This is a genomic window from Lacinutrix undariae (assembly GCF_052934785.1).
In genome coordinates this window covers 2,373,941-2,431,611 of record NZ_CM128809.1, presented here as the reverse complement: position 1 = coordinate 2,431,611, position 57,671 = coordinate 2,373,941, and the positions used below count along the sequence as shown (strand labels likewise).

The 57,671-nt window shown below is 31.7% G+C and carries 58 protein-coding genes and 2 tRNA genes (2 of these 60 running past the window's edge); 36 read left to right on the top strand and 24 right to left on the bottom strand.

What is annotated here, in order from left to right; translation table 11 throughout:
• On the top strand, nucleotides 1–417 hold the 3' portion of the coding sequence (locus ACU4C5_RS10905; RefSeq protein WP_446844244.1) for a MarC family protein. Its footprint begins 198 nt before the window's first position; the window shows 417 of its 615 coding nt (coding positions 199–615); the start codon falls outside the window, past its left edge; it ends in the stop codon at nucleotides 415–417.
• Here ACU4C5_RS10905 and ACU4C5_RS10900 read toward each other — a convergent pair.
• Entirely contained in the window at nucleotides 404–1,633 is a 1,230-nt protein-coding gene (locus ACU4C5_RS10900) for a peroxiredoxin family protein (RefSeq protein WP_446844243.1), read from the bottom strand. The genes ACU4C5_RS10905 and ACU4C5_RS10900 overlap by 14 nt on opposite strands.
• 204 nt (nucleotides 1,634–1,837) lie before the next feature.
• On the opposite strand from ACU4C5_RS10900, the gene pheT reads away from it, so the two are divergent.
• The 7 genes from pheT to ribB all read left to right on the top strand — a co-directional run bounded on the left by pheT (nucleotide 1,838) and on the right by ribB (nucleotide 11,687).
• Complete coding sequence (gene pheT / locus ACU4C5_RS10895) at nucleotides 1,838–4,264, top strand: phenylalanine--tRNA ligase subunit beta (RefSeq protein ID WP_446844242.1); 2,427 nt, start codon at nucleotides 1,838–1,840, stop codon at nucleotides 4,262–4,264.
• 131 nt (nucleotides 4,265–4,395) lie between these two features.
• Nucleotides 4,396–4,893, top strand: a complete 498-nt coding sequence (tpx, locus tag ACU4C5_RS10890; RefSeq protein WP_446844241.1) for a thiol peroxidase — start codon at nucleotides 4,396–4,398, stop codon at nucleotides 4,891–4,893.
• Between the two features lie 11 nt (nucleotides 4,894–4,904).
• Entirely contained in the window at nucleotides 4,905–5,273 is a 369-nt protein-coding gene (locus ACU4C5_RS10885; protein WP_446844240.1) for a diacylglycerol kinase, read from the top strand.
• Nucleotides 5,274–5,335: 62 nt separating this feature from the next.
• Entirely contained in the window at nucleotides 5,336–7,873 is a 2,538-nt protein-coding gene (locus ACU4C5_RS10880; RefSeq protein WP_446844239.1) for a DNA translocase FtsK, read from the top strand.
• Nucleotides 7,874–7,875: 2 nt separating this feature from the next.
• Nucleotides 7,876–8,517 carry an outer membrane lipoprotein periplasmic chaperone LolA1 gene (gene lolA1 / locus ACU4C5_RS10875; RefSeq protein ID WP_446844238.1) on the top strand — a complete coding sequence of 214 codons (642 nt, stop codon included), beginning with the start codon at nucleotides 7,876–7,878 and terminating at the stop codon, nucleotides 8,515–8,517.
• Between the two features lie 11 nt (nucleotides 8,518–8,528).
• Nucleotides 8,529–10,496, top strand: a complete 1,968-nt coding sequence (locus ACU4C5_RS10870) for an LptF/LptG family permease (RefSeq protein ID WP_446844237.1) — start codon at nucleotides 8,529–8,531, stop codon at nucleotides 10,494–10,496.
• A 30-nt stretch (nucleotides 10,497–10,526) separates the two neighbouring features.
• The gene (gene ribB / locus ACU4C5_RS10865; RefSeq protein WP_446844236.1) at nucleotides 10,527–11,687 is read left to right on the top strand and encodes a 3,4-dihydroxy-2-butanone-4-phosphate synthase; all 1,161 of its coding nucleotides are present in this window, start codon (nucleotides 10,527–10,529) and stop codon (nucleotides 11,685–11,687) included.
• Between the two features lie 92 nt (nucleotides 11,688–11,779).
• Here the strand turns inward: ribB and ACU4C5_RS10860 are convergent, their stop codons facing one another.
• The 3 genes from ACU4C5_RS10860 to ACU4C5_RS10850 all read right to left on the bottom strand — a co-directional run bounded on the left by ACU4C5_RS10860 (nucleotide 11,780) and on the right by ACU4C5_RS10850 (nucleotide 14,104).
• Entirely contained in the window at nucleotides 11,780–12,973 is a 1,194-nt protein-coding gene (locus ACU4C5_RS10860) for a DegT/DnrJ/EryC1/StrS family aminotransferase (protein ID WP_446844235.1), read from the bottom strand.
• A gap of 11 nt (nucleotides 12,974–12,984) precedes the next feature.
• The gene (locus ACU4C5_RS10855) at nucleotides 12,985–13,401 is read right to left on the bottom strand and encodes a thioredoxin family protein (RefSeq protein WP_446844234.1); all 417 of its coding nucleotides are present in this window, start codon (nucleotides 13,399–13,401) and stop codon (nucleotides 12,985–12,987) included.
• A 70-nt stretch (nucleotides 13,402–13,471) separates the two neighbouring features.
• On the bottom strand, nucleotides 13,472–14,104 hold the full coding sequence (locus tag ACU4C5_RS10850) for an NAD(P)H-dependent oxidoreductase (RefSeq protein ID WP_446844233.1): 633 nt from the start codon (nucleotides 14,102–14,104) through the stop codon (nucleotides 13,472–13,474).
• 201 nt (nucleotides 14,105–14,305) lie between these two features.
• Here ACU4C5_RS10850 and ACU4C5_RS10845 point away from each other — a divergent pair.
• Nucleotides 14,306–14,390, top strand: a tRNA-Ser gene (locus tag ACU4C5_RS10845).
• 93 nt (nucleotides 14,391–14,483) lie between these two features.
• On the opposite strand, the gene ACU4C5_RS10840 is transcribed toward ACU4C5_RS10845, so the two are convergent.
• On the bottom strand, nucleotides 14,484–14,804 hold the full coding sequence (locus tag ACU4C5_RS10840; protein WP_446844232.1) for a hypothetical protein: 321 nt from the start codon (nucleotides 14,802–14,804) through the stop codon (nucleotides 14,484–14,486).
• Between the two features lie 543 nt (nucleotides 14,805–15,347).
• Between ACU4C5_RS10840 and ACU4C5_RS10835 the strand changes: the two genes are divergently transcribed.
• The 5 genes from ACU4C5_RS10835 to ACU4C5_RS10815 are packed head-to-tail and all read left to right on the top strand — an operon-like array spanning nucleotide 15,348 to nucleotide 21,352.
• Nucleotides 15,348–16,502 (top strand): porin, encoded by a 1,155-nt coding sequence (locus ACU4C5_RS10835; RefSeq protein ID WP_446844231.1) that lies wholly within the window; start codon nucleotides 15,348–15,350, stop codon nucleotides 16,500–16,502.
• A 17-nt stretch (nucleotides 16,503–16,519) separates the two neighbouring features.
• The gene (locus ACU4C5_RS10830) at nucleotides 16,520–17,971 is read left to right on the top strand and encodes an anion permease (RefSeq protein WP_446844230.1); all 1,452 of its coding nucleotides are present in this window, start codon (nucleotides 16,520–16,522) and stop codon (nucleotides 17,969–17,971) included.
• Between the two features lie 32 nt (nucleotides 17,972–18,003).
• Nucleotides 18,004–18,669 (top strand): succinate dehydrogenase cytochrome b subunit, encoded by a 666-nt coding sequence (locus ACU4C5_RS10825; protein ID WP_446844229.1) that lies wholly within the window; start codon nucleotides 18,004–18,006, stop codon nucleotides 18,667–18,669.
• Between the two features lie 4 nt (nucleotides 18,670–18,673).
• Nucleotides 18,674–20,596, top strand: a complete 1,923-nt coding sequence (locus ACU4C5_RS10820) for a fumarate reductase/succinate dehydrogenase flavoprotein subunit (protein ID WP_446844228.1) — start codon at nucleotides 18,674–18,676, stop codon at nucleotides 20,594–20,596.
• Between the two features lie 6 nt (nucleotides 20,597–20,602).
• Nucleotides 20,603–21,352, top strand: coding sequence for a succinate dehydrogenase/fumarate reductase iron-sulfur subunit (locus tag ACU4C5_RS10815; RefSeq protein WP_446844227.1), 750 nt, complete (start codon nucleotides 20,603–20,605; stop codon nucleotides 21,350–21,352).
• 450 nt (nucleotides 21,353–21,802) lie between these two features.
• Here ACU4C5_RS10815 and ACU4C5_RS10810 read toward each other — a convergent pair whose 3' ends face one another.
• The 10 genes from ACU4C5_RS10810 to ACU4C5_RS10765 form a co-directional block, all read right to left on the bottom strand.
• Nucleotides 21,803–22,171, bottom strand: a complete 369-nt coding sequence (locus ACU4C5_RS10810) for a DoxX family protein (protein ID WP_446844226.1) — start codon at nucleotides 22,169–22,171, stop codon at nucleotides 21,803–21,805.
• Nucleotides 22,172–22,182: 11 nt separating this feature from the next.
• Complete coding sequence (locus ACU4C5_RS10805; protein ID WP_446844225.1) at nucleotides 22,183–22,827, bottom strand: DsbA family oxidoreductase; 645 nt, start codon at nucleotides 22,825–22,827, stop codon at nucleotides 22,183–22,185.
• Between the two features lie 47 nt (nucleotides 22,828–22,874).
• Nucleotides 22,875–23,222 (bottom strand): hypothetical protein, encoded by a 348-nt coding sequence (locus tag ACU4C5_RS10800; protein ID WP_446844224.1) that lies wholly within the window; start codon nucleotides 23,220–23,222, stop codon nucleotides 22,875–22,877.
• Nucleotides 23,223–23,572: 350 nt separating this feature from the next.
• Nucleotides 23,573–23,887 (bottom strand): EthD family reductase, encoded by a 315-nt coding sequence (locus ACU4C5_RS10795; protein ID WP_446844223.1) that lies wholly within the window; start codon nucleotides 23,885–23,887, stop codon nucleotides 23,573–23,575.
• An 88-nt stretch (nucleotides 23,888–23,975) separates the two neighbouring features.
• Nucleotides 23,976–24,524 carry a carboxymuconolactone decarboxylase family protein gene (locus ACU4C5_RS10790; RefSeq protein WP_446844222.1) on the bottom strand — a complete coding sequence of 183 codons (549 nt, stop codon included), beginning with the start codon at nucleotides 24,522–24,524 and terminating at the stop codon, nucleotides 23,976–23,978.
• A 76-nt stretch (nucleotides 24,525–24,600) separates the two neighbouring features.
• A complete protein-coding gene (locus tag ACU4C5_RS10785) occupies nucleotides 24,601–25,164 on the bottom strand; it encodes a TetR/AcrR family transcriptional regulator (RefSeq protein ID WP_446844221.1) in 564 nt (187 codons plus the stop codon).
• Nucleotides 25,165–25,328: 164 nt separating this feature from the next.
• The gene (locus ACU4C5_RS10780; RefSeq protein ID WP_446844220.1) at nucleotides 25,329–25,817 is read right to left on the bottom strand and encodes a GDYXXLXY domain-containing protein; all 489 of its coding nucleotides are present in this window, start codon (nucleotides 25,815–25,817) and stop codon (nucleotides 25,329–25,331) included.
• Nucleotides 25,804–26,880: a DUF4401 domain-containing protein gene (locus tag ACU4C5_RS10775; protein WP_446844219.1), complete on the bottom strand. Its 1,077-nt coding sequence runs from the start codon at nucleotides 26,878–26,880 to the stop codon at nucleotides 25,804–25,806. Before ACU4C5_RS10775 ends, ACU4C5_RS10780 begins: the two co-directional genes overlap by 14 nt.
• Nucleotides 26,873–27,817: a DUF2157 domain-containing protein gene (locus ACU4C5_RS10770; protein ID WP_446844218.1), complete on the bottom strand. Its 945-nt coding sequence runs from the start codon at nucleotides 27,815–27,817 to the stop codon at nucleotides 26,873–26,875. Before ACU4C5_RS10770 ends, ACU4C5_RS10775 begins: the two co-directional genes overlap by 8 nt.
• A 50-nt stretch (nucleotides 27,818–27,867) precedes the next feature.
• Nucleotides 27,868–28,617, bottom strand: a complete 750-nt coding sequence (locus ACU4C5_RS10765) for an AraC family transcriptional regulator (RefSeq protein WP_446844217.1) — start codon at nucleotides 28,615–28,617, stop codon at nucleotides 27,868–27,870.
• A 248-nt stretch (nucleotides 28,618–28,865) separates the two neighbouring features.
• Here ACU4C5_RS10765 and scpC point away from each other — a divergent pair, with 248 nt between their 5' ends.
• Nucleotides 28,866–30,374, top strand: coding sequence for a succinyl-CoA:acetate CoA-transferase ScpC (gene scpC / locus ACU4C5_RS10760; protein WP_446844216.1), 1,509 nt, complete (start codon nucleotides 28,866–28,868; stop codon nucleotides 30,372–30,374).
• 93 nt (nucleotides 30,375–30,467) lie between these two features.
• Here the strand turns inward: scpC and ACU4C5_RS10755 are convergent, their stop codons facing one another.
• Nucleotides 30,468–31,058, bottom strand: a complete 591-nt coding sequence (locus tag ACU4C5_RS10755; RefSeq protein WP_446844215.1) for a CHAP domain-containing protein — start codon at nucleotides 31,056–31,058, stop codon at nucleotides 30,468–30,470.
• A gap of 274 nt (nucleotides 31,059–31,332) precedes the next feature.
• Here ACU4C5_RS10755 and ACU4C5_RS10750 point away from each other — a divergent pair, with 274 nt between their 5' ends.
• From ACU4C5_RS10750 to ACU4C5_RS10725, 6 genes are all read left to right on the top strand, one after another.
• A complete protein-coding gene (locus tag ACU4C5_RS10750; RefSeq protein WP_446844214.1) occupies nucleotides 31,333–31,629 on the top strand; it encodes a Bor family protein in 297 nt (98 codons plus the stop codon).
• Between the two features lie 57 nt (nucleotides 31,630–31,686).
• Entirely contained in the window at nucleotides 31,687–31,881 is a 195-nt protein-coding gene (locus ACU4C5_RS10745; RefSeq protein ID WP_446844213.1) for a hypothetical protein, read from the top strand.
• 153 nt (nucleotides 31,882–32,034) lie between these two features.
• On the top strand, nucleotides 32,035–32,814 hold the full coding sequence (locus tag ACU4C5_RS10740) for a DUF3108 domain-containing protein (protein WP_446844212.1): 780 nt from the start codon (nucleotides 32,035–32,037) through the stop codon (nucleotides 32,812–32,814).
• A 2-nt stretch (nucleotides 32,815–32,816) separates the two neighbouring features.
• Entirely contained in the window at nucleotides 32,817–33,293 is a 477-nt protein-coding gene (locus tag ACU4C5_RS10735; RefSeq protein WP_446844211.1) for an RNA polymerase I-specific transcription initiation factor RRN3-like family protein, read from the top strand.
• Between the two features lie 35 nt (nucleotides 33,294–33,328).
• Nucleotides 33,329–34,366, top strand: a complete 1,038-nt coding sequence (locus tag ACU4C5_RS10730; RefSeq protein ID WP_446844210.1) for a M28 family metallopeptidase — start codon at nucleotides 33,329–33,331, stop codon at nucleotides 34,364–34,366.
• Nucleotides 34,367–34,476: 110 nt separating this feature from the next.
• Complete coding sequence (locus ACU4C5_RS10725; RefSeq protein WP_446844209.1) at nucleotides 34,477–36,030, top strand: M28 family peptidase; 1,554 nt, start codon at nucleotides 34,477–34,479, stop codon at nucleotides 36,028–36,030.
• Nucleotides 36,031–36,089: 59 nt separating this feature from the next.
• Here the strand turns inward: ACU4C5_RS10725 and ACU4C5_RS10720 are convergent.
• The 5 genes from ACU4C5_RS10720 to mscL form a co-directional block, all read right to left on the bottom strand.
• Nucleotides 36,090–36,165: transfer RNA gene (locus ACU4C5_RS10720), tRNA-His, on the bottom strand.
• Nucleotides 36,166–36,223: 58 nt separating this feature from the next.
• Nucleotides 36,224–36,940 carry a bacillithiol biosynthesis deacetylase BshB1 gene (gene bshB1 / locus ACU4C5_RS10715; RefSeq protein ID WP_446844208.1) on the bottom strand — a complete coding sequence of 239 codons (717 nt, stop codon included), beginning with the start codon at nucleotides 36,938–36,940 and terminating at the stop codon, nucleotides 36,224–36,226.
• Nucleotides 36,941–36,975: 35 nt separating this feature from the next.
• Nucleotides 36,976–37,917 (bottom strand): 23S rRNA (adenine(1618)-N(6))-methyltransferase RlmF, encoded by a 942-nt coding sequence (gene rlmF, locus ACU4C5_RS10710; protein WP_446844207.1) that lies wholly within the window; start codon nucleotides 37,915–37,917, stop codon nucleotides 36,976–36,978.
• Between the two features lie 19 nt (nucleotides 37,918–37,936).
• A complete protein-coding gene (locus tag ACU4C5_RS10705) occupies nucleotides 37,937–38,530 on the bottom strand; it encodes a glutathione peroxidase (RefSeq protein WP_446844206.1) in 594 nt (197 codons plus the stop codon).
• A gap of 37 nt (nucleotides 38,531–38,567) precedes the next feature.
• Nucleotides 38,568–39,017, bottom strand: coding sequence for a large conductance mechanosensitive channel protein MscL (mscL, locus tag ACU4C5_RS10700; protein WP_446844205.1), 450 nt, complete (start codon nucleotides 39,015–39,017; stop codon nucleotides 38,568–38,570).
• A 190-nt stretch (nucleotides 39,018–39,207) separates the two neighbouring features.
• On the opposite strand from mscL, the gene ACU4C5_RS10695 reads away from it, so the two are divergent.
• Together ACU4C5_RS10695 and ACU4C5_RS10690 are read left to right on the top strand one after the other, a co-directional pair.
• Complete coding sequence (locus tag ACU4C5_RS10695; protein ID WP_446844204.1) at nucleotides 39,208–39,810, top strand: transcriptional regulator; 603 nt, start codon at nucleotides 39,208–39,210, stop codon at nucleotides 39,808–39,810.
• On the top strand, nucleotides 39,804–40,523 hold the full coding sequence (locus ACU4C5_RS10690) for a DUF3307 domain-containing protein (protein WP_446844203.1): 720 nt from the start codon (nucleotides 39,804–39,806) through the stop codon (nucleotides 40,521–40,523). Before ACU4C5_RS10695 ends, ACU4C5_RS10690 begins: the two co-directional genes overlap by 7 nt.
• Before the next feature lie 70 nt (nucleotides 40,524–40,593).
• Here the strand turns inward: ACU4C5_RS10690 and ACU4C5_RS10685 are convergent, their stop codons facing one another.
• Together ACU4C5_RS10685 and ACU4C5_RS10680 are read right to left on the bottom strand one after the other, a co-directional pair.
• Entirely contained in the window at nucleotides 40,594–43,809 is a 3,216-nt protein-coding gene (locus ACU4C5_RS10685; protein ID WP_446844202.1) for a cytochrome c biogenesis protein, read from the bottom strand.
• Between the two features lie 79 nt (nucleotides 43,810–43,888).
• Entirely contained in the window at nucleotides 43,889–44,278 is a 390-nt protein-coding gene (locus ACU4C5_RS10680; RefSeq protein WP_446844201.1) for a group III truncated hemoglobin, read from the bottom strand.
• Nucleotides 44,279–44,450: 172 nt separating this feature from the next.
• Here ACU4C5_RS10680 and ACU4C5_RS10675 point away from each other — a divergent pair, with 172 nt between their 5' ends.
• From ACU4C5_RS10675 to ACU4C5_RS10640, 8 genes are all read left to right on the top strand, one after another.
• Nucleotides 44,451–45,212 (top strand): Rossmann-like and DUF2520 domain-containing protein, encoded by a 762-nt coding sequence (locus ACU4C5_RS10675; protein ID WP_446844200.1) that lies wholly within the window; start codon nucleotides 44,451–44,453, stop codon nucleotides 45,210–45,212.
• Complete coding sequence (locus tag ACU4C5_RS10670) at nucleotides 45,199–45,732, top strand: KdsC family phosphatase (RefSeq protein ID WP_446844199.1); 534 nt, start codon at nucleotides 45,199–45,201, stop codon at nucleotides 45,730–45,732. Before ACU4C5_RS10675 ends, ACU4C5_RS10670 begins: the two co-directional genes overlap by 14 nt.
• A gap of 54 nt (nucleotides 45,733–45,786) precedes the next feature.
• Nucleotides 45,787–46,704 carry a geranylgeranylglycerol-phosphate geranylgeranyltransferase gene (locus tag ACU4C5_RS10665; RefSeq protein ID WP_446844198.1) on the top strand — a complete coding sequence of 306 codons (918 nt, stop codon included), beginning with the start codon at nucleotides 45,787–45,789 and terminating at the stop codon, nucleotides 46,702–46,704.
• On the top strand, nucleotides 46,704–47,288 hold the full coding sequence (locus tag ACU4C5_RS10660) for a Maf-like protein (protein WP_446844197.1): 585 nt from the start codon (nucleotides 46,704–46,706) through the stop codon (nucleotides 47,286–47,288). The genes ACU4C5_RS10665 and ACU4C5_RS10660 overlap by 1 nt, the downstream gene beginning before the upstream one ends.
• A 72-nt stretch (nucleotides 47,289–47,360) precedes the next feature.
• Nucleotides 47,361–47,903: a mechanosensitive ion channel domain-containing protein gene (locus tag ACU4C5_RS10655; protein ID WP_446844196.1), complete on the top strand. Its 543-nt coding sequence runs from the start codon at nucleotides 47,361–47,363 to the stop codon at nucleotides 47,901–47,903.
• 100 nt (nucleotides 47,904–48,003) lie between these two features.
• On the top strand, nucleotides 48,004–50,496 hold the full coding sequence (locus ACU4C5_RS10650; RefSeq protein ID WP_446844195.1) for a PIG-L family deacetylase: 2,493 nt from the start codon (nucleotides 48,004–48,006) through the stop codon (nucleotides 50,494–50,496).
• Nucleotides 50,497–50,618: 122 nt separating this feature from the next.
• A complete protein-coding gene (locus tag ACU4C5_RS10645; protein WP_446844194.1) occupies nucleotides 50,619–52,310 on the top strand; it encodes a sodium:solute symporter family protein in 1,692 nt (563 codons plus the stop codon).
• Nucleotides 52,300–53,277, top strand: a complete 978-nt coding sequence (locus tag ACU4C5_RS10640) for a Gfo/Idh/MocA family protein (RefSeq protein ID WP_446844193.1) — start codon at nucleotides 52,300–52,302, stop codon at nucleotides 53,275–53,277. Before ACU4C5_RS10645 ends, ACU4C5_RS10640 begins: the two co-directional genes overlap by 11 nt.
• Before the next feature lie 69 nt (nucleotides 53,278–53,346).
• On the opposite strand, the gene ACU4C5_RS10635 is transcribed toward ACU4C5_RS10640, so the two are convergent.
• Nucleotides 53,347–54,192 (bottom strand): DUF2911 domain-containing protein, encoded by an 846-nt coding sequence (locus ACU4C5_RS10635; protein ID WP_446844192.1) that lies wholly within the window; start codon nucleotides 54,190–54,192, stop codon nucleotides 53,347–53,349.
• 210 nt (nucleotides 54,193–54,402) lie between these two features.
• On the opposite strand from ACU4C5_RS10635, the gene ACU4C5_RS10630 reads away from it, so the two are divergent.
• The 5 genes in view from ACU4C5_RS10630 to ACU4C5_RS10610 are tightly spaced (at most 9 nt apart) and all read left to right on the top strand, a layout consistent with a single transcriptional unit that may run on beyond the window.
• Complete coding sequence (locus ACU4C5_RS10630; protein WP_446844191.1) at nucleotides 54,403–55,059, top strand: TetR family transcriptional regulator C-terminal domain-containing protein; 657 nt, start codon at nucleotides 54,403–54,405, stop codon at nucleotides 55,057–55,059.
• A gap of 4 nt (nucleotides 55,060–55,063) precedes the next feature.
• Nucleotides 55,064–56,377 carry an ABC1 kinase family protein gene (locus ACU4C5_RS10625; protein ID WP_446844190.1) on the top strand — a complete coding sequence of 438 codons (1,314 nt, stop codon included), beginning with the start codon at nucleotides 55,064–55,066 and terminating at the stop codon, nucleotides 56,375–56,377.
• A gap of 9 nt (nucleotides 56,378–56,386) precedes the next feature.
• A complete protein-coding gene (locus tag ACU4C5_RS10620; protein ID WP_446844189.1) occupies nucleotides 56,387–56,899 on the top strand; it encodes a glutathione peroxidase in 513 nt (170 codons plus the stop codon).
• Nucleotides 56,899–57,363: a TspO/MBR family protein gene (locus ACU4C5_RS10615; RefSeq protein WP_446844188.1), complete on the top strand. Its 465-nt coding sequence runs from the start codon at nucleotides 56,899–56,901 to the stop codon at nucleotides 57,361–57,363. The genes ACU4C5_RS10620 and ACU4C5_RS10615 overlap by 1 nt, the downstream gene beginning before the upstream one ends.
• A protein-coding gene (locus ACU4C5_RS10610; RefSeq protein ID WP_446844187.1) for an SRPBCC family protein crosses the window boundary here: on the top strand, nucleotides 57,363–57,671 show its 5' portion. Its footprint extends 156 nt past the window's final position; the window shows 309 of its 465 coding nt (coding positions 1–309); the start codon lies at nucleotides 57,363–57,365; its stop codon lies beyond the right edge, outside the window. Before ACU4C5_RS10615 ends, ACU4C5_RS10610 begins: the two co-directional genes overlap by 1 nt.

Genomic DNA, 57,671 nt, shown 5'->3' with positions numbered 1-57,671 from the left:
GTATCACTTGATGCTTTTCAAATTTCTGGAGGTGTTATTTTATTCTTATTTGCATTGACGATGATTTTTGGAGATGGAAAACCAGAAACCGAAAAAGGGTCTATAAAAGATTATAAACATGTGACTATTTTCCCTGTTGCAATTCCATCAATAGCATCACCAGGAGCTATTATGGCGGTTGTTTTAATGACAGATAACCATATTTACTCTATACAACAACAAGCACTTACCATTATTTTAGTACTCGTTGTTATAGGAATAACTTGTACACTTCTTTTAGCGGCTAATAAAGTTCAGAAACGTATTGGAGAGTATGGAATTACCGTAATTAGTAAAATTATGGGACTTATATTAGCATCATACGCCATACAAAGTATTCTTAGTGGACTGAGAGACTTTTTTGTTATTCTAAAATAAGTGACTCTTGTAATAATTCACGTGTAAAAGACTCAAATTCAGATGTAAACTCAGTGTATTTATCACCAGTTGCAGGACCATTAAATCCGGTATGAATTTTTCTCACTTTACCATTTCTATCTATATAAATTGACGTTGGATAAGATAATACATGATTAAGCATAGGTAATTTCTCCTGTGCTTTTTCTTTATCTGATGATTGATACTGCGCTAATAATATAGGATATTCAATACCTGCATCTTTCTGTAATCTTTTAATATTTTCAATAGCTTTCGGTTCAGTTTTCGCATACTCAAAAGCCAATCCAATAAAAGCAATATCGTTATTGGTATGTTGTTTTAAAAATTCTGCATAAAACCGACTTTCATCTAAGCAATTAGGACACCAAGTTCCCATAATTTGTACAATAACTACTTTATTTTTAAAAGCGGCATCAGATAACGATACCATTTTTCCGTTAACATCAGGAAACGTAAATTCTAAAGTATCATAACCTTCTTTTAAGTAGGTTAATTGATCTGCATCAGGAAGTTCAAAAGTTTCATTTCGTTTCCCCACAAAAGGTTCCTTAAAATGTGCTCCAGAATAAAAGGTACCACTCAATGTACTATCGGTTACTTTTGCAGTGAACAAAAAAGCATGAGCACCATCAAAAGTTGAGAGTTTCATGATATCACCATCCATAACACCTTCTAGATATCTATAATCCCCAGTTGTAGTTCTAAATGTTCCAGTTACCTTCTCTCCCACTTGTTTAAAAACACCTTTTGATATATAAGTATCTTCGGCAGATTCTGGACTAAAATTAACTTCCCAATTTCCCGAAACATCGGTATTTACACGCTTATTTTCGATATTAAATCGATTTGAATCTCCAAAAATTGCTGTAAAATTTTGAGAACGCTTTAAACTTTCATTCACAAAAGTCCCTTCTAACTTATTTGGATTCATAACTGCTTTAATATAACCTTCAAAAACAGGCATTTTTATTAAAACAGTATCTTTATTATAACTTATATTCTCAACAAGAATAACTTCTTCAGCATTAAAAATTTTCAATGTATTTGCTGAAATGACTTCAAAATTAAATGGTAAAATTTCGGTTGGAGTCACACTTAACTCAGCCTTCCAAAGTCCAGTTTTTAAAACTTTTTGTGGTTCAACAGCACATCCAAATGCGATTAACAACAAAGGTAAAATCAATATTTTCTTCATAACAGACACTTTTTATACTCTAAAAGTAGTTCGTAAAAACGTAAAACACTTACAATATCCTTCAATTTTCAATATTTAAAGCGATTAAAACCACTTGAAACAGAAATTCTGATTAAAAAAAGCAAAAACCAGCTATATTTTTATTCAAATTTACGCCTTGAGAGTAAGAGTATTATTATCTTTGCCAACTGATAAATTACGACTATGAAAATTTCTTATAACTGGCTAAAACAATTCATAAAAACCGATTGGTCTGCTGAAGACACTGGAGATCTATTAACCGATTTAGGTTTAGAAATTGAAGGTATTGACACCTATCAATCTGTAAAAGGTGGTTTGCAAGGTATTGTTGTTGGTGAAGTATTAACATGCGAACAACACTCAAATGCTGATAAACTAAAAGTAACTACCGTAAATATTGGTACAGACGAACCTTTACAAATTGTTTGTGGAGCACCCAATGTTGCTGCCGGACAAAAAGTTCCTGTTGCAACTATAGGAACTACTTTATATACCGAAGAAGGTGAAGCTTGGACCATAAAAAAAGGAAAAATTAGAGGCGAAGCAAGTCACGGGATGATTTGTGCTGAAGATGAACTTGGACTTGGGAAATCTCACGACGGGATTATGGTTTTAGATGCCGATTTAATACCAGGAACTCTTGTAGCTGAAATTTTTGAAATTGAAAATGACGAGGTTTTTGAAATTGGATTAACACCAAACAGAGCTGATGCCATGAGCCATTATGGTACTGCAAGAGATCTTAAAGCAGGTTTACAACAAAAGGACATCAACTCAGAATTAATTACACCTTCTGTAAGTTCATTTCACGTAGATAATCGCACACTTAAAATTGATATTGATGTTGAAAATTACGATTTAGCACCACGTTACTGCGGACTTACAATTTCAGGAATAAAAGTAAGCGAGTCTCCAAAATGGTTACAAAACAGACTAAAAGCTATAGGCTTAACGCCAAAAAACAACATTGTAGATGCTACAAATTACGTATTACACGAATTAGGGCAACCTTTACATGCTTTTGACACCAATAAAATTGCAGGCCATAAAGTGATTGTAAAAACCTTACCAAAAGGTACTAAATTTACAACACTTGATGATGTAGAACGCGAATTACACGAAGATGATTTAATGATTTGTGATGCCGAAAAACCAATGTGTATTGCAGGGGTTTTTGGTGGTGCACATTCTGGAGTTTCAGAACATACTACAAGCATCTTTTTAGAAAGTGCGTATTTTAATCCCGTAAGTGTAAGAAAAACAGCAAAACGTCACGCTTTAAATACTGATGCTTCTTTTAGATTTGAAAGAGGAATTGATCCAAACATTACTGGATACGCTTTAAAACGCGCTGCTTTATTAATACAAGAAATTGCAGGTGGTGAAATTACTAGTGATTTATTAGATTTTTACCCTAAAAAAATTGAAGATTTCCAAGTCCGTTTAAGTTTTGATAACGCAAAGAAATTAATTGGTGAAGAAATCTCTAAAGAAACCATAAAAAGTATACTAACTTCATTGGATATAAAAGTGAATAACGTTACGGAAACCGGATTAGGACTAACCGTACCTGCTTTTCGTAATGACGTACAACGTGAAGCCGATATTATTGAAGAAATTTTACGTGTATATGGTTATAACAACATTAAAACTAACGAAAAATTAAATGCTTCTATTTCAAACTCTTCAAAATTTGAAGATTACAAACTGCAAAATATTGTAGGAAATCAATTAGCAGCACAAGGCTTTTTTGAAATTTTATCAAACTCACTTACTACACCTAATTACATCACTTTAAGTGATCAATTAAAAGCCGAACATAATATTGAAATGCTTAACCCTTTAAGTAACGATTTATGTGTGATGCGCCAAAGCATGTTATTTTCAGGATTAGAAGCTGTAAGTCATAACATCAATAGAAAACGTAGTGATTTAAAGTTATTTGAATTTGGAAAAACATACCATAATTACAGCGAAGCAAGAGAAGAACACAAACATTTAGGCCTTTTTGTAACAGGAAACAAATCTTCTGAACGTTGGAATACTGCCGTTCAAAAAAGTGATTTTTTCTACTTAAAAGGAACAATTACTACAATTTTAGAACGCTTAGGAATTACACGTTTTAAAAGTTCTCCTATTAAAAATGATCTTTTCAGTGAAGGTTTAGTACTTGCATTAGGAAAAACTAAATTAGTAGAATTTGGAATTGTAAAAAAATCTATACTTAAACACTTTGGAATTTCTCAAGACGTTTTATTTGCCGATTTTAATTGGGATAACGTTATTGAAATGGCAAAACATAATACTATTAAATTTAAAGCTATAGCTAAATACCCTGAAGTAAGAAGAGATTTCGCTTTACTTTTAGATCATACAGTAACTTTTGAGCAAATTGATACTATTGCAAAACAAACAGAAAAACAACTCCTTAAAGCTGTTGATTTATTTGATGTTTATGAAGGTAAAAACCTACCCGAAGGCAAAAAGAGTTATGCTGTAAGCTTTATGATACAAGACGAACACAAAACACTTACCGATAAACAGGTAGATAAAATTATGAAAAAACTGCAATTTAATTTTGAAAAACAATTAGGCGCAGAATTAAGATAACTATTACAAAATCCTCTTCTAAATTTAGAAGGGGATTTTTTTTACTATTCACCTATTAAACATTATACTTTTTTTAATACAAAAGCCTTAAATAATTAGTAAATTTAACATTCAAATTAAAACTAATAATTATGGCAACAGTAACCCTAAAAGGAAACCCATTTCATACATCAGGACAACTACCAACAGTAGGATCTCAAGCTCCAGATTTTAAATTAACAACAACAGACTTAGCTACAAAATCTTTAAGCGACTTTAAAGGCGAAAATGTGGTTTTAAACATCTTCCCTAGTGTAGACACAGGAACTTGCGCACAATCTGTACGTACATTTAACAAAGAAGCAAGCAATTTAGAGAACACTAAAGTGCTTTGTATCTCTCGCGATTTACCATTTGCACAAGCGCGTTTTTGTGGTGCAGAAGGTTTAGATAACGTTGTAAGTTTATCTGATTTTAAAGACGGAAGTTTTGGTAAATCATACGGTTTAGACTTTACTGACGGCCCATTAGAAGCCTTGCACTCTCGTTGTATTGTTGTTATTAATCCAGAAGGAAAAATTATACATACAGAACAAGTTGCAGAAACTGCAAACGAACCTAACTATGAAGCAGCTTTAAGCGTTTTATAAGCAATTATTATATGTCAAAAAAAGATTCATTCTTTATAAACAGATTAAAAAGTGTAGGGTTTGCCTACAAAGGTGCTGTTTTTCTACTAAAAACAGAAGCCAGTATAAAAGTTCAGTTTGCTGTAGCCATTTTGGTTACAGTAGCTGGATTTTATTTTAATATCTCAACTACTGAGTGGTTATTTCAAATTGGTTTTATAGGTCTTGTAATGAGTATGGAGGGTTTAAATACTGCTATTGAATATATTGCAGATTTTATTCATCCGGAACATCACATTACTATTGGTCGCATAAAAGATATTGCTGCTGGTGCTGTTTTTATCTCTGCGATTGCAGCAATAACAGGTGCTTTGGTGATTTATATTCCAAAATTCTTTTAATACAAAACCGTTAGGATAAACGTTAGTAATTTGTATTTTTGTTTTAATCTAACAATCCGTTGATGGCGAAGAAAACAACCAAAACTAAAAGTAAAACAACCCCTAAATTTAAGACACCTGATCTTACATTAACTAGTCAACAAAAATTAATTTTTGGAAGCTTACTAATGATTATCGGTATCCTTCTATTTATTGCATTTACATCCTTTTTATTTACAGGAAAGGCTGATCAAAGCACTTTAGGAGAGCTTGCATCTCGTGATGTAGAATCTAAAAATCTACTTAATAAATTAGGTGCTTGGATAAGTAACTTATTTATTATTAAAGGCTTTGGTATTGCTTCATTTATTTTTTCGGCATTACTATTTATTTCAGGTATATATGTTACTTTAGATATCAATAAAGAAAAGCTAAGACGTCATTGGATTTGGAGCACATTAATTGTAATCTGGTTTTCAGTATTATTCGGCTTTTTCTCACACAAATATGATGTCTTAGGAGGAACTATCGGTTTTGAAATTAACACCTTTTTTCAAGATTATATTGGAAAAACAGGAACAGCATTACTTCTTGTTTTTGGATTAATTATCTATTTAGCTATTAGGTTTAAAGTTACAGGAGAAACTTTTGTAAACTTATTTAAACATGCTAAAAAAGATATTTCAGATGAGTTAGCCAGTAATGAAGAAATTTCAGATTTAGCCTCAACAACAACAAACGCTAAACCATCACCTGTAGCCGCACCTATAACAACTACTGAAGAAGAAGACAACAAAACATCAGCTTCAGATTTATCGCTTAATGTAGATAAAAATACAGCACCAACCATTGCAAACCACTCAAAACCTGATACCGCAACAACAGTAAAAACACCACCTATTGAAGCAGTAAAAGAAGCTGAAGAACCGGTAGCAGAAATTGAGTTAGAGACAAAACCACCCATTGAAACTCCTAAAAAAGCAACTATAGATTCAGATTTAGATATAGAAATTGCTGAAGGTGACGAAGAGGATATGGAAATTGAAATTGAAGCGCCTAAAGAAGAACTTTCTGAAGCTGATACAGTTTCAAAAAAATTAGTTGATGATTTTGGAGCCTTCGACCCCACTCTAGAATTGAGCAAATTTGAATTTCCGCCTATTGATCTTTTAAAGAAATACGACACTGAAGGCATTTCAATAAATAAAGAAGAACTTGAAGAAAATAAAAACCGAATTGTAGCAACTTTAAACAACTACAAAATAGGTATTGCAAGTATTAAAGCAACCATAGGACCAACGGTTACCTTATATGAAATTGTACCAGAAGCAGGGGTTAGAATTTCAAAAATTAAAAATCTAGAAGATGATATTGCGCTATCACTTTCAGCATTAGGAATTCGTATTATTGCACCAATTCCTGGGAAAGGAACTATTGGTATTGAAGTACCAAACACCAACTCTACTATTGTATCTATGCGTTCGGTGATTGCATCACAAAAATTTCAATCTACAAAAATGGAACTTCCAATAGCCTTTGGAAAAACCATTAGCAACGAAACTATGGTTGTTGATTTAGCTAAAATGCCACACATGCTTATGGCAGGTGCTACAGGACAAGGTAAATCAGTTGGACTAAATGCCGTATTAACCTCATTATTATACAAGAAACATCCTGCGGAAGTAAAATTTGTACTTGTAGATCCTAAAAAAGTAGAATTAACTTTATTTAATAAAATTGAACGCCATTATCTAGCAAAATTACCAGATAGTGAAGAAGCAATTATCACAGATAATACTAAAGTAATTAATACGTTAAATTCACTTTGTATTGAGATGGATAACCGTTACGAAATGCTTAAGAATGCTATGTGTCGTAATATTATTGAATATAACACGAAATTTAAAGCTAGAAAATTAAACCCCAACGACGGACATCAATTTTTACCATATATTGTTTTGGTAGTAGATGAGTTTGCCGATTTGATTATGACTGCTGGGAAAGAAGTTGAAACCCCTATTGCGCGTTTAGCTCAATTAGCCCGTGCTATTGGTATTCACTTAATTATCGCCACACAACGTCCGTCTGTAAACGTAATTACAGGTATTATTAAAGCCAATTTCCCTGCTCGTATTGCATTTAGGGTAACTAGCAAAATTGACTCACGCACTATTTTAGATGGTGGTGGAGCTGATCAACTTATTGGTCGTGGAGATATGCTTTACACACAAGGTAATGATATTATAAGAGTACAATGTGCTTTTGTAGACACTCCAGAGGTGGAAAAAATCACTGAATTTATTGGATCACAAAAAGCCTATCCAGATGCTTATCTACTGCCAGAATATGTAGGAGAAGAAAGTGGCACAAGTATTGATGTAGATATTACAGATAGAGATAAATTATTTAGAGAAGCCGCCGAAATTATTGTTACCTCACAACAAGGATCAGCTTCTTTATTACAACGAAAACTTAAACTAGGTTACAACAGAGCCGGAAGACTTATTGACCAGCTAGAAGCTGCAGGTATTGTTGGAGGTTTTGAAGGTAGCAAAGCAAGACAAGTTTTAGTACCAGACTTTATCGCTTTAGAACAATTATTAGAAAACGAAAAAAAATAAAAATGAAAAAAATAATTATTGCAGTAGTACTTTTAATGAGTTTTAATGGTTTCGCTCAAAATTCTGATAAAGCAGCAGCATTATTGAATGAAGTGAGTGCCAAAATTAAAACTTACAATAACATTTCTATCGATTTTAAATATTCGTTACAAAATATTAGCGAAAATATTAGTCAAGAAACTCGCGGAGACGTAGTAATGCAAGGCGATAAGTACAAATTAAATATTCTTGGAGCTACCCGAATTTTTACCGGAAGTACTTTATATACTATTAGCCCTGATGATGAAGAGGTAACTATCTCTTCAGAAAACTCAGAGGATGAAGGTTCAATAACACCAAGTAAAATGTTATCTTTTTACGAAGATGGATACACATACGCTATGGATATTGTTCAGAATGTAAAAGGACGAAAAATACAGATTATAAAATTAACACCTATTGATACACATTCAGAAATTAAACAAGTATTATTAGGTATTGATGCACAAACAAAACACATATACAACTTAATTGAAGTTGGAAAAAATGGGACAAAAACAACTTTAACTGTTAATTCTTTTAAAACAAACGAGCCCATTTCAAAAACCTTATTTACTTTTGACAAGAGTAAATATAAAGGCTATTATATCAATAAATTAGATTAGTTAATTCATAAATGAAAATACTAGATAGGTACATACTTACCACCTACTTAAGAACATTTTTGAGCGTGTTTATTATACTCATGCTCATTTTTGTTTTACAAACAATTTGGTTATACATCTCAGAACTTGCCGGTAAAGAACTTGATTTCTTAATTGTTGGTAAGTTCCTTTTATATTTTTCACCAAAACTAATTCCATTAGTATTACCGCTAACTATATTGTTAGCGTCAATTATGGTATTTGGAAACTTTGCTGAAAACTATGAATTTTCTGCAATGAAATCTACAGGGATTTCATTACAACGTGCCATGAGGGGTTTAAGTATTTTTATATTTATACTTGCTATTGGAACTTTCTTTTTCTCCAATAATGTAATTCCTTGGGCAGAATACGAATCTTATAATTTACGTAAAAACATTGCTAAATTAAAACCTGCAATGGCTATTGCCGAAGGTCAGTTTAATGAAATTGGCGAATACAATATTAAGGTCGAAAAAAAGAGTGGTGAAAAAGGTGAGTTTTTAGAGTCTGTAGTTATTCATAAAAAAGCACCTAATAGAGTAGGAAACTATACGGTTATCGTTTCTAAAACGGGAGAACTAATAAGTAGTGAGAACTCAAATATGCTACAACTCGTATTGTATAACGGCCATTTTTACGAAGAAATCTTTAGTAAAGACCCAAAGCAGAGTGTTAAAAAACCCCATGTAAGAAGCGCGTTTGATAAGTATATTATCAATGTAGATTTAGAAGGTTTAAATGATGTAGATTTAGACGACAAAAATTATAGCAACAAGTACAACATGCTTGGTGTTGCAGATTTAAGTACTGTAATTGATAGCTTATATGAAGATCAGCATAAAAACTATCAAGATATTTCTCAAACGTTGTATAATCGTACAGCTATAAAGGACTTAAACAGTAATATTGAATTAAAAAAAGACACTATAAATGATCGTAATGTATTAGAGTTTTTTTCTGTTAAAGAAAAAATTCAAATTCTTAATTTAACATCAAATACTGTAAATAGTACCACGCAAATAATAAAAACAAAAGCCGCTTCTATTTCTAAAAAAAACAAATTAGTTAATAAGCACATCATCGCATTACACGAAAAATTTGCTTTAGGTTTTGCTTGTGTAATTCTCTTTTTTGTAGGAGCTCCATTAGGTGCTTTAATTAGAAAAGGAGGTATTGGCTTACCAATGATTATTGCCATACTACTATTTTTAACCTATCACTTTATTGGTATTTTCGCAAAAAACAGTGCTCAAGAAGGCTCTATAAATTCTATATTTGGGACATGGCTTTCTACGCTAATTATGTTTCCGTTAGGTATATTTTTAACTAGTAGAGCTACAAATGATAGAGGTTTATTTGATTTTGATTCTATCATAATTCCTATCAAAAAACTATTCAAGATTACACCTAAAAACGAGTCTAACTTAAACTTAAGATTAGTTGAAGGTTTTAACGAAGACAAACTTATTGATGTTATAAAAAATTATAACAATTATGATTATGACGAGACAATTATACCAATTGCTTATCAACTTTTAAAAGAAAAAGGACTTTCTGATATACAAATTCAAGCAGAAGGTATTGTTATAGACACTAATTATTTTGCTTCCAAAACACTTGTAAAAGATTATAGTGATTACGCACTAACCACTTTTATATCGTATAGTATTGGAGCAGTATTAATCCTATTATTTTTCATCTTAAAAAACAACAAACTCGAAGAGCTTGCACAAACATTACTTAATTTAAGTATGGTTGCGTTTGTATTTTTTATCATTTACAGTATTGTATCTTCTGTAGTTTTAATTCGATTTTATAAATCTTTAAAATTTAAAACAAAAACACCACAATATATATCACTTATTTTTGGTGCGATATTTTACCCTATCACCTACTTTTTAATAAAAAATAAAGTAAAACAAGAGATTACTAAAAGTGCTATCAAGAATATAAAATAAGCTATATCTTTGCACTATAATAAAAACACTATGTCAACCACAACTACTGAAAACAGCTCACAAGCAAATATAAAATTAGATTCAATTGAAGATGCAATAAATGATATCCGTCAAGGAAAAATCATTATTGTTGTTGATGATGAAGATCGTGAAAACGAAGGAGATTTTATTGCTGCTGCAGAAAAAGTAACTCCAGAGATGATTAATTTTATGGCTACAAATGGTCGTGGATTAATTTGCGCACCACTTACAGAAGATCGTTGCGAAGAGTTAGATTTAAACTTAATGGTACAAAACAATACTGTTTTACACCACACACCTTTTACAGTATCTGTAGATTTAATTGGTCACGGATGTACCACGGGAATATCTGTACATGACCGCTCAAAAACTATAGAATTCTTAGTAAAAGATGAGACTAAACCACACGATTTAGGACGTCCAGGACATATTTTTCCTTTACGCGCTAGAAACGGTGGAGTTTTAAGACGAACAGGTCATACTGAAGCATCAGTAGATTTAGCGCGTTTAGCAGGATTAAAACCAGCAGGAATTTTAGTTGAAATCTTAAATGAAGATGGAACTATGGCGCGTTTACCACAATTGGTAAAAGTTGCTAAAAAATTCGACTTAAAAATTATATCGATTGAAGATTTAGTAGCTTACCGTATGGAGCACGATTCTTTAATAGAAAAGAAAGAAGATTTTGATATTGAAACTCGTTTTGGAAGTTTTAGATTAAGAGCTTACCACCAAACTACAAACGATCAAATTCATGTTGCTTTAACAAAAGGATCTTGGTCTGTAGACGAGCCTGTTTTAACGCGTATAAACACAACGCTTGTAAACAATGATATTCTTGGAACATTAACAAATAACGCAGATGAGAAGTTAGATGATATGTTTAAGGTGATTAATGAAGCTGGTAAAGGTGCCATTATCTTTATCAACCAACAATCACAAACCATGAACTTATTAAAACGCTTAAATGCTTTAAAAGATGCGCAAGTAGCTGGCGAAGTTGTAAAAGCACCACGTATGGAAATGGATAGTAAGGATTTTGGTATTGGTGCACAAATACTTCATGATTTAAACATTCATAAATTACGTTTAATCTCTAATAGCGAACAAACAAAACGTGTAGGTATGATTGGTTACGGTCTTGAAATTACAGATTACGTAAACTACTAAAACACACAATAGTTTTATATAAAAAAAGCGGTCAGATAATTTATCTGACCGCTTTTTTTGATTTCTATTTTAAATAGAATTTACTGTATGTATTATAAGCTGCTTTTTATGGCTTCAACCATTTTTTTAGCGCGTTCTCTAACCTCTTCTTCCGTCCAAGATAACTTTATAAGGCATGATATATTTCTACCTATAAAATGATCTGACTTAGGAAATTGTTTGGTCTGTAAATATTTCATTCCGTCTTTTACCTCTTGCGATAATGGGTATAACGTTTTTAAGTCCTTTAAATGTTCCCATTTTCTAATATAATGCCAATTGTTATCATAATAATGAAAACACGCATCAACACTAGCATCTTTAAATGCTTTTGATGTTTTACGGGCAATCTCTAAATTTGGTAAAAAGAAACTCAAAAAAGAATAACTCTCCTCCCCGCCTTCTGGTACTTTACGAAAAGTAATTTCGGGGATTTCTGACAGCGCTTCTCTAAGAATAGTATAATGTTGTTTTTGTACTGAAACAAATTCATCTAAACGTCTTAATTGCGCTAAACCAACAGCAGCATGTAATTCTGAAATTCTAAAATTATAACCTAAAAACGGATGTGTTTCTGCACCTCTATCATTTCCTTTATGGTCGTGACCGTGATCGCTATAATGATCTGTATGTTGGTAATATTTTTCGTTATTTGTTAATACGGCTCCACCTTCTCCTGCGGTGATAATTTTCACAAAATCTAAAGATAAACAGCCTAAATCTCCAATACTTCCTACTGGTTTCCCTTTATAAGTTGCACCAGTTGCTTGCGAAGAATCTTCAACAAGTACTAAATTATGCGTTTTACATATAGTTTGTAAAGCGTCTAAATCTGCCATACTTCCACACATGTGAACAGGCATAATTGCTTTTGTTTTTGGCGTAATAGCTTTTTTTACTTCTTCTGGATCTAATGTTAAAGTATCATCTATTTCTACCAAAATTGGCACAGCTCCAAGCATCATTATAGCTTCAAAACTTGCTACAAAAGTAAAATTAGGAATAATTACTTCGTCACCTGCACCAATACCTGCCGAAGCTAAAGCGATGGTTACAGCTGCAGTTCCGCTAGAAACTAATTGCGCATATTTGGTTTGGAGTTGTTGTTGTAATTCGGTCTCTAATTCTTTAGCTTTCCAATGGCCATTTCTCATGCCATCAAAACCGTAGCGCATTAATACGCCGCTATCTAAAACATCATTAACTTCTTTACGTTCGGCATCTCCAAATCGTTCAAATCCTGGCATATTTACTGTTTTTATAATGTGTTTAAGAACGTGATATATTCTTTTATAGTTGCGTTATCAAATTTTGTAATATGATTTCCTAGTTGTCTTCCGTTATAATCAACAGTTACTAACGACGGAAATGTTTGTGTTTTATTATAATGAGGAATTAATCGCCATTCTGGAACGGTTTTATTTTCTTCATCAATAACTACTAAAACCACTTTATTAGTGATGGTTTTATAAGCTTCTGAAGCAAAAAAAGCACCATTAGTTTTATCACAAGTCTCACAATCTTTTGAGTCTGTATAGTATAAAACAATAGGTTTATTTTGAGTTTTCGAAATGGTTTTAGCGTCATTAAAGCTTAATGATTTACTCGTTGGAGTACTTTGAGCTATTGCATTTAAGCTAAATAAGCAACCGATAATGATGATGTATTTTTTCATAATTGTAAGGTATTAACTTAACAAATATAAGGTATTAGATAACGTTGTCAAAAAAAAGCGATTACTCCTTTTAATTAAATTCGATAACCGTATCATTAACAGATTTTCTTACTTTTTTTAATGTAGAAAACATATCATCTTCACTACGATAACCTATAGGTAATAATAAAACTGATTTTAATTTCTGAGCTTTTAAGTTTAAGACGTCATCAAATTGATTTGGTATAAAACCTTCCATTGGGCAAGCATCGATATTCTCAACTGCACAAACCGTCATTAAATTACCTAAAGCAATATAAGCTTGTTTGGTAGACCATTGTTGCTGTTCTGAAACAGACATTTTTTGAATAGTATCTTTTAATTGCGTCTTAAATGGTGCTAATATTTTGGGATCTGTATTACGTGTTTCAATAACATTATTAAAATGAGTATCAACATCATTAACAGGAATTTGATCTTGTATACATAAAACTAATACGTGTGATGCTTGTACTATTTGCTGTTGATTATATGCATATGGTAATAGTTTAGCTTGTAATTCTTTATTAGAAATAACAAGTAATTTTAAGGTTTGTAAACCAAATGATGTTGCGGTTAAATTGAATGCATTTTTAATGAGCTCTACCTTCTCACTCGTAAGTTGTTTTGTATCATCAAACTTTTTTGTAGCGTAACGCCATTCGAGTTTATTAATTATATCCATAGTAAGTTTTTATACCACAAAAGTAAGTTTTGCTTATTAAATAACATATTTTTAAAAAAATAAAAACTTCTAAAATCTGTGAATCAAACACTTAAAAATTGTTTTTAAAAAAGTTTAAAAAAAAGTCTGATTTTATTTTATTTAATCGAAAAAGGGTTATATATTTGCACTCGCAATTAGGGAATACCTAATAAGACACTCGGAGAAATGGCAGAGTGGTCGAATGCGGCAGTCTTGAAAACTGTTGAGGGTCACACCTCCGGGGGTTCGAATCCCTCTTTCTCCGCAAAAAACCTCATAATCTTTTGATTATGAGGTTTTTGATTTTACAGACTTTTCTAAGATGAACAATTTCTGTCCGGTAGGAATACTTTTAATCCTAATTATTACTTTTTAAATATAAATACTCTGAAGTTTTAAAAGTTATGTAATAAATAGCTAACAATGATTTCCAACCAGAAATATTTGAACCTAATTCAAGTTTTGTCAATTCGTTTTCTTTAGTATTAATTTTTACAAGTTTGGTTTTACACCAATCTATTTTTACATAAACTTCATTTTCATCAGAATCTACTTCAATTTTTTTTGTTTTTCCATCTTTAATAGTGTCAACTTTTTTATCATTGATATAGATTCCAATAGCTCTTGCTTTATTAGCATATTGTTGTCTTCTATTAATTTCAATTGTTCGTTTATTCATTTTGAATATTTTGGTTAATTATAGATCGCGTAATTATATCTGATTTCTTAAATGGTTAAGTTACTAAATTTCAAAAATAAAACTGAATATAGAATCTACTAGAGTTTCATAAATAAGCAAATACAAAGTAATAAAGTATATATGATGGTATACAACCTTTTACTCCCCTATTAATCTGTTTTCTATTTGCGGATAAGGATATAGTCGTTAAAAAACTATTCACATTAATAATTCCATAAAAATTTTATTTTAATTGTAGTGCTCTGTAATAAAAAATCAGTTTAAAAATAATGAGAAACGCCTCTAGTTCATCATCATTTTTACAGTTTATCGTTGTTAATAGCAGCATAAAACTTCACTAAAACGATTGAAAAAACACATTCACAAAAAATGTAAGTAAATTCATATAAATAAAACATTAAAAAACACTTAATCAGTATTTTACATAAAAATAACATAATTATATTCCTAACATGATAAATGTCATAGTTTTCTTACCGCATATTTTTCAACTTTGATGAACTATCACTAAAACACAAAACTATGCTCACTTTACCAAAAAGCATTTCACTTTTATGTCTGCTTTTAGGAATGACTTTTACAAGCTATTCCCAAAATAAAACAGATACGATTGATAACTACTCAACGTTTCAACGAAAATTTACGCTAAAATCACTTATAGTTGGACGTTACGTTACTTCTTTAGACAAAAACATTGACTATTCAGGACAACATTTTATAAATCCAGAGGCTACCGATCAACAAGTTGTTTCTAATTCATTTGAGTTACAATACGCACGTTTATCTACTGTGTTTAAAATTAACGACCGTTTTTCTAGTTCTATTTTGGTAAACCTAGCCGATTTTAAAAATGATGACGTATCTACAAAGGTTTTAGAAAATGCGTTTGTAACTTATTCTCGTAGTTCGTATTTAAATGTGCGTTTAGGCCAATTTAGACCTTATTTTGGACTAGAAGATCTGCATCCTTTTCAGTTAGATAATTCTTACAAATGGTCTAACCAATACAGTTTATTTGGTAAAAATGGATGGCAAAGCTTTCAAACAGGTGCTGCTATCTACGGAAATTTAACCAAAAAGAATATTCCGTTTTACTACTATTTAACAACCTATAACGGAAACAATAAAAACCAAGTTGGAGATAATGATAGCTCAAAAAATTATACCCTTCGTTTTGAATATTTTCCAATTAAGCAATTACAATTAGGTATTAATGCTGGTATTGCCGATTATGATGGCGATCAAGCAAATGCTTACGGTATTGATGCTAAATTAAAATATCCTATTAACGATTTATGGGAAATAGATGTTAATGCTGAATATAAACAAGGAACCAACTTTACAGATTTTAGAAGTGCAACTATTACAGATCCTAATTTAAAAGATTACAGAATGGAAGGGTTTTACTCGCTATTAAAATTGCGCTACAAAATCAATACACCTCGTATACGCAGTATAGACTTTAGTTTCAGACAAGAGTATATAGATAGTAATATTAACCAACAAGGAGATATTTTACGCGATTATGTTCCAATGTTAAGTATGGTGTTTTCTGGAGATTATGATTCAAAAATATCACTAGTTGGTGTTTTTAATGATTATCAACATAATATTCCAGGAACTAAAAATTACGATAGTAAACAGTTTCTTATTCAATATCAAATCGCATTTCAATAAAATAAATCATAACTATTATGAAAACCAAATCAGAAATCAACTACAAAACGCTTGCTATATCAGCGATTTTGGCAATTGGACTTTGGCACGTCCCCACTCCAGATGGTTTAACTGTTAACGCTTGGCATTTATTCAACATTTTCGCCTTTGTAATCTTCGGAATCATTGCTAAAGCGGCTCCAATGGGAACCATGGCAATGTTAGGTATTGCATTATCTGCTTTTTCTGGCGTTTTAGTTTCAGAAGGATCTGTTAACCCTACAAAAGAAGGAATCACCAATGCTTTAAGTGGTTTTGGAAATTCAATTATATGGCTTATCGGTATGGCATTCTTTATTGCTAGAGGGTTTATTAAAACCGGATTGGGTGCTAGATTAGCATATTATTTTGTTCAAAAATTTGGTAAAACAACACTAGGTTTGGCTTACGGTTTAAATGCTGCCGATTTAATTTTGGCACCAGCTGTTCCTAGTAATACCGCTAGAGCGGGAGGTATTATTTACCCAATTATGAAATCGGTTGCAATGAGTTTAGGTTCAATGCCAGATGACCCTAAAACACATAAAAAAGCAGGAAATTTCTTAACTTTAAGTTCTTATAATGCCAATTTAATTACTTCTACTATGTTTTTAACTGGTACAGCGAGTAATCCAATGGCACAAAAATTTGCTGCAGATTTAGGGGTTACAATCTCATGGGGAAGTTGGGCGCTTGCAGCTTTAATTCCTGGGTTAGCCTCATTTTTATTAATGCCATATTTACTATATAAAATTAATCCACCTGAATTAAAAAACACAGGTAACGCTCCAGAACTTGCAAGATTAGAATTGCAAAAAATGGGTAAAATGCATAGAGACGAATGGATTATGGTTGCCGCCTTTTTAATATTATTAATCTTATGGATATTTGGTAGCACACTACAAGTTAACGCCACTACAACAGCCTTATTAGGGTTATGTTTCTTATTAGTCACCCAAGTACTAAGTTGGGCAGATGTGAAAAGTGAAAAAGGCGCTTGGGATACCGTAGTATGGTTTTCATCTTTAGTAATGATGGCTAGTTATTTAGCTAAACTAGGATTTATTCCTTGGTTATCTGGTCTTATAGAAAATCAAATATCAGGATTACCTTGGTACTACGCATTCCCTATAATTGTGTTAGTATATTATTACTTACACTATATGTTTGCTAGTGCTACCGCTCACGTAGCTGCTCTTTATTTTGCCATGCTTTCAGTAGGTATCGCTTTAGGAGTTCCGCCAACAATGTTAGCTTTATTTCTAGGTTTTTGTGGTGGTATTTTTGGTACACTTACACATTATGGCCACGGTCCTGCACCTATCTTTTTTGGTAGTGGGTATGTAGAATTAGGTAGTTGGTGGAGAAACGGATTCATTTTAAGTATATTCTATCTTGTTATTTTCTTCGGAATTGGAGGCGCATGGTGGAAAGTATTAGGTTTATGGTAGGAATTAATTTATAAATAATAAAACAATCAACTATGTGGTACTTTAAAAATGCCTTAACACGAAAGAATTTAATGGCGCTCACCGGGCTCTTTCTCTCGTTCTTTCTTATCATCCATTTATTTGGAAATCTGCAACTTTTACTACCTGAAGCCGAAGCTAGATTGCAATACAATTGGTACAGTCATTTGTTAGCCGGTAATATTGTTATAGAAATTATTGCTATTGTACTTTATATCTGTATTCTATTACATACTATAGATGCTATTTACCTTACGGTGAAAAGTAAAAAGGCAAATGGGCAAAAATACGCTAGAGATAAAAGAGGAAGAGCCAGCAAATGGTACGCTCGTAATATGATGTTTTTAGGAAGTATCTTATTCCTGTTTTTAGTGATTCATTTTAAAGATTTTTGGTATCAATATAAATTTACCCAATTGCCTTTAGATGAAAACGGGAACAAAGATTTATACACACTAGTTATTGTGGCCTTCGACCAGCTTTGGTACGTTATTTTATATGTTTTAGCTATTATTTCATTAGGATATCATCTATTACACGGTATAGCCAGTGCACACAGAACATTAGGGCTTTACCACCCACTATATTCTAAAATAGTAAAATATTTAGGCATCGCATTCTCAATAATTATGACGGTTGGTTACATTATCATACCAATTTTTATTTACCTAAACCGCTAAGGACATGAACAATCATTTAGACGCAAAAACACCAGAAGGACCATTAGAACAAAAATGGGAAAATTATAAAAAAACAGCGAAACTAGTAAGTCCTAATAACCGTAAAAAATTAGAAGTTATTGTGGTTGGAACAGGTTTAGCTGGAGCTTCGGCTGCTGCTTCACTTGCCGAAATGGGCTACAACGTAAAGAGTTTTTGCTTTCAAGATACCCCAAGACGCGCACATTCTGTGGCTGCTCAAGGTGGTGTAAATGCTGCAAAAAATTATAAAAATGATGGAGATAGCGTATATCGTATGTTTTACGACACGTTAAAAGGTGGCGATTTTCGTTCGCGAGAAGCCAACACCTATCGTCTTGCAGAATGTTCTGCAAACTTAATAGATCAAGCCGCAGCTCAAGGGGTTCCGTTTGGTAGAGAATATGGTGGGTATTTAAAAAACCGTTCGTTTGGTGGTGTACAAGTGTCACGTACTTTTTATGCTAGAGGACAAACAGGACAACAACTTTTATTAGGTTCTTACCAAGCATTAATGCGACAAGTAAATACCGGGAAAGTGACCTTATATGCCAGACATGAAATGTTAGATTTGGTTTTAATTGACGGAAAAGCAAAAGGAATTATAGCTAGAAATTTAGATACTGGAGAAATTGAACGTCACGGAGCACATGCCGTAGTATTAGCTTCTGGAGGATTTGGTAAAATATATTACTTATCCACCTTAGCAGTAGGCTGTAATGCTTCTGCTATTTGGAGAGCACATAAAAAAGGAGCTTATATGGCAAACCCTAGTTGGACACAAATTCACCCAACGTGCTTACCACAAAGTGGCGAATACCAATCTAAACTGACATTAATGTCGGAATCTTTAAGAAATGACGGTAGAATTTGGGTGCCAAAAGATGCCAATGAAACCAGAAAAGCAAACGATATCCCAGAAGAAGATCGCGATTATTATTTAGAACGAAAATATCCTGCTTTTGGAAACCTTGCACCAAGAGATATTGCTTCTAGATCTGCAAAAGAACAAATTGATGCCGGTAAAGGTGTTGGTCCGTTAAAAAATGCCGTGTATTTAGATTTTTCTCGTGCGCTTAAAGAATATGGTAAAGCTATTATTGCCGAACGTTACGGAAATTTATTCAATATGTATAAAAAAATTACCGATGTAGATGCATATTTAGAGCCTATGAAAATTTCTCCTGCAGCTCACTTTTCAATGGGAGGACTTTGGGTAGATTATGAATTAATGACATCTATTCCAGGACTTTTTGCTATTGGAGAAGCTAATTTCTCTGATCATGGCGCAAACAGATTAGGTGCTAATTCATTACTACAAGCCTGTGTGGATGGCTATTTTATATTGCCTTATACGTTGCAGAATTTCCTGGCAGATGAAATTAGAAACCCTAAAACAGATATTGATCATCCAGAATTTGAGAAGGCTGAAAAAAGCGTGAATCAACAGATGGAAGGTTTTCTTTCTAAAAAAGGGACAACCACTGCCGAGGAATTTCATAAGTTATTAGGAAAAGAATTATATGATAAGTGCGGACTTTCTAGATCTAAAGAAGGCTTAGAGAAAGCGATAGAAAACATTCAACAATTAAGAAAAGACTTTAAAGAACAGCTGATAGTTCCGGGAGATATTTCTGAAGTAAATAGTGAATTAGAAAAAGCAGGTCGTGTTGCCGATTATATGGAAGTGGCAGAATTAATGTGTATGGATGCTTTGCAAAGGGAAGAATCTTGTGGTGCTCACTTTAGAACAGAATATCAAACTCCTGAAGGTGAAGCGAAACGTGATGATGAGAATTTCTGTTATTCATCGGCTTGGGAATGGCATAAAAATGTTTCTGATGCGATATTAAATAAGGAAAAATTAATTTTTGAAGCCGTTAAACCTTCTGTAAGAAGCTATAAATAAAATACTATGAAAATACATTTAAAAATATGGCGCCAAAAAAACTGCCAAAGTAAAGGTGAATTGAAAGATTATACCTTGGATGATGTACAAAAAGAAATGTCTTTTCTTGAAATGTTAGACACCTTAAATATTAAATTAATAAAAAGTGGTGAACGTCCGGTAGAATTTGATCACGATTGTAGAGAAGGAATTTGCGGACAATGTGGTGTGATGATTAATGGACTTGCTCACGGACCGTTAAAAAACACAACAACTTGCCAATTACACATGCGTTCTTTTAAAGATGGAGATACTATTTATATAGAACCTTTTAAAGCAGAGGCATTTCCAGTAGTGAGAGATTTAAAAGTAAACCGTTCTTCATTAGATCATATAATTGCATCTGGAGGATATGTTTCGGTAGATACTGGACAAGCTCCAGAAGCAAATAGTATTCCTATTACGCATGAAATTGCTGAAGCTGCTTTTGATGCTGCAGCTTGTATTGGTTGTGGTGCTTGTGTAGCAAGTTGTAAAAACTCTAGTGCGGCATTATTTACAAGTGCTAAAATTACACAGTTAGAATTATTACCTCAAGGGCAACAAGAAACTAGTATACGAGTAATTACTATGGTAAAACAAATGGAGGAAGAAGGCTTTGGGCATTGTACAAATACGGAAGCTTGCCAAGTGGAATGTCCTGAAAATATTTCGGTATTAAATATTGCACGTATGAATTACGAATATAATAAAGCGAAATTATTAAATAAGAAATAAATATTACATAGTTAGTTGACTATTAAGGGTGTTTTTTATAATTTATTATAAGCACCCTTTTTTATATTAACTTTTTTTCACTTTAATAATTAAAAACAAGCATACAAAGCTATTCCTGACATCATTAAAACAGCTACAGCTAGTAAAATTAATCTAGGTTTAGAAATTTTGTTTGCCTGTACTTTTTTATAGATTACAAAACCTAAGATTATTGAAATAACACCTAAAACGATCATTTCGGTTAAAAAAGAAACCTCACCAAATCCTTTTTTGAATAAAAAATAAAGACCTAATAACACTAGAGGTAATGCGTTTAAACTTTTTTTCGTAATATATTATTTAGAGCGTTAAAATCAAATATATAATAACTAAACAAACGCTTACATAAAAAAGACACTTATAAAATGAGTGTCTTTTTTTAAAAATTTTTATATCAAGAAGTGAAAAATTTTAATTTAAAGATTTACAGAGTACTATTCTATAATAAAGATAAGATACTACTAAAGAAACTAAAGCAATTATTGACATTGCTTCTCCCCCATCATTGGTCATAATATGAGCTGAAAAGGCTAAAATAACAGCAAAAAAGAATGCGGAATACGCCCACTCTTTAATACGCATAAATTTTGTTTGCCAGATAGCAATTACCCCTAAAATTTTGGCAGTTGCATACGGATAAATAAGATATGTAGGGTATCCTAAATTTGTAAATGCTTGTTTTATAAAATCATGGTTAAAAAAATACATTCCCGCAGAAAACACTATTATTAATGTAAAAATGACAGTAAAAGTATAGTATATAATTTTATTTATTTTCATAGTGTATTGTATTATTGAGTAAGCATTTGAGATAATATGTCTTTAAAAGCATCTACAGGTTGCGCACCGGTAACAGCACTTTCCATATTAAACACAAAAGTAGGTACAGAGTTTACACCTAAACTTTTCCAGTGAGCTTGTTGCGCGCTCACATCTGATTTAGCTAACTCATTATCTAACATCGCTAAACCCTTTTCGGCATTTAAGTTTACATCTACTAGCGCTTGTTTTAAAATGTCACGTTTTGAAACATCTTTACGTTCACTAAAAAAAGCTGTGGTTAAACACATTTTTAATTCGGTCTGCTTTCCAAAATCTTTAGCATATTCTAATAAAACATGTGCATCAAAAGTATTTACCATACGCATCTCATCAAAATAATCGAAGGTAAAACCTAATTCTGCACCAGCTTCCGTCATCATTTGCTTCGATTGATTTTGTTGCGCTGTAGTAGAACCATATTTTTCTGTAATATGCTCATTTACATTTTGTCCTTCAGCTGGCATATTCGGGTTTAACTCAAACGGTTGCCATTCAATTTCTATTTGATCTTGTATCCCAAGTTCGTTAATTGCTTTTTCTAAACGTTTATACCCAATAGTACACCATGGGCAAACTACGTCTGAAACGATATCTATTTTTAATTTATTAGCCATAATTTTATTTTTTAATTGAATTTTATATTGATTTCTGTGACGCTAATCTATTTACTGATTAGATTAGTGTTTAGAAAGTTGTTTTCCTTTTGTTGATCTTCTGTAATTTTATCTATTGACACAAGATTTAAAACCATAGAATTAACAATTCTACTTTTGCTTAAATCCTCCTTAATAATTAAAGCTTTATGAAACAAACCTAAAGTATCGACATTAACCTTTGGACTACTATTATTAATTATAACAATAGAATAATGATCGTTATCTACAGATTTTATTTTTGAAATGAAAGGTTTTAATGCGTCCTCGTCACCTTTAAAAACAGGTGTAAATTTATTAAAATAATCTTCAGGTGTTTTATACGCTTTATTAGCGTAGGCATGATAATCAGCCAAATGCAATTCACTTATAATGTCACTAGGTTCGTACCCCAACATTAAAATAGATTGCTCTGCAGCATTGTCTACATGAAAAGGAGTGTTTACCTGCTGGTCAAAACGTACAAGCCAATGATAGTTTAGTTTTTTGTTGAATTTTGAAACACTAAGTTTTGATAATTCTTTTTTTTAGATCTATCATAATAGACCTAAATTGATAAGGTGTTATTTCTTTTTTACTGAAAACTAGGTGCATAAAGCCATGTGCTTCCGTAGTCGTTCTAAAAACGGTTTGGAAGCTCTTGTTTGCTATTTGTTGTATAGTTTCCTCTTTTATCTTCATTAAAAACACCTTTCTGGTTTTTGTTTTAAAAGGTAACCAATTCACTAATTTGAAGTTCTCCTTTTACATTGCTATAGTTTTTTATATCTGCAGCAAAGGTTTCGGCGTGTGGTCCAAAAGATTCTTGAAAAGATGCTACACTATCAAATTTTAAATGTGCGATGGCAACGTAAGGAGCAGGTTCTCCAGGAATTCTGCTAGCCAATCCTAGGTCTAATTCTAAACCTTTTAATGCACTACCAAGAGCATCTACGATCATTGGTAAATGTTTTGTTTTGTAATATGTTGCATCAAACTGTACATCTTTGCCGTTTGGATACATTACGGATACTTTTATCATAATATGTCTTTTATAAAATTAATAAACCTTCTTCAAAAAAAAGAAGAAGGTTTACAGCTATTAATCTGTAGTTTTAGGGACTACATTTTTATTTTTTCCAAGCAAATTTTTGAAAACCAGCATCAACTGGTGTATTTGCAATATGGTTTGTATAATTACTAATTACTTTTTGAGATAATCCTAAAATGATTTCTAATACTTGTTGCTCTCCATATCCAGCTGCATAAAAAGCATCTAAATCTTCTTGAGATACATTTCCGCGATTTCTAACAACAGACAAAGTCATTGTGCGTAAAGCTTCTAATTTAGCGTTTTCTAAAGGTGTTTCATTACGTAAAGCATCAGTGATTTTATCATCTACTTTCATCATTTTTGCAATTCCTGTATGTGCAGGAACACAGTAATGACATGCATGTTCTACGTTAATAGCTTGCCAAACCACTGTTAATTCTTCTTCGTTAAAAGAGGTTTGTGTAAATAACTCATGTAAGGTTTGGTACGCGGTTAATAGTTGTGGTGATGCCGCTAATACACCGTGTAAACCAGGAATCATTCCGTAAGCTTTTTGAGAATTTTCTAATAAAGGTTTACTTGCTTCAGGAGCAGTTTCAATGTTGTGAATTTTTAATGTTGTCATAATTTTTTATTTTTTAGTAGTTTTTTTTTAATATTTTATTTCTAACCGTTCGTTTAGTTTATTTGTAAAAAAAGTTTTAAATATTTTTAAAGCTCATTTCAATATAATCTTCTATTTCTTTTTGCGAGTTTACTCGTGCTGCGGCAGCCAAACCATGCTTTGCTAATAACAAATAATTAGCTTGTTTTAAGACGGTACTTTCGTCTTTTGTTTTGTCTGTTTTAATCTTTTTTATAAATAACATTTTCATGTCATTCATAAAGTTTTCCATTTGCTCTTTAATAAGTTCATCTTGATTTTCAGAAAACTCATTATAGGTATTTGTAACAAAACATCCCTTTATTTGTCCTTCATTAAAGTTAGAACTTACAGAATCGTAAAAAAATTGTTTAATATCTTCAACGCCATTAGTTCCTTTATCAAAAGCTTGTAGCATTTTACTGACATTTTTTTTATAACATTTTAAACTTTCAAGAAATAGTCCATTTTTGTTTCCAAAGCTAGAATATATCGAAAATTTATTGATGCCCATTGCAGTCTCCAACATTTGCATTGATGTTGCTTGATAACCATTACGCCAAAATAAACGCATTGCTTTTTCAACAACTTCATCTTCATTATATGCTTTTTTCCTTGCCATTATATTTAATTACACTGCAAATCTAAACGATTAGTTAGTTACAGGAAAGTTTTTAACTTTTATTTATACTTTTATTATTTTACTCTGAATAAAAAAGACGTTAAATACTGATAATCAATAAAACTAAATATCAATATGTGTTGTCACAGCTTAAAAATGCTTAATTATTCTATTTTATTTCGATCTTTATCATATAAGCCAATCAACAAACTGTTACCTTCATTATCAACTTTTAGACCTCCATATTTTGCAGTTTCATATTTTTCTGCATCTCCTTCTTGAAAAAAGAATGATTCAGCACCAATATAAATGCCTCTCCAATTGGCTATGTTATATTTTATAAGATATTCGTTGTCATTAACAGGTGTTTTACTTTCTTGCAGTCGCACTCTTTCAGCAATACCGTTTCTATTTAATTTAACCACACAATAGCCTTTTTTAGCAATACTATCGTGCTTTACGTTTTGAGATATTGCATAATCTAATTCCATATAATCACCTTGCATAAGTGATCGTGGATCAACAGGAGCTAACTCTAATAAAACAAGTTTTCCGTTAGTGAGTAAGGTTTCTTTTTTCAACATTGAAGAGTTAAACAATGCCAATAAAATAACAAGGTTAACTAAAATGATAATCCATTTATATTTTTTCATTTTGAAATCCCTTTTTAGTGATGAATAGATAAAACAACAGAAATATAATTCCGGAGGCCATTAAAATAATAGACTTAGTTAATAACGTATAGGTTAAATCGTAATAATACTGAGATATAAAATAAATAAATGCGACAATACCAATTACAAATCCCGATTTATAATTCACCAAAAAGCATAATAAAATAATTGTGATAGCCCCCAAAATAGATGGTGAAAATATAATAGGTATTAAAATCAGACTGCTAAAACTATAGATTAAGAGTTTCGTTTTAAGCGTTTCAATTTTAGAGACTTTTAATATGGTATATATTAAATACATGATAACCCCACCTATTATAAGTGACGATACCCATAAATAATATTGAGAAATAGGAATTAAACCTACTTTTCCAATAGCTATTAATCCCGATAAGAGAGAAAAAATCACCCCTATACGCATTGGTGCATATAAACTGGCCATTTTTTTACTCGTACTTATTAATTGTGCCTCATTAAAAAAGAGATAAGCCAATAGTAATGTGTACACACCAATATATAAATGAATAATAGCATACAGATCATTAATTATGATAAGTGTTAAAAAACTGGCTGAAATTATAAATGTTGCTATAAATACTAATATATAATTCTGCATTAATGCTAATGATACAACGGCTATAACAATTGGTATTACTACAATAATATTATCATCAACTTGCATTTCTTTTAACCCAAAAAGGAGTAATGCATAACCTAGCACGTAAGTAGATACGCTAAAAGCTCCTGTGATAACTTTGTTATATGTGGCGTTTATAAAAATTGCAAAACCTATAAAAGCAATACCTAAAACAAGTAAACCTGCTTCAGAATCGTAAAGTCCGGCAAGTAATAAAAAACCTAATAATGCTAATGTTGCTAAAAGTCCTCCAAAAACAGAAAGTATTTTAATAGCAATACTAGATTTATTTTCATCTTGAGTTTCGTAGGTCTTTAAAATAGCTATTTCATTACACTCAAATGTGTCACTTTCTGATAAACGAATGCGATTTAATAGCATTTTTTTAGAAGTTAATTTATCCATTTTTATTAAGATTAATTAAGTTTTTAATCACTAAGGTTACACTTGTAATAACAAATAAACTGATTACAAGTAACATTCCTATATCATTCATAACACTTGCTAAAAGTGTTGTAATAATGATGATAATACTAAAAGGAAATACAGATAAATAAAATCCGTTTTTTTCTTTTATACCATACCTAATAGCAATAGTATACACCGCTATAGTAGCTATAGTTAATATTAACATTTCAATTGGATAATCATCAAAAATACCTGAACCAATCCCCATTGTTGCAAAAAAAACAACAATCAATGTAAGAACATGAGTAAACCATAATGGGGCTTTTATAGTGTCTTTAATTTGGGGTATAAATAAAGCAATACTTAAAAACAATAAATTAATTATAAAAAGTGACGTACAGACAAAAACTAGTGACCAATCGTGTGCTACCTGATCTGAGTAAAGAATAAATGTTGTGTTTATTAAGATTACAAAAATGAGCCATAATGGGGCAAAATCAGAAATGACAACCCACAATACAACTGCCATTGACCACCCTAAGAAAAAATCGTAAGCATTTGCTCCTGTTTGATATATTTGACCAAAAACAGCAAATAAAACCCCCACTAGCATAACTGCCGAAGTGAGTAATATCTTTTTTACATTTAAATTTATTGTTGCACATACAACAATCAAAGTAATTGCTATAATTAAAAATTCAATGAGACCTAGTTTTACAAATTTGTTTAAATCGGCCCAATTATAGGCGAAGAAAAATAGAATTCCCGCTGTTGTGAATCCCACACCCAAACTAAGAAATAACACCTTCAAAAACTTTAACCAAGCTTGCTTGTCATTATAAATTTCTTTTTTTAAAACGACATCAATACCTGTTTGAGACCAATTACTATGTGTACTTATAATTTGAATATCTTCACGTTCAATATCTTTCATTCAATTATTTTAAATTTTCATATTCTGCTACTTATCTAACAATAGCTCATTTAGTAGCTATTAGAAGCTTCTAAATAAACTTCATTTGTTTTCCTATATTCCGAAGGACGTTTTCCCATTATTTTGGTAAATGTATTACTAAAAGTGGGTAAACTATTATATCCAACCATATTTGCAATTTCCGAAATATTATAATCTGAATCCATTAAATACTCTAATGAAATAAAAATACGTAATTGCGTGTAATATTTAATATAAGACATCCCTAAATCTTTTTTAAATAAGCGATACAAAGATTTATCTGTCATACTAAAATTAGATGCTAATTTAGGAAGTAAATGTTCTTTATGAATTTGGTCAGTAAGAAAATTTATAACATTTATAAGGCGGCTATCTGTAGGTTGTGGTAATTCTAAATCTAACGACTTGGAAACCGTTTGCTCAATAAGCGTTTTAAAAGCATACACAATAGGATACTTGTCTTTTTGCATTTTTAAAATATCGCCATTCCAATTTTTGGTGTGTAGCAATAATTCCATTAGTAAGCTATTTATAGGATAAATACCTTCTTTTTTATAAAATCCTGAAGAATTTGAAGCCATAGGAAAATACAAATTTCGCATAATCACATTTGGAGAACTTGGGTAAATGGCATGTGTAACTCCCGAAGGAATCCACATGTAATGACGTGCTGGCAAATAATATACTCTAGTATTTGTTTTAACATGCACCACGCCTCCTTCGGTATATAAAAATTGCCCTTTATCATGACTATGTGACTCAATAAAGGTTTCTCCCATTAAATTATGATAACAAAAAATACTCTGAGGTTGCTTATCAACCTCTGTTAAATAATACTTACTATCCATAAAAATAACACTGAATTCATTCAATGCACGAAATTAATAAATAAATGTCTTACTTAAATAAATAGACAATAAATATCTTGCATAAATTGCCAATCTATTTTATTAATTACTCAATAAGAGTTCTAAATTTAATCAAATAGCAATTTTTTTAACCCTAAAATTACAAAATACACATAAATATGCATAGAATTAAATACTCCCCTTATATTGATAAAGTTCAAACATCAGAAGAGGCTGCTTTACTCATAAAAAACAATGACGTTTTAGGAGTTAGTGGGTTTACCAAAGCTGGAGACAGCAAAGTGGTTTTACCTCAAGTTGCAGAAAGAGCGCTACATGAAGACTTAAAAGTTACGGTTTTAAGTGGAGCATCTTTAGGATATGATACCGATGCAAATTTAGCTAAAAATGGAGCCCTTAATAAAAGAATGCCTTTTCAGGCAGATCCAACATTAAGAAATGCCATTAATAATCACGAAGTTTTATACGTAGATCAGCATTTAGGACAAACAGCAGATATGCTTCAAAATATTGATACATTTAAAATTGATGTAGCCATTATTGAAGCGGTATCTATTACCGAAGACGGGTATATCGTACCAACAACATCGGTAGGAAACTCGCCTATATTTGCTGATAAAGCTGATAAAATTATTATTGAAATTAATAGAACTATTCCTGAAAACTTTGCAGGAATTCATGATATTAAAGTATTAAAAAAACAACCTAATCGCGAGATTATTCCTGTAGTAGAATCTGATACTAGAATTGGAGATGCTTTTATTAAAATTGATCCTAAAAAAGTAGCAGCTATTGTTTATACTGATATCGCTGATAGTCCTGCTGTAATTTCTGATCCAGATGAAAAAACATCAGCAATCTCAAAACATATTCTTGCCTTTTTAGATAAAGAAGTAGATGAAGGTCGTTTAACAGAATCACTTTTACCATTGCAAGCTGGTATTGGTAAAACTGCAAATGCTATACTTTCTGGTTTCACTAAAAGTAGATTTAAAAACTTAACAATGTACTCAGAAGTATTACAAGACAGTACTTTTGATTTAATAGATTCTGGAAAATTACTTTTCGCTTCTGCATCATCAATTACAGTAACTCAACCTTGTTACGATAAGATTTTTGCTAATTTTGATTTCTATAAAAGCAAACTAGTATTAAGACCACAAAATATTAGTAATGCTGCCGAAGTTGTGAGTCGTTTAGGAGTTATTGGTATTAATACTGCTATTGAGTTTGATATCTACGGAAACGTAAATTCTACACATATTGGAGGTACAAAAATGATGAATGGTATTGGTGGTTCTGGTGATTTTGCTAGAAACGGATATCTAAGTATTTTTGCTTGTCCTTCAATTTCTAAAGAAGGAAGAATTTCACATATCGTACCAATGGTTTCTCATACAGATCATACAGAACACGATGTTGATGTTTTAGTAACCGATGAAGGTTTAGCAGATATTAGAGGTTTAGCACCTATTGAAAGAGCTAGACTTATTATTAAAAACTGTGTCCATCCTGATTACAAAGCACAAATGTCTAAATATTTTGAAGATGCTTACGCTAAAGGCGGACAAACACCACACATATTAAAAGATGCTTTCAGCTGGCATACAGCACTTAAAACTAACGGATCAATGAAAATTGAAGAGTTAGTTGAAGAAAACGCTTAGTCGTTTTATCTTTTATAACATAAAAAAAGCCTCCTGAAAGTTTATATGATTTTTAGGAGGCTTTTTTATGCGAAATGGTTTTACATAGCATAGTTATTTACGCAACCAACCTAATATTTGTTTGTTATCAATATGCCATTTTCCGCTGGTATTACTCAACTTAAAGGTGGCTCGTGATTTTCCAAAAGAACCTGGATTTTGTTGGATAATTTCAATTTCAGAATCTGAAACTTTAGATATGATTGACACATGACCATAAGAGTTAAAAACAGTCCCCGAGTATACTACCAAATCATTTACTTTAGGTTGTGATGAACTTGGGTTTATGTATTGTATTAAATTTCGTTGTGCGTTACGTTTACCATCTTTTACACGCGATATAAAAAAATCTTTTGCATGCCCATAGCTATCAGGCATTTTATGATCTAGAGCTTCATAATAATAACGTTTTACAAATTCTACACATTGGTATTTTAAGCCTAAATTATAACCATCCTTGGTTAATCGTCTTCCGCTTACATTGCTTACACTACCATTATAATATACAAAAACACCATTTAGGCTGTCCACTTTTTGACCAATTTCATTTTTAGTTCGTGCATCTAAATTAATAGTTGTCGCTCCAAAATAAATAAGCATTCCAAAAGCACAAATAACAAGTAGACTAGTAATTATTTTTTTCAATGTAGTAGGGTGTTAATAATTATACGTTGTAAATTTCAGTATATATGTTGATAGTTTTTTACGGTTTCCCTCAATCACCTTAAAATTAAGGTGAAAGCGACTAATTAACTTATTTTTTCACCTAAAAAAATAGAACAATAACATCTGTTTATTTTTTTTTATTATTCTAAATATATTACATTCGTGTTGAATTTAATCGTATTATAATAATATAAATACACCTAAATTTTAAAAACATATTATCAATATCAATCAACTATTAAAACTAGAAAAAATGATCAAAAAATCAATGAAATCAATGGCTATCGCATTTGCTTCAGCAATGCTTTTAACGTCTTGTTACTCATACACAAGCGTAGTAGGAAAAGGTGCTCAAGGTAACAGCCAAACAACTCAATGGAACCATTATGTAATATATGGTTTAGCACCAGTTGGAGTTTCAAACTCTAAGCAAATGGCTGACGGCGCAAAAGATTATACTGTATTTACAAGACAATCATTTGTAAATGGATTAGTATCTGCTATAACTTTTGGAATTTACACTCCAACAACTACAACAGTTACAAAATAATCATAACACATAAAAGGAGGATATGGCAACATACCTCCTTTTATATATTTCTATAAAATGAAAAAAATAGTATTTTATATTTCGTCAATTATTGCCCTTTTTCTTTTAATTAGTATTATACAAATTATTGTAACCGATTTTAGCAGACTAACACAGTACGGTTTTGGTTATTTGTTTGGTAAAATCATCCTACTAGTTGTTTTTGCTAGTCTTATGTATTTTACAAAAAGTAGTGTATTAAGCAATAAATAATTACTTCCCTTTTTTTTAAAACACAATTAATAATTACTTTAAAACATTCTATTTATAAATAATAGTTTGTTCCTGTTTTTTTTATTCAATAAGATTAGAATACATTTGGCACAATAAATGGTTACTTATTGGATATCAAAACATACTAACATCATGCAAAAACTTTTTCTAGCTGTATTATTGCTTTTTTCAACATTATCAATAGCACAAAATAATGCCATCGCACCAGGTGAAGAGCTTGTGTTTACAGCATCTTATAATATGTCTGGTTTAATGACACCAATAGCTCAGGTAAAAATGGAAACTAGTGCTATTAAAACATCAAAAGCAACGCTTTTAAGATTAAAATGTACTGCGGCAACTTTTAAAAAATGGGATGATTTTTTTAAAATTAGAGATATTTATGAAAGTTATGTGAGTCCAAAATCATTAACCCCTTATTTATATAAAAGAGATATTAATGAAGGCGGCTACTACAAATTTATGCAGTATAAATTCAGTCATAAATCTAAAACCGTAAAAAGTACCCGTCGTAAAATACGTGGAGATGGTACTACTTGGGAAGTTAATAAAACAGTCTCAATAGGAAGTAGTACTAAAGATTTGGTAACCACTCTATATCATCTTAGAACCATAGATTTTTCAAACCTTTCTGTAGGAACAACAAAAACGCTTACCGTAATTTTTGATAACAAAGAAACTAAAGTGAATTTTAAATACTTAGGTACAGAAACTATCGCCTCGGCTATTGGTAAAAAAGCGTGTTACAAATTATCAATTTCAATAAATAATAGTAACATTCTAGAAGGTTCTGGCAATAACTTATTATGGTTAACTGCCGATGAAAATAAAGTTCCTGTACGTGCTAAATTTAAAATTCCTGTAGGAAATGGCGAATTAAACATCAAATCTGCAACTGGCTTAAAACATTAAAAATGAAAAAAATTCTTATTATAATCGCTTTTATAGCGGCGCTTTTATCTGTTATTTTAGCAGTTACTCCATTATCTAATTTAGCACTAATACCGGCTATAGTTGCATTTTTACTGGGCTTAATTATCTATTATATTTCAAAAAAGAATAACAGTCCTAAAAAAGTGGTGCAATACATTTTTTTGCTAGCCATTATTTCAATTTCAATAACTATTTACAAAACAATTTTTACAACTACCGAAATTGGAGATATTGAAGCCCTTGAGGTACGAGAAAAAGAATCGGAAGAAGACTCAAAAGATATTCTTGAAGAACTAGATATTGATTTTGAAGAGTTAGATATTGATACAGAAGAACTTGATATTGATACTGAAGAGTTAGAAGTAGAAACTTTAGATATTGATGAAAACGCTATTGATATTGAAGAGTTAGATATTGACGAAAGCACCATAAATGAACTAGAAAACTTAGATATATAATATTCATTTCTGAATAAAAATATTTATAGTACGCTATGAAAATTACTCTTATCATTGTTTCAATGTTAACTCTAGTAGGTTCTTGTGCCAACAAACGGCATAGCGAAAAAATAAAAGAGATTAAAGACGCTATTATTTTTCAAGATAAAGAAGCGATGCTTAAATATGCGCAGCAAATTGATACTACAGATTTAAAAACACACCTTTTTGAACTCTCTTCAGATACCTATCAAGGTAGAAAAACAGGCGAAATAGGTTTTGATAAAGCGGCAGATTATGTGGCTAATTATTATAAATCACAACATATTGCAACACCATTAGATAGTAGTAATTATTTTCAGAATATCCCTAAAATAGCACTTTCAAAAGATTTAAAAGCGTCCAAAAATGTAGTTGCTTTTATTAAAGGAAGTACTAAACCTAATGAGGTTTTGGTAATTTCGTCTCACCTAGATCATATGGGTATTGAAGGCGATACTATTTATAATGGTGCTGATGATAACGGCTCCGGAACTTCAGCACTTTTAGAAATTGCACAAGCTTTTAACACAGCAAAACAAAACGGTTTCTCTCCTAAAAGAAGTATTTTATTTTTACATTTTACCGGTGAAGAACAAGGTTTATTTGGATCTCAATTTTACTCTAAAAACCCCATATTTCCGCTTAAAAACACTGTAGCTGATCTTAATATTGATATGATTGGAAGAGTAGATCCTAAACATGAAAAAACACCAAATTACATCTATATTATTGGAGCCGATAGATTAAGTACCGAGCTTCATTATATTTCAGAAAAAGCAAATGACAATTTTTCTAATTTAATATTAGATTACGATTTTAATAAAGAAAGCGATGTTAATCAATACTACTACAGATCCGATCATTATAACTTCGCAAAACATAATATTCCTGTGATTTTTTATTTTAATGGTGGTCATGAAGATTATCATAAACCGAGTGATACTGCTGAAAAAATAAATTATCCGCTACTAAAAAAACGCACCGACTTAATTTTTTATACCGCGTGGCAACTTGCTAATAGCGATAAACGAATTGAAGTGGATAAAAAATAGAAATTCAATAAATTTCATGTTAAACAGTGTTAAATATTTAACACTTATATAAAGAAAATAGTAATTTTTGGGATTATCTAAAAAAACTAACCCTATTCCTTTATATCAATATGAAAAAAACAGTAATGATATGTAGTATGGCAATTGCCTTAACCAACTGCTCTACAACTAAACAAAACAAAGTATTACCTCCTGCAAATCCTACAACATACGCTAACAGCATTACAGCTTCCGAGCTTAAAGACATGCTTTACACCTTTGCTTCAGATGACTTTGAAGGACGTCTAACCGGAGCTCCTGGGCAAAAAAAAGCCGTAAATTATTTAAAACAACATTACGTGGATATGCAAATTCCGTCTGCACTTCCAAATAATGAATATTTTCAAAAAGTACCTTTAGAAACGCGCCAACATCCAACAACTACGCTTTCTTTAAATGGTGAAACAAAAATAGAATATACCGATTTTATAACCGTTGGATCAGTTGCCTCACAAACATTAACTACAGATGATATTGTATATGTAGGTTACGGAATTGATGACGAAAATTACTCAGATTACAACACTATTGATGTTCGTGGAAAAATCGTTTTACTAAAAGCCGGTGAACCTAAAAATGCCGATGGTACTTACGTTACCTCTAAAGATACCAAAGAAACAATTTGGTCTAAAGGAAGACGCGCAAGATCTCAAAAAGTAAATGTGGCCAAAGAGAAAGGCGCTAAAGGTTTTATCATTATAAATGATGAAAATTTTCCAATTCTTGCTAACTTTTACCAAAAACAAGTTAAATCTGGAGCTAAAGGATCTATTTCTCTTATTCAAAAAGATGCAAATGAATTTCCAGTATTTATGATTACTGAAAATTTAGCACAAAGCTTTTATAACGATATTCTTACAAATAATGTAGCTAAGCCAATTTCAGCACGTATAAGTTATAATATTGATACTAAAACCGAAAGTATAGATTCTGAAAACGTAGCCGCTTTTATTAAAGGAAGTGAAAAACCTGACGAAATTTTAGTGATTTCTGCACATTTAGATCATGAAGGTATTAAAGGTGGATTGGTTTATAATGGTGCAGATGATGATGGCTCAGGAACTGTAGCTATACTTGAAATTGCCGAAGCATTTAAAGCCGCTTTAAACGACGGATATACACCAAAGCGTTCTATACTTTTCCTACATGTTACAGGTGAAGAAAAAGGACTCTTAGGCTCTAGACACTATACAGACAACTCCCCTATTTTTCCTTTAGAAAACACTGTAGCCGATTTAAATATTGATATGATTGGTAGAGTTGATGAAAAACATAAAGACAATCGTAATTTTGTATATTTAATAGGATCAGATAAGTTGAGTACACAATTACACGACCTTTCGGAAGCTGTAAACAACAAATACACAAAAATAGACTTAGACTACACTTTTAATGATGAAAAGGACCCTAACCGTTACTATTATAGATCTGATCATTATAATTTTGCAAAAAATAACATTCCTGTAATTTTCTATTTTAACGGTACTCACGCAGATTACCACAAACCAACTGACACACCTGATAAAATTGAATATGATTTATTAGAAAATAGAACACGCTTGGTGTTTTATACCGCTTGGGAAATTGCAAATAGAGACGACCGCTTAGTGGTTGATAAGAAATAAAAACCTTCGTTATAGCCACAAAAAAAGCCTTTCAGAAAACTGAAAGGCTTTTTATTTCTGGGTGGAAGACCGGATTCGAACCGGCGACCCTTGGTACCACAAACCAATGCTCTAACCAACTGAGCTACAACCACCATTTTAATTGGATTGCAAATATACAACGATATCTTAATCCTGCAAACTTTTTTTTGATTTATTTTACATCAAATATGCTATCAACTGATATATAGCGTTCTACAGTGAAACCTTCTGCATGTTCTTTTCCTACTAGCCTACCAAGGTCTCTAGCTCTATAATCTGCACTATCGGTAAAATTCTTGCTTGAAATTGGGGTTTCTGGAGCATTACTTTTTGGGTCATAAAACTGTGTCTTATAAGCTAATATAGACTTCATTTTAGTATCCATAAACCCAGATATATCTACAACAAAATCTGGTGTAATATTTTTCCATTGAATATAATGAAATACTTGGCGTGGTCTCCATTGTTTTTGTAACTCTCCTTCTACTTCTGTTTCAATTTTTATTAATCCGCTTAAAAAACAAGCATCACTTACTAACTGACTTCCTTTTCCATGATCAATATGACGATCATCAATAGCATTACACAGCACAACATCGGGTTGATATTTTCTAATCATTTTGATTATCTCAAGCTGATGTGTTTTATCATTTATAAAAAAACCGTCTGCAAACCCTAAGTTCTCTCTTACCGAAACACCTAAAATGTTAGCAGCTTCAGCAGCTTCTTCTTTTCGTGTTTGTGCAGTACCACGTGTCCCTAATTCTCCACGTGTTAAATCAATAATACCAACAGATTTCCCGTTAGCTATTTCTTTTGCTATTGTGCCTCCGCAACCCAACTCTACATCATCTGGATGTGCGCCTATGGCAAGAATATCTAATTTCATTTTACATGTATTTTTAATAAAGAACTCCTCTTATATTAAGATTTCCATTCTTTTTGTTCTTTTTCAGTTAAAAAAGTCCACACTACAAGTCGCGACCATTTATTTCCTTTTTGAAGATCAATAACCTTAACTGTTGTTGCTTTTAATTTTTCTAAAGATGCTTTCATTGAAACTGCATGCTCTTTTTTAGATACTAAAGATGTAAACCAAAAAGATTGCGTTTTATAAAGCGAACTTTCATATAAATAATTATGTAAAAAGGCTTTTTCTCCACCTGGATACCATAATTCATTTGATGTACCGCTAAAATTTCTTGTAAAAGATTGATTTTGCTTCCCTAAACCATCTAGTTTTTTCTGAGTCGCTGCATCTGCTTCGCCTTCCGATTTAAAAAACGGAGGGTTACACATACTTATTGTAAATTTATCTTTGGCTTTTAAAACACCTGTAAGAATATGTGCTGCATCGTTTTGTAAACGTAAACTAATTGCTTCGGTTAATTTATTCTCATCAATAATGCGTTGCGCACTAATTATAGAATTACTATCAACATCAGTTCCTACAAAGGTCCAATTGTTTTTTGCATGTCCTAATAATGGGTAAATACAAGTTGCACCTGTACCAATATCTAACACAGAAACCTTTTCAGTAAGTTTTGAGTTTTTTAAAATTTTTGATAGTGCATCAATATAGGTCATTCTTCCTGGTATTGGCGGACATAAATTTGCATCGGGAAATTCCCAATATTTAATATTATAATGCAACTTTAATAAAGCTGTATTTAAAGCTTTTACAGCTGCAGGTTTAGAAAAATCTATAGTTTTAGTTTGATTTTGATATTGATTTTCAAAAACAAATGGTTTTAATTCTGGGTAAGCCTCACATAATGCATTAAAGTCATATTGAGATTCACGATTTTTTGGAGTAAGTTTATTGGTTGCGATATGCGTTCTATTTAAATGTTTTTGATGTTTCAAAAACGTTATAATTCTATTTTTATTTTGATGTAATCCAAGATACTATTGATGCATCTGTTGGTAACATTTTTGGTGAAATTACACGAGCTAAATGTCCGTTTTCATCAATAAGATATTTTTGAAAATTCCACGCTACGTTTGAGTCTTCTAATCCGTTTTTAGATTTTTCGGTTAAAAAGTGATACACGTCGTGCATGTCTTTTCCTTTTACAGAAATTTTACCCATCATAGGGAAAGTTACCCCGTAATTATCTTTACAAAAGGTAGCAATATCTGCATTGCTTCCTGGTTCTTGTGATAAAAAGTTATTAGCTGGAAAACCTACAATTACAAAATTATCGGCTTTATAAGTATCGTATAATTCTTGTAGTAATTCGTATTGTGGAGTTAAACCACACTTACTAGCTGTATTTACAACCATTACCTTTTTTCCTTTTAAAGATGCAAAATCAAAAGGTTTTCCGTATAAATCTTCAACCTTAAATTGGTAAATGTCTTCTACATTTTCTGTGGTAGTTTCAACAGCTGTTACACTTGCAACTTCTGCTGTTTTTGGTGTGTTTTTGCAATTAAATAACACCATTGCAAAGAGTAATATTGATAGCTTTTTCATAATTATAAAGTTAGTGTATTTTCTTATAAAAACACGGTTATTGTTTTGGTTTCCCTTTTAAGAATTTATTTTGTTCTTCCATAAGATCGGTAAGCTTTGTGAGTAGCTCAATGTCTTTTGGTGTTACTACTGTTTTATCTTTTACATCATGAGATTTTTTACGTAATCTATTCATAAATTTCACAATAATAAATACTGTAATTCCTATGATTAAAAAATCTAAAAATGCTTCTACTAATGCGCCATAACCTATAGCGACTTCGGTTTTAGTAATTTCACCTGCAGCATCTGTAATAGCATCTCTTAAAATAAAACGTTTATCTTGAAAATTAATGCCGTCGGAAAGTAAAGTTAATGGTGGTAAAAACACTTGTTTAACCAAAACATCAATCACTTTATTAAATGATGCTCCAATAATAATACCAATGGCCATATCCATCATATTACCTTTTACAGCAAATTCTTTAAATTCATTAATCAGTTTCATCGTAAATATTACTCATTTTCATATTGCAAAGATATTTCATTCTATTTGGAAGACAAACCTATTTGAAGCTTATATATAAATTAAAAATATACCACATATAGCAGATATATTGAAATATCCTATTATTTGCAGATATTATTGTTTATCTGATAAAAAAGTGATATTTTTGAGTCTATTCAATATAAAAAAAATGACAAGTATTATAACTGGTGATATTATAAACTCTAGGGATAGCGCTCCAAAACAATGGTTAAGCGCTTTAAAGACGGTTTTAAACACCTACGGAAATTCGCCAAAAGATTGGGAAATATATAGAGGTGATAGTTTTCAAATTGAACTAAAACCCGAATTAGCTTTACATGTTGCCATACAATTGAAAGCGACGTTAAGACAATTTAAAAAAACCGACATCAGACTCGCCATAGGAATTGGTGATAAAAGTTATACTTCGGAAAAAATAACAGAAGCAAACGGCACTGCTTTTATAAACTCAGGAGAATGCTTTGAGCAACTAAAAAAAACAACGCTCGCTATAAAAACACCTTTTACTCCTTTTGACACACAGTTTAATTTAATGCTAGATTTAGCCTTATTAACCATGAATAATTGGTCACCAGTATCTTCATTAATTATAAAAACAGCTTTAGAGCATCCGAAGCTCAATCAAGAACAACTCGCTCAATTATTAGATAAATCACAAAGTAATATTAGCGAAGGTTTAAAACGCGGTGGTTATGACGAAATTTTAAAACTGATTCAATTTTACAACTCTCAAATACAAGATTTATGGTAATGCTCTTTATACAGCTTATTTTGGCACATATTATTGGAGATTTTCTATTACAACCGGCAAGTTGGGTAACTCATAAGGAAACGCACAAGCATAAATCTAAATTTATGTATTATCATATTTTGGTACATCTTGTATCGTTAATTGTGATTCTTAAAGCAGATTTCAGCTATTGGTTAGGGATGCTAATCATTATTTTTTCACACTATATCATTGATGTGATTAAATTACAACTCAATAATAAAATAGGAAATCCGCGGTTACTTTTTGGCTTAGATCAATTAGCACACCTTATAATTATAGCAATTGTGGTACATATATATGAACCTTTTAATTTTTCGGGTAAAACATTATTTACCCCTCAAATTCTATTATTTATCACCTGCTTATTAGGTGTAACAGTTGTAGCTTCTGTAATTATGAAAATTTTAATTTCTAAATGGGAATTAGAAGAAGACACCAAAGATGAATCTTTAGAAAGTGCCGGGGCTTACATTGGAATGCTAGAGCGGTTATTTGTTTTCGTTTTTATTGTAATGAATTATTGGGAAGGTATCGGGTTTTTAATCGCTGCAAAATCTGTATTTAGATTTGGAGATTTATCAAAAGCAAAAGACAGAAAGCTCACCGAATATATTTTAATAGGAACTTTGTTAAGTTTCGGGTTAGCAATTAGTTTTGGGATGATTTTTAAATACGTTATCACACTTTTATAAGTAGGGAACATTTAGTTTAACGCATAAAAAAGGCTCCGTAATTGGAGCCTTTTTATATATAATTAATATATTATTTCTTTGTCTTCTTGTAATATTTTAAATACTTTCTATAGGCTAAAACAGCTATAATTGCGATAATACTTAAGGTAATTGCAATATATTTTACACTTCCTATCTGTTGTCCTGATTGGTATGAGTGTAATCCTGATAAGTAAAAATTAACTCCAAAATAAGTAAACAAAATACTTGAAAAGGCTAATACAGATCCTAAATTGAAACTAAAACGACCGCGAAGTCCTGGAACAATACGCATATGAATTACAAAAGCATAAATCATAATACTAATAAGTGCCCAAGTTTCTTTTGGATCCCATCCCCAGTAACGTCCCCAACTTTCGTTGGCCCACATTCCTCCTAAGAAGTTTCCAATAGTTAACATTACTAAACCTATGGTTAATGCCATTTCGTTAATAATGGTTAACTCCTGAATACTGAGTCCCATTTTGGCTTTATTTTTTTCAGTAGTAAAAATCATCAATAATAAAGATACTAATCCTAAAATCATACCTAAAGTAAACGGCCCGTAACTTGCAACAATTACAGCAACGTGTACCATTAACCAATAACTATTTAAAACAGGTTGTAGTGTAGAAATTGCTGGATCCATCCAGTTCCAGTGTGCTACCATTAATATCATTGCAGTAACAAATGCTGTAGCCGCCATGGTAAGCTCACTTTTTCTTCCAAGTAAAACACCAAATAACATGGTTGCCCAAGCAACATAAATCATAGATTCGTAAGCATCACTCCAAGGGGCGTGACCAGAAATATACCAACGTACAGCTAATCCTGCTGTATGTAATACAAATAACCCTATTACTATACCTTTTAAAACGGTAATTGTAACAGATACAGGCTTGCTACGATCTCTAAAAATTTGAACAATTAAAAAGGTAAACAACAATGCTCCAGCGTATAAGTACCAACTATATAACGACCTAAAAATATCGTATTTATTATATAAAATTTCGGTAGTAATCTTATCATCAGACAGCATTACTTCACTACCTAATTGTTGTTGTGTTTTTTTAATCCCATCTAATATAGCATTGGCAGTTGTAAAATCGTTTCCGCCTTCATTTTTAGCATTATGCAAATTCAATAAATAAGCATTCAAGCCATTGTTCACAAAATTTCCATATAAAGAATCTGCGATTGATGTTCTATAACCTTCTTCTCTAAATTCTAAAGGAGAAATCCATTTATTATTTTCATCATCAGGAACAGGAAATACTTTTAATGATCGCCCTTCAATAGCATTATATAATAAATAGACACGCTGCTCTGCTTCTTTAAATTCCTTCTCGTAAGCGTTTTGATCATTTATATTGGTAATTCTATCTAAAAACGGTTGTAATTTAAACCCACCTGTTTCAGTAAAGAAATCAACTAAAGCAGCATATTTTTGAGTTTTTGGAATCCCAATAATTGTACGAATAGTATCAGCTTTTCTAGGCTTCAAATAAATTACAGGAACATTATACCACAGTAATGGACTTTCTTGAATAGATAGCATCACTTGGTTGGCATTAAAATCTTCGTAAGTATCACTCTTACTTAATTTTCTAAGCATTTCAGAAGCAAAGGTATTCATTGGCATCATTCGTCCGCCATAATCCTGTATCACCATTCTCCCAAACTTTTCAGCGTGTTCTTTTGGTGTAATATTAGCGCGTAAAACCGAATCAATTTGAGTTTTTGTAGGCTTTACTTTTGTTTGATGATCGTGACCATCGTTTGCAGAATGTGTTTGTGAGAATCCACTCAATCCAACACATAACAACATTACAGTAAGTAATTTTGCTTTTTTAGCCTTTATTTTAGCTAACATTTTATTTAAGTCTGCAATACGTGCATTTTTATCAAGTAGAATAGCCATTAGCCCAAAATATAATAAGAAATAACCTGCATACGTGATCCAAGTTCCCCAGAAATCATGATTTACAGATAAAATAGTTCCTTTTTCATCAGGATCAAAACTAGACTGAAAGAAGCGGTATCCTTCATAATCTAATATATTATTCATAAAAATACGGTAGTTAAAATCTTCTTTATTTCCATCTATCACTGTTACTTCACTCGCAAAAGAAGAATAACTTTTTTCGGTACCTGGAAAACGATCTGCGATAAAATCATTCAGTTTAATACTAAAAGGTAATTCAATTCTTTTAGCACCATATTTCATAGCAATATTTAATCCACCAATTTCTACTTGCTCAAAAGCATTATCACTTCCTTTTCCACCAAGTACATTAACGCGCTTAGTTTCACCATTTGCAGTTACTTTAAAGACCAAACCATCTTCGTCTCCTTTAAGAAAGGTCGCTTTTTTAACAATATCAAAAGTTCCTTTTACTACAGGCTTAGGAAATACAATTTGCATCTCTCCTATAATATATCGCGAAAGTAATGCTAAAGGTTGAATACTATCTTTAACAAGTGATCCTGTAACACCTGTTGCCATTGTAAAATATTCGCCATCAAAAGGAGATTGAATCGTTAACCCATTGTTTGTAGTTGTAATATTTACAGCACCTTCAACAAATTTATCTAATGAAAATAACGTGTTGTGAAAATTTTGTACTTCTCCTTTTTTCAAGAAGTGATTATGAGGTTGTCCGCCACTCGATTCTACCACTTTAAGATAAGATTCTCCATTTTCATCTGGCACAACATCTTTTTCGGCACCTCCAACAAACTTTTCAAGTTCAATAGTTACAGGAATAGTATCGTATGATGAATATTCAGAAAAACTATTTGTCATACGTGGCGAAAAATCTACTTCAGATTGTAACACACGGCGTTGGGCCATACCATCAACCATTAAATCACCATCTATATAAGTAGTAATATATGTTTTTTGAGATAAAAACACATTTTCAGTTTCACCTTCTCTAATTGCCATCATGCCTTCAAACCCAACGTAGCGTGTTATAAACGCTCCAAAAAGGATTAAAATGAATGATAAATGCAGTGTAAGATTAGTCAGTTTTTCTTTTCTAAATAACTTATATCTAAAAACATTACCAATAAAGTTGATAATAAAAACAACCATTATGCCTTCAAACCACCAGGTGTTATATATCAGATTTCTGGTATATGGTGTTGGCGAAGTATCCATTTGGCTATCTAAAAATGTTCCGATGGCCATTGAAGCAGCAAAAACAATAAATAAAGTAGCTGTCAGTCGGGTTGAAAAAAGTATTTTGGCGAGTTTATTTAACATGATATAATACGCTATTTTTAAGTCATGCAAATTTAGGCTTTTTAGTTCACTTCAAAGTGTTAAAATAAACTAAACTTTTTTAGGCTTTTTGGCGTGCTTCAAAAATTTTAAGATACAGAAAAGTTCCCATTTTTCGAGCTCTACGTTTCGCATTTTCGGTATAATCCCCTTCAAATAATTCATCTAAAGTTTCAAACCATAAGTTTAGCCAAATCCCAAAATGCAATTCATTAATAACATTGTTATTTTCCTGATCAACTTTAACATGCACATCAAGCGGATTTCCGGTATAACGGGTTTTTAAAAACAAACTAGCTTCCCAAAACGTGGTTAAACGCTCAATATGCGCATCCCAATCTTTTATCACATCATTAAAAAAAGGACCAACAGTTTCGTTTGCTCTTATTTTATCATAAAATGAAGACACTAATAGACGTACATCATCTCGGTTGCTAATATCATTTTTCATAATTATTTTTTAGAATATTCTTAGATATAAAGATACGCTTTTTTAAACAGGCAGGCAGAGATAATTTTTAAAAGTATTTAAAAATTAACGTTTCAGAAGCATTTCATCTGCATCAAAAAAATTAACACGAACTCAAGTTAATTTTCTATGCAAATATCCTTATTTTAGCACCATGATTACAGTTAGTATCCTTGGCGCAGGAAACGTAGCCACTCATCTCTTTAAAGCTTTTGAAGCTAGTGAAGATGTTTCAATAGTACAATGGTATAGCAGACGTTTGGAGGCGATAGAAACCTACCAAAACCGTGTAAATATCACCGATAATTTAAATAATTTACAACCCGCAGATGTATACATTATTGCGGTAAGCGATGATGCAATTTCTAAACTTGCAGAACAGTTACCATTTGAAAACCAATTGGTAGCGCACACTTCTGGAAGCGTGAGTTTATACGACCTTAATAAAAAGCATAAACGTGGTGTATTTTACCCATTACAAACATTTACAAAAGGAACAGATGTTGATTTTTCAACGGTGCCAATGTGTGTTGAAGCACTTACAAAAAAGGATGCGCAAACTTTAATGAATTTAGGGAAAGCGATTGGAAGTGAAACCTATAAAGTGAATAGCGACCAACGAAAAGCACTACATTTGGCTGCCGTATTTGTGAATAATTTCACCAATCAACTCTATCGAGTGGCGCATGAAATCACAGAGTCTGAAGGTGTAGAATTTGAAATTTTAAAGCCACTAATAACAGAAACAGCAAGGAAAGTTCAAGAAATTTCGCCTTATATGGCGCAAACTGGTCCTGCAAAACGAAACGATAAAAAAACAATTAAAAAGCATTTAAGTTTGTTAGAGAAACCTGAGCATAAAGCCATTTACAACCTCTTAACAGATGCAATAAAAGACACGCATGGAAAACGATAAAAGTTACAAAGAATATCTAGAAAACATCACGACATTTATTTTTGATGTAGATGGCGTACTTACTGATGGTACGATTACCCTAACGACTACTGGCGAAATGCTAAGAACCATGCATACCAAAGATGGTTTTGCTATGAAAACGGCTTTAGATGCTGGTTATAACCTTTGTATTATTTCTGGTGGATCAAACGAAGGAGTTCGTGTACGCTTAGGAGGTTTAGGTGTTACTGATGTGTTTTTAGGAACTCACAATAAAATTGAGCAGTTTAATCAATACCTAAATGATAAAAACATCACTGCAGATCAAGTACTTTATATGGGTGACGATATCCCAGATTATCCGGTAATGGCATTAGTTGGCCTACCTACTTGTCCGCAAGATGCGGTTCAAGAAATTAAAGGTATTTCAAAATATATTTCTCATAAAAATGGCGGTAAAGGTGCGGTTAGAGATGTCATTGAGCAAGTTTTAAAAGTACATGGTAAATGGAACGGTAATTTTAATGCCAAATACGATTAATAGCTTTTTAAAAAAATAGTCCTCTTTTAAATCATTAAAATCACCATAATTGTCATGCGAGATATATTAACGCTTATCCGTTGGAAAAACCTCCTTCTTATAATTTTAGTGCAAACTTTAATTAAATACGCTTTATTTGAACCTTTCGGAATCGCTACCGCTTTAAGTGCTTCTGAATTCTTAATATTAGTTTTAGCTAGTGTTTTTATTGCTGCCGCAGGAAATATTATTAACGATATTTATGATGTAGATATTGACAACATCAACAAACCAAACACTGTTATTGTTGGAAAAAAGATAAGTGAGGCAAATGCATATAACTTATATATTGCGTTAAATATTATAGGTGTTGCTCTTGGTTTTTATTTAGCGACAGCTATCGGGCAGAGTAAGTTTTTTATAATTTTTGTAATTATTTCGGCATTATTATATGTATATTCTACTTCGTTAAAACAAATCCCTTTAGCAGGAAATATTATCATTTCAATATTAGTAGGATTAACAGTACTTATTGTAGGAGTTTTTGATCTTATTCCTGCAGTAACACAAGCTAACAAAACCACGCAGCTCACCTTTTTAAAAATCATTTTTGATTATTCTCTGTTTGCTTTCTTAATAAATCTTATTAGAGAAATCATTAAAGACATTGAAGATATTGATGGCGATCATAAAGCAGGCATAAAAACACTCCCTATCGTTTTAGGTAGAGAACGTGCTAAAAAAATAGTGTTTGCCTTATCATTTTTACCACTCGCTGCAGTAATCCATTATATTATTACTTATTTATTTCAGCAACAAATAGCCGTGATTTACTTTTTAGTAGCTATCGCAGCGCCATTAATTTTTGTGACTATCAAAATATTTTTAGCTAAAACAAAAAAAGATTACCATTTTATAAGTTCACTTTTAAAAATAGTAATGTTACTAGGAATGCTATCATTACCTTTATTTAAATATATACTACTCCCTTAATGCTTAACGAAAAACTAAAATCGCATCAATTAATTTTGGCTTCAGGATCACCAAGACGTCAACAATTTTTTAAAGAATTAGGATTGGATTTCCAAATTCAACTAAAACCTATAGATGAAGTCTATCCTGAGCATTTAAAACATACACAAATAAGTGATTATTTATCCGAATTAAAAGCCTCTGCCTTTACAGATTTATCTCCAAACAGTATACTTGTTACTAGCGATACTATTGTTTGGCATAATAATAAAGCATTAGGAAAACCTAAAGATGCTACTGAAGCTTTTACAATGATAAAATCAATGAGTAACGCTACTCACGATGTGGTAACCTCTGTAACTTTCACTACTAAAACAGTACAAAAAACGGTACATGCAATTACAAAAGTGACATTTAAAGCTTTAACTGATACTGAAATAAACTACTACATAAATACCTGTAAACCTTTTGATAAAGCTGGAGCTTACGGCATACAGGAATGGATTGGACAAATAGGAATTACAAAAATTGAAGGATCGTATTTTAATGTTGTAGGATTACCCACACATTTAGTCTACAAAACACTTAACGAATTGGTGCAGTAGAAAAAGAAAGTCTTTTTAATTTGGTGTACATTTCTCATGTATCTTTGTCGTTTAAATTTTAAACATAAGCCCATGTTTTTTCAAACCTATCAAACCGAATTAATTGATTCTGTTATAGCACTTACTATTCTATTTGTAATCCGCTTAATCATTATATTTAGTGTCAGAAAAATAGGAAGAACAAGCGGTATCAATCAAGCGCGAATTCAACTTATTAATAGATATGTAACCGTCACGCTATTTTTAATAGCGATGCTAATTGAAGCCTTTATTTTTGGTGCACAACCCAAAGATTTAGCCTTAATTTTCTCATCTGTTTTTGCTGTAATTGGAATTGGACTATTCGCTATTTGGTCTATATTAAGTAATATCACTTCTGGAGTAATCATGTTTTTTTCGTTTCCTTATAAAGTTGGAGATAAAATACAAATACACGATAAAGATTTCCCTATTGAAGCCATCATTGAAGACATTAGAGCTTTTCAACTTCATTTAAGATTAGATAATGGTGATTTAGTCACCTACCCTAATAATTTAATGCTACAAAAAGCAGTAACGTTGGTTAAAAAAGATGCTATTGACGATTATCATGATGATGGTACAGATGCGATATAAGATTTCGTTGTAGCCCACGAATGTATTAAGTTAAAGAAAAATTAAATCCAGCCATTGCGCTGGTTTTCTTATTATATTTAGTGCTTACAAAACACTAAACATGCAAAAAATTTTACTCCACGCTATATTAGCTTGCTTTTCTACGCTATCTATTTACGCACAACAACCAAAGAAACCTAACGCTTCAGAAATCCATCAATCTATAAAAAAGTTAAATTTTCTAGGCTCAGTTTTATATGTTGCAGCACATCCAGATGACGAAAACACGCGTTTAATATCTTACATGTCTAACCAAGTTAAAGCACGTACCGCTTACCTATCTTTAACACGTGGAGATGGAGGTCAAAATCTAATTGGCCCAGAAATAAGAGAAGTTTTAGGCGTTATTAGAACTCAAGAATTATTAACAGCAAGAGCTATAGATGGTGGTCAACAAATGTTTACACGCGCTAATGATTTTGGGTACTCAAAACACCCAGATGAAACCTTATCTATTTGGAATAAAAAAGAAGTATTAAGCGACGTTGTTTTAGCTATTAGAAAATTTAAACCAGATGTAATTATCAACCGTTTTGATCACAGAAGCCCAGGAACCACACACGGTCACCACACAAGTTCTGCAATGCTTAGTGTAGAGGCTTTTGATATTGTAAACGATAACACAAAATACCCACAACAATTAAATACTACAAGCACATGGCAACCACAACGTTTGTTTTTTAACGCATCTTGGTGGTTTTACGGAAGTCAAGAAAAATTTGACGCTGCCGATAAAAGCGGTTTATTAGAATTTGACACTGGAGTTTATTACCCATCAAGCGGATTAAGTAATTCTGAAATTGCAGCTTTAAGTAGAAGTCAACATAAATCTCAAGGTTTTGGAAATACCGGAACTCGTGGATCTGAAAAAGAATATATCGAACTTATAAAAGGAACAATGCCTTCTGATAAATCTAATATTTTTGAAGGAATTGATACCTCTTGGAATCGTGTTGAAGGTGGTGCAATTATTGAAACCGTATTAAAAGCTGTTGAAAATGATTTCGATTTTACAAATCCTTCAGCCTCAATTCCGCAGTTAATGTTGGCTTATAAACATATTCAAAATTTAAAAGACACCCATTGGAAAACGATTAAAACCAAAGAAATCAAAGCTATTATTGCTGCCTGTTCAGGTTTATACTTAGAAGCTGTTGCACAAACTAACCTTGCAACACCTGGTGAACAAATTTCTATTAATATTGAAACAATAAACCGCAGCACAACTGCAATGACACTTAGAAGTTACAATACGGGCAATCATGAAATTAAAAAAGACCTAGATCTTACTAATAATATCGACTTTAAATTTACCGATACTATAAAAATTTCCGAAGACCAAACCGTTACTACCCCGTATTGGTTAACGCAAAATAGCACTTTAGGAATGTACTCCGTAACCGATAAAAACCTTATTGGCAAGCCTGTAACGCCAAGAGCTTTTCAAGTTACCTTTAATTTAACTATTGCCAATACGCCAATATCTTTCACTAAAGATGTTGTGTACAAAACTAACGATCCTGTAAAAGGAGAAGTTTATAAACCTTTTGAAATCGTGCCTCAGGCGTCTGTAAAATTTACGGAGAGTGTTATTATTTTTGAAAATGATAAACAAAAAGAAATTCCAGTACTTGTAAAAGCTGGAATTAACAATATGGAAGCTGTTGTTTCAATTGCAACTACTAGCGGATGGGACGTTTTTCCAAAGCAACAAAAAATAACTATTCAGAATAAAGGTGAAGAACAAACGGTTGTGTTTACGGTAATTCCACCTAAAAATTCTAACGAAGGTGAAATGAAACCTAAAATATCAGTAGGTAAAAATTCTTATTCTTCAGGACTTACAGAAATTAATTACGATCACATTCCTTATCAAACCGTTTTATTACCAAGTCGCGCAAAATTAGTACGATTAGATCTTAAAAAAACAGGTCATAATATCGGGTATATTGAAGGTGCCGGAGATGTGGTTCCAGAAAGTTTACAACAAATTGGCTATAAGGTTACCACAATTAAACCTGAAGATATTAATGCCGAAAATTTAGCCAAATTTGATGCAATTGTTGTAGGAATTAGAGCTTATAATATTGTTGAAACTCTAAAATATAAACAACAACAATTGTTTGATTATGTCGCTCAAGGCGGAAATATGATTGTGCAATACAACACAAGCAGAGGTTTAAAAATCGATAATTTAGCACCATATAAATTAGAATTATCTAGAGATCGTGTTACCAATGAATTTGCAGAAGTTACTTTTCTAGCACCTAATCACTCTCTATTAAACTACCCAAATAAAATCACCTCAAAAGATTTTGAAGGGTGGACACAAGAACGTGGTTTATATTTTCCAAACACATGGGGAAGCGAGTTTACACCTATTTTATCAATGCACGATAAAGGGGAAAACGCGAAAAAAGGAAGTTTACTTGTTGCAAAACACGGTGAAGGTTATTTTATTTACACCGGTTTAAGTTTCTTTAGAGAGTTTCCAGAAGGCGTTTCTGGAGCCTATCGTTTATTCGCTAATATGCTGTCTATAGGCAAACAATAATTTATAATTATGTCAGAAAATCAACACAAAAAACAGCCTTGGCTAAAGCTATACTCATTAGTATTACTAGCTAATATATTTTACATCGCAGTGTTTTACTTTATCATGAAATCGTTTTAATTATGAATACATTAGATTGGCTAGATTGGACGGTTTTAGCAGCAACTTTACTAACCATTGTAGGTTACGGAACTTGGAAAACTAGAGGAAGGCAAAACGTGCAAGATTATGTACGTGGAGGAAATTCTTCAAAATGGTGGACCATCGGTTTATCAGTAATGGCAACGCAAGCAAGCGCCATCACATTTTTATCTACACCTGGGCAAGCCTTCCATGACGGAATGGGGTTTGTGCAATTTTATTTTGGGGTTCCATTAGCAATGGTGATTATCTGTATGGTTTTTATTCCTCTGTATCACCGCCTAAAAGTTTATACTGCTTATGAGTTTTTAGAAAACAGATTCGACCTTAAAACAAGAAGTTTAACGGCAATTTTATTCTTAATTCAACGTGGATTAGCTGCTGGAATCACAATTTACGCACCAGCAATTATCTTATCAGCAATTTTAGGATGGAACCTTACATATTTAAATATCATTATTGGTGTTTTAGTAATTATTTATACCGTTTCCGGAGGAACAAAAGCCGTAAGCATTACTCAAAAGCATCAAATGACGGTGATTTTTACAGGAATGTTTATCGCATTTTTCTTAATTATAAGTTACCTGCCTGAAAATATCACATTTACAAAAGCTTTAGATATTGCTGGAGCGAGTGGAAAAATGGATATTTTAGATTTCTCTTTCAACCTTGAAAACCGTTACACGCTATGGAGTGGTTTAATTGGTGGTACATTTTTAGCCTTATCGTATTTTGGTACAGACCAAAGTCAAGTACAACGTTATCTTTCAGGGAAATCAATTAAAGAAATGCAAATGGGATTGATTTTTAATGGACTTTTAAAAGTACCAATGCAATTCTTTATCTTACTAGTTGGAGTTATGGTATTTGTCTTTTATCAATTTAACAACTCCCCTATTAACTTTAATCCTGCTGCCGAAAAAGCGATTGAAAACTCAGCATACGCTCAAGATTTTCAGGATTTAAAAATAAAACAAGCCGCAATATTTGAAACTAAAAAACAGAATATTGATAGCTATGTCGCAACTAACGATGTAAAATATGCAGAAGCAATTCATCAATCAAATCTTGCTGACGAAGCAAATAGAGAAGCGGCAAAAGTATTAATTCAAAAAGCTGCCGACGAGAAGTTAGTAAGCGTTGAAACCAATGATAAAGATTATGTATTTATTCATTTTATATTGAATAATCTACCACGAGGACTTATTGGTTTACTACTAGCTGTAATTTTAAGTGCTGCCATGTCTAGTACCGCTAGTGAACTTAATGCCCTGGCATCAACAACCTCATTAGATTTATACAAGCGAAGTTTTGCGCAAGGAAAAGACGATACCCATTATGTAAAAGCTACAAAATGGTTCACATTTGGATGGGGAGTTTTAGCCATAATTATTGCCTGTGTGGCATATTTAGCAGACAATTTAATTCAGCTTGTAAATATTATAGGATCTATCTTCTACGGAAATGTTTTAGGGATTTTTCTCCTTGCATTTTTCTTTAAATACGTAAAAGGAAATGCCGTTTTTATAGCCGCATTAGTAACACAAGCCATTGTAATTATTGGATGGTGGTATGATTGGATGCCATATTTATGGTTAAATTTATTTGGATGTTTCTTAGTCATTATTCTTGCATTTATCACTCAAACACTTTTAAAATTGAATGAAAAATAAAACGATACGTTGGGGAATTATAGGTCTTGGGAAAATTGCTAATAAATTTGCTACAGATTTATTAACCATTCCAGAGGCACAACTATATGCTGTTGCGTCTAGAAGTGAAGAAAAATCTAAAGCTTTTGCCAAAAAATATAATGCGGAGATAGCTTATAATTCTTATGAAGATCTAGCAAAAGACCCAAATATTGATGCGGTATATATTGCGACGCCTCATAGTTTTCATAAAGCACACGCCATCTTATGCATGACACATAAAAAAGCGGTATTATGTGAAAAACCATTTGCTATGAATCCAGAAGAAGTGGATGAAATGATTAAATCTTCAAAAGAAAATAAGGTCTTATTAATGGAAGCGCTTTGGACGTACTTCTTACCGCATTACCAAGAACTTTTAAGATTATTAGACACTAAAACCTACGGAGAATTACTTAAAATAGAATCGGATTTTGGTTTTAAACCCGAAATAGACATGAGTTCGCGGGTGTTTAAAAAATCGTTAGGTGGAGGAAGTCTTTTAGATATTGGAATTTATCCTGTATTTTCAGCACTTTCAACTTTAGGAACCCCAGAAAGTATAGACGCAAAAGCCACTTTTTTTGATAATAACGTTGATGCAACCTGTGATATGGTTTTCAACTATAAAAACGATGTAAAGGCTTATTTAAAAAGTACACTTTTAGAACAAACACCTACCGAAGCTGTTTTTTATTGCCAACAGGCTAAAATAACTTTAAACACCAGATTTCATCAACCATCAAATATTACAATTACAACAAATGATGGCATTGAAAACACTTTAAATTTTGACTGCACAACTATTGGTTATAATTTTGAAACTATTCATTTTAATCAACTTTTAAGAGAAGGCAAAACCGAAAGTGATATTATGACATTTGCGTTTAGTAAAACACTTATAAAAACATTACAAAACGTAAGTAAAACTATAGGTTTACACTATTAACTACACACCTATTTTCATAAAAAAAGCGCAACCTAACGGCTGCGCTTTTTTGATATATATAATTAAATATTACATTGCTCCCCATTCTGTAAGAGAATCTGTATTCATTTTCACGTAATCTTGATTTCCTGCTTTCTCAGCACCTTTAAGAGATAATTTAGCCGCTTTAATCGCTCCTTTTTTATCTCCAATTTTAGCATAAATTAATGATTGTTTTCTGTACTGCCAAAATGCAGGAGCTTCAGTCATTTCAATAGCTTGATCAATCCATTCTTTAGCTTGTTTGATATCTTTTCCTTCTTCAAAATAATATACTGCAGAAGCGTAATAATCTCTAGCTGATGGGCCTTTCATTGTATTTACAATAGCCGTAGAAACTTTTGCATCAGTTGGTACATTAAAAGGAACTGCAACATAAGTTTTTCCCCAAATAATCTCTAAACTTGCACCATTATTAGAAATACTATTAATATCTATAGTAAATGTTTCTACATTATAAGGAATTGGAAATGATTTAACAGTTGCTTTTGCAGCTACTTTACTGTCATCCCATTTTTGAGGCGCTCCCCAATTACTCGTATCGGTGTAAAAGTAAATATCCCAATTGTCTTTTCCTGGTTTAGAGAAAATCGCATAAGAACCAGCTTTTAAAGTTTGCCCACTAACCGTTACATCATCACTAAAAGTAATTATTGTATTGTTGTTAGCTCCTGTTCTCCATACTTTTCCAAAAGGCACTAAATCACCCATAATCTCTCTTCCTCTAACGCCCGGACGAGAATACTCTAAAGTAATATCAGTTAAACCTACCTTCTGTTCTACCTTACTAAAAGGACTTGGTTGTGGTGTTTCAATTTGCGCATTTACAGTAAATGAAAATGTAATAGCAGCAACTAAAAGTAAAATCTTTTTCATAGTTTTCTTTTTAAATTTATTGGCATAAAGTTACATATTAGTCTGCCTGAAAACGTTAACAAAACCTTAAAAATAACTTGATCCTATTATAATTTAAACAGCCATTTTATCTCCATTTTAGTACTGAAATAATATTCCTTTAAAACTTTTGTTTAACTTTAACAATAAAACCTTAAACATTTCGTATTTTTATATCATAAATAGAAGGTTATGGCTAAAAAGAAAAAAAAATCGACAGAAGACATTATCACTCATTACATGGATTATGTACTAATTCATGGTGAAAAACCAAAATCGGTATACAGTTATGCTAAAGAATTAGAGATTGAAGAACAGGAATTTTATACACACTTTAGTTCTTTTGAAGCTTTAGAAATAAAAGTTTTTGAACTTTTTTTTACCGAAACATTAAAAACATTGCAAAAGAGTGAAGATTACGAAAGTTTTGATTCTAGAAACAAACTATTGAGTTTCTATTATACATTTTTTGGAAACTTAACAGCCAATAGAAGCTATGTAATTATGAGTTTAGAGAAAGGAAAAGCAAATTTAAAAAGCTTGAAAACCTTATCTAATTTAAGACAGCATTTTACGGCTTATATCACAGCTTTAAAAATAGAAACCTTTTCTATTGATCAAGAAAAAGTTAAAGAATTTCAGCAAAAAGCAATTAGTGAATCGGCATGGGTACAATTATTAATAACTATGAAATTCTGGATGGACGATACATCGGCAGATTTTGAAAAGACAGATATTTTTATTGAAAAATCTGTTAATACCAGTTTCGATTTAATAAACACCGAAGCGTTAAAAAGTATTGTTGATTTAGGAAAATTTCTATTTAAAGAAAAAATCCAAACCAAATAAGCCTATGAAAACTTTAGATAAAATTCCGACATCAAAAATACAACGCGCTTCAAAACTGGTAACAACCGGCGCAAAAGTAGGTGTAAATTATTTAAAATATTATGGCGACAAACTCACTAAAACGGAGTTAGAAGCCAAAGAGCGTTTAAATAATAATAACGCCGAAGATATTTACGACGGCCTAAAACAACTTAAAGGAAGTGCGCTAAAAGCGGCACAAATGTTAAGTATGGAAAAGAGTTTACTGCCACAAGCTTATGTAGATAAATTTTCGCTATCACAGTTTTCTGTACCGCCTTTATCTCCCGCTTTGGTAGTTAAAACCTTTCAAAAGTATTTTGGAAAATCTCCAGAGGCTATTTTTGATCGTTTTGATACTTCAGCAGTAAATGCAGCGAGTATTGGTCAAGTACATATTGCCGAAAAAGACGGCAAAAAGTTGGCTGTGAAAATTCAATATCCTGGAGTTGCAGATAGTATTTCAACAGATTTAGCAATGGTAAAACCTATTGCCATGAAAATGTTTAATATGAAAGGGAAAGACTCCGATAAATACTTTAAAGAAGTTGAAGGAAAACTTATTGAAGAGACCAATTATATTTTGGAAGTAGAACAAAGTAACGAAGTTGTGGACTCTTGTGCGCATATTCCTAACCTTTTATTTCCTAGATATTATAAAGAGTTATCCTCTGACCGTATTATCACTATGGATTATATGGAAGGTGAGCATCTTTCGGAGTTTACAGCTCATAACACCAATGAAACTGTAGCAAACACAATAGGTCAAGCACTTTGGGATTTTTATATGTATCAAATACATAACTTAAAAAAAGTACATGCAGATCCGCATCCTGGTAATTTTTTAGTGTCGAAAGAAGGCAAATTAATTGCTTTAGATTTTGGGTGTATGAAGGTTATTCCTGAAACATTTTACATCCCTTATTTTGAATTAGTACAGAAAGATACATTAACAAATCCTGTATTATTTAAAGAGAAACTTATTGCTTTAGAAATTATTCGTGAAGACGATACCAAAGAAGAACAAGCTTTTTTTACCGATATGTTTGGCGAATTACTTCGCATTTTCATACAACCATTACAAGCTGAAGTTTTTGATTTTTCAGATCCAGAATTCTTTAAGCAAATTAGTGATTTGGGTGAAAAATATTCAAAAGACACCAGCATCAGAAAAATGAATGGAAACAGAGGGTCACAACATTTTATTTATATGAATCGTACATTTTTTGGACTTTACAATTTAATGCACGATCTAAAATCAAAAGAAATTAAAATCAATAATTATCACACACTCGCTTAATTATATATTATGTTTTTTTTCAACTGTTACTCAAAACCCAAAGCGCCAACGTATCCTATTTATAATATTAAAATACATAGTTTAACTGGCGCTATTATAAATCTTTCTGATTTTAAAGGGAAAAAAATACTGTTTATAAATACGGCTTCTGCTTGCGGTTTTACGCCACAATACAAAGAATTACAAGAATTACATGACACTTATAAAGACCAGTTAGTTATTATTGGCTTGCCATGTAATCAATTTGGTAGTCAGGAATCTGGCACAGAGAAAGAGATTTCTTCTTTTTGTCAGGTAAATTATGGCGTAAGTTTTTTAATGACCGAAAAAATTGAGGTTAAAGGCGAAAAGCAACACCCACTTTACCAATGGTTAACTAAAAAAGAAATTAATGGCGCTAAAAATTCTACTGTAAAATGGAATTTTCAAAAATATTTAGTGGATGAAAATGGCAGATTAATAGATTATTTTTATTCCACCACCACGCCTTTAAGTTCAAAAATTACTAAGCATTTAAAATAATGAAATTCACAAAACTCCTTATCTTATTTTTAGTACTCAACTTAGGGGCATTAGCTCTAGGGAGTTGGTTAATGGATAGCGGACCAACCGCTAGTTGGTACACAAACCTCAACAAAGCACCTTGGACACCTCCAAGTTGGGTTTTTGGAGCGGCATGGACAACCATAATGATTTGTTTTTCGGTGTATTTAGCCTATCTTTTTAAAGGCTTTAATACCATATCAAAACAAATAGTTTACGGGATTCAGCTAGTTTTAAATGTAAGTTGGAACTATGTGTTTTTCAATCAGCATTGGGTTACACTAGGGCTAATAACTATAATAACATTAACCGCAGTATTATTTTATATGTTTTTCAAATACCAAAAGCAGTACATCAAAAACACAAGATATTTATTACTCCCGTACATGATTTGGCTTTGTATTGCAACATCACTAAATGCCTATATTTTAATTTATAATTAATGAAAATTTACAGATTACATAAAACGCAAAAGTTACCCATCTCGGTAGATACCGCTTGGGAATTTTTATGCGACCCTAAAAACCTAAAAGAAATCACACCCAATTATATGAGTTTTGATATTCTTTCGGGAGCAGAAAAAGCCATGTATCCAGGGCAAATTATTCAATATATAGTCACACCTGTTTTGGGAATAAAAACAAAATGGGTTACAGAAATTACGCATGTAAAAGACAAAAAATATTTTGTTGACGAGCAACGTTTTGGTCCTTATGCCTTATGGCATCATAAACATTTTATTCATGAAATA

Bases quoted from the DNA above. Each gene is read 5' to 3' on its own strand.
- ACU4C5_RS10900 (WP_446844243.1), bottom strand. From the start codon at position 1,633: ATGAAGAAAATATTGATTTTACCTTTGTTGTTAATCGCATTTGGATGT.
- pheT (WP_446844242.1), top strand. From the start codon at position 1,838: ATGAAAATTTCTTATAACTGGCTAAAACAATTCATAAAAACCGATTGG.
- tpx (WP_446844241.1), top strand. From the start codon at position 4,396: ATGGCAACAGTAACCCTAAAAGGAAACCCATTTCATACATCAGGACAA.
- ACU4C5_RS10885 (WP_446844240.1), top strand. From the start codon at position 4,905: ATGTCAAAAAAAGATTCATTCTTTATAAACAGATTAAAAAGTGTAGGG.
- ACU4C5_RS10880 (WP_446844239.1), top strand. From the start codon at position 5,336: ATGGCGAAGAAAACAACCAAAACTAAAAGTAAAACAACCCCTAAATTT.
- lolA1 (WP_446844238.1), top strand. From the start codon at position 7,876: ATGAAAAAAATAATTATTGCAGTAGTACTTTTAATGAGTTTTAATGGT.
- ACU4C5_RS10870 (WP_446844237.1), top strand. From the start codon at position 8,529: ATGAAAATACTAGATAGGTACATACTTACCACCTACTTAAGAACATTT.
- ribB (WP_446844236.1), top strand. From the start codon at position 10,527: ATGTCAACCACAACTACTGAAAACAGCTCACAAGCAAATATAAAATTA.
- ACU4C5_RS10860 (WP_446844235.1), bottom strand. From the start codon at position 12,973: ATGCCAGGATTTGAACGATTTGGAGATGCCGAACGTAAAGAAGTTAAT.
- ACU4C5_RS10855 (WP_446844234.1), bottom strand. From the start codon at position 13,401: ATGAAAAAATACATCATCATTATCGGTTGCTTATTTAGCTTAAATGCA.
- ACU4C5_RS10850 (WP_446844233.1), bottom strand. From the start codon at position 14,104: ATGGATATAATTAATAAACTCGAATGGCGTTACGCTACAAAAAAGTTT.
- ACU4C5_RS10840 (WP_446844232.1), bottom strand. From the start codon at position 14,804: ATGAATAAACGAACAATTGAAATTAATAGAAGACAACAATATGCTAAT.
- ACU4C5_RS10835 (WP_446844231.1), top strand. From the start codon at position 15,348: ATGCTCACTTTACCAAAAAGCATTTCACTTTTATGTCTGCTTTTAGGA.
- ACU4C5_RS10830 (WP_446844230.1), top strand. From the start codon at position 16,520: ATGAAAACCAAATCAGAAATCAACTACAAAACGCTTGCTATATCAGCG.
- ACU4C5_RS10825 (WP_446844229.1), top strand. From the start codon at position 18,004: ATGTGGTACTTTAAAAATGCCTTAACACGAAAGAATTTAATGGCGCTC.
- ACU4C5_RS10820 (WP_446844228.1), top strand. From the start codon at position 18,674: ATGAACAATCATTTAGACGCAAAAACACCAGAAGGACCATTAGAACAA.
- ACU4C5_RS10815 (WP_446844227.1), top strand. From the start codon at position 20,603: ATGAAAATACATTTAAAAATATGGCGCCAAAAAAACTGCCAAAGTAAA.
- ACU4C5_RS10810 (WP_446844226.1), bottom strand. From the start codon at position 22,171: ATGAAAATAAATAAAATTATATACTATACTTTTACTGTCATTTTTACA.
- ACU4C5_RS10805 (WP_446844225.1), bottom strand. From the start codon at position 22,827: ATGGCTAATAAATTAAAAATAGATATCGTTTCAGACGTAGTTTGCCCA.
- ACU4C5_RS10795 (WP_446844223.1), bottom strand. From the start codon at position 23,887: ATGATAAAAGTATCCGTAATGTATCCAAACGGCAAAGATGTACAGTTT.
- ACU4C5_RS10790 (WP_446844222.1), bottom strand. From the start codon at position 24,524: ATGACAACATTAAAAATTCACAACATTGAAACTGCTCCTGAAGCAAGT.
- ACU4C5_RS10785 (WP_446844221.1), bottom strand. From the start codon at position 25,164: ATGGCAAGGAAAAAAGCATATAATGAAGATGAAGTTGTTGAAAAAGCA.
- ACU4C5_RS10780 (WP_446844220.1), bottom strand. From the start codon at position 25,817: ATGAAAAAATATAAATGGATTATCATTTTAGTTAACCTTGTTATTTTA.
- ACU4C5_RS10775 (WP_446844219.1), bottom strand. From the start codon at position 26,880: ATGGATAAATTAACTTCTAAAAAAATGCTATTAAATCGCATTCGTTTA.
- ACU4C5_RS10770 (WP_446844218.1), bottom strand. From the start codon at position 27,817: ATGAAAGATATTGAACGTGAAGATATTCAAATTATAAGTACACATAGT.
- ACU4C5_RS10765 (WP_446844217.1), bottom strand. From the start codon at position 28,617: ATGGGAGAAACCTTTATTGAGTCACATAGTCATGATAAAGGGCAATTT.
- scpC (WP_446844216.1), top strand. From the start codon at position 28,866: ATGCATAGAATTAAATACTCCCCTTATATTGATAAAGTTCAAACATCA.
- ACU4C5_RS10750 (WP_446844214.1), top strand. From the start codon at position 31,333: ATGATCAAAAAATCAATGAAATCAATGGCTATCGCATTTGCTTCAGCA.
- ACU4C5_RS10745 (WP_446844213.1), top strand. From the start codon at position 31,687: ATGAAAAAAATAGTATTTTATATTTCGTCAATTATTGCCCTTTTTCTT.
- ACU4C5_RS10740 (WP_446844212.1), top strand. From the start codon at position 32,035: ATGCAAAAACTTTTTCTAGCTGTATTATTGCTTTTTTCAACATTATCA.
- ACU4C5_RS10735 (WP_446844211.1), top strand. From the start codon at position 32,817: ATGAAAAAAATTCTTATTATAATCGCTTTTATAGCGGCGCTTTTATCT.
- ACU4C5_RS10730 (WP_446844210.1), top strand. From the start codon at position 33,329: ATGAAAATTACTCTTATCATTGTTTCAATGTTAACTCTAGTAGGTTCT.
- ACU4C5_RS10725 (WP_446844209.1), top strand. From the start codon at position 34,477: ATGAAAAAAACAGTAATGATATGTAGTATGGCAATTGCCTTAACCAAC.
- bshB1 (WP_446844208.1), bottom strand. From the start codon at position 36,940: ATGAAATTAGATATTCTTGCCATAGGCGCACATCCAGATGATGTAGAG.
- ACU4C5_RS10705 (WP_446844206.1), bottom strand. From the start codon at position 38,530: ATGAAAAAGCTATCAATATTACTCTTTGCAATGGTGTTATTTAATTGC.
- mscL (WP_446844205.1), bottom strand. From the start codon at position 39,017: ATGAAACTGATTAATGAATTTAAAGAATTTGCTGTAAAAGGTAATATG.
- ACU4C5_RS10695 (WP_446844204.1), top strand. From the start codon at position 39,208: ATGACAAGTATTATAACTGGTGATATTATAAACTCTAGGGATAGCGCT.
- ACU4C5_RS10690 (WP_446844203.1), top strand. From the start codon at position 39,804: ATGGTAATGCTCTTTATACAGCTTATTTTGGCACATATTATTGGAGAT.
- ACU4C5_RS10685 (WP_446844202.1), bottom strand. From the start codon at position 43,809: ATGTTAAATAAACTCGCCAAAATACTTTTTTCAACCCGACTGACAGCT.
- ACU4C5_RS10680 (WP_446844201.1), bottom strand. From the start codon at position 44,278: ATGAAAAATGATATTAGCAACCGAGATGATGTACGTCTATTAGTGTCT.
- ACU4C5_RS10675 (WP_446844200.1), top strand. From the start codon at position 44,451: ATGATTACAGTTAGTATCCTTGGCGCAGGAAACGTAGCCACTCATCTC.
- ACU4C5_RS10670 (WP_446844199.1), top strand. From the start codon at position 45,199: ATGGAAAACGATAAAAGTTACAAAGAATATCTAGAAAACATCACGACA.
- ACU4C5_RS10665 (WP_446844198.1), top strand. From the start codon at position 45,787: ATGCGAGATATATTAACGCTTATCCGTTGGAAAAACCTCCTTCTTATA.
- ACU4C5_RS10660 (WP_446844197.1), top strand. From the start codon at position 46,704: ATGCTTAACGAAAAACTAAAATCGCATCAATTAATTTTGGCTTCAGGA.
- ACU4C5_RS10655 (WP_446844196.1), top strand. From the start codon at position 47,361: ATGTTTTTTCAAACCTATCAAACCGAATTAATTGATTCTGTTATAGCA.
- ACU4C5_RS10650 (WP_446844195.1), top strand. From the start codon at position 48,004: ATGCAAAAAATTTTACTCCACGCTATATTAGCTTGCTTTTCTACGCTA.
- ACU4C5_RS10645 (WP_446844194.1), top strand. From the start codon at position 50,619: ATGAATACATTAGATTGGCTAGATTGGACGGTTTTAGCAGCAACTTTA.
- ACU4C5_RS10640 (WP_446844193.1), top strand. From the start codon at position 52,300: ATGAAAAATAAAACGATACGTTGGGGAATTATAGGTCTTGGGAAAATT.
- ACU4C5_RS10635 (WP_446844192.1), bottom strand. From the start codon at position 54,192: ATGAAAAAGATTTTACTTTTAGTTGCTGCTATTACATTTTCATTTACT.
- ACU4C5_RS10630 (WP_446844191.1), top strand. From the start codon at position 54,403: ATGGCTAAAAAGAAAAAAAAATCGACAGAAGACATTATCACTCATTAC.
- ACU4C5_RS10625 (WP_446844190.1), top strand. From the start codon at position 55,064: ATGAAAACTTTAGATAAAATTCCGACATCAAAAATACAACGCGCTTCA.
- ACU4C5_RS10620 (WP_446844189.1), top strand. From the start codon at position 56,387: ATGTTTTTTTTCAACTGTTACTCAAAACCCAAAGCGCCAACGTATCCT.
- ACU4C5_RS10615 (WP_446844188.1), top strand. From the start codon at position 56,899: ATGAAATTCACAAAACTCCTTATCTTATTTTTAGTACTCAACTTAGGG.